The following is a 56,352-nucleotide window of genomic DNA, read 5'->3' on the forward strand; positions in this document are numbered from 1 at the left end:
TTCTTGGGAATCACGCGGTTGTAGTCGGGGAACTTGCCTTCCACCAGCTTGGTGACGAACTCCATGCCGCCGAAGCTGAACTTGGCCTGGTTGTTGGCGAACTGCATCTCGATGGCGCCGTCGGCGTCCGACAGCAGACGCTGCAGCTCCAGCACGGTCTTGCGTGGCAAGATGACCTCCTGCTTGGGCACCTCCACGTCCAGCTGCGCGCTGGCGAACGCCAGGCGGTGTCCGTCGGTGGCGACCAGCGAGAGCGTCGTGCCCTCGGCCACGAACAGGATGCCGTTCAGGTAGTAGCGGATGTCCTGCACCGCCATGGCGAACGACACCTGACCCAGCAGGCTCTTCAGGACCTTCTGCGGCACGCTGAAGGCGGGGCCGAAGCTGGCGGCCTCCTGCACCAGCGGGAAGTCCTCGGCCGGCAGCGTCTGCAGTGTGAAGCGGCTCTTGCCGCCCTTCAGGATCAGCTTGGACTGGTTGGACTCCAGGCTCACCGTCTGGTCGGAGGGCATGGTCTTCAGGATGTCGATGAGCTTGCGTGCACCCACCGTGGTGGTGAAGTCGCCCGTGTCGCCGCCCAGCTCGGCCGTGGTGCGGATCTGGATCTCCAGGTCGCTGGTGGTGAGCTGGATGGCATTGCCCGTCTTGCGCAGCAGCACGTTGGCCAGGATGGGCAGCGTGTGGCGGCGCTCGACGATGCCGGCAACCGATTGCAGAACGGCGAGAACCTTGTCTTGTGTGGCCTTCAGGACAATCATGTCGTCAACCTTTGGTGGTTTTTGGGGATAGGTGCGCAGACGGCGGCATGGGCAGTGCCCCCTCCCGGGCCGTCCAACGCGCCATTTTGCCCGCGAACGGGCGTGCTTTTGCGGGGGGCGGTCCTTTTCGCTCCATGGGGTGCGTCAACCCTTCAGCGTCTGCTCCAGCACGTGCAGCTGCTGGTTGAGTTCGGTGAGCTGCTGGCGTTCGGCGCCAATCTTTCGCACCGCGTGCAGCACCGTGGTGTGGTCGCGCCCGCCGAACAGCTCGCCGATCTCGGGCAGGCTCTTTTGCGTGAGCTCCTTGGCCAGGTACATGGCGATCTGCCGCGGGCGGGCGATGCTGGCCGGGCGCTTCTTGCTGTACATGTCCGCGACCTTGATCTTGTAATAGTCGGCCACGGTCTTCTGGATGTTTTCCACCGAGATCTGCCGGTTTTGGATCGACAGCAGGTCGCGCAGCGCTTCGCGCGCGAGTTGGATGGAAACTTCCTTCTGGTTGAAGCGGCTGTAGGCCAGGATCTTGCGCAGCGCGCCTTCGAGTTCACGCACGTTGGAGCGCACATTCTTGGCCACGAAGAAGGCTACTTCCTCGGGCATCTCCGACCCTTCGGCGCGCGCCTTGTTGATCAGGATGGCCACGCGCATTTCCAGCTCGGGCGGCTCGATCGCCACCGTCAGCCCAGAGTCGAAGCGCGAGACCAGCCGCTCGTGGATGTTGGCCAGACCCTTGGGATAGGTGTCCGAGGTCATCACGATGTGGCTCTTCTTGGCCAGCAGCGCCTCGAAGGCGTTGAAAAATTCTTCCTGCGTGCGGTCCTTGTTGGCAAAGAATTGCACGTCGTCGATCAACAGCAGGTCGAGCGAGTGGTAGCGCTCCTTGAAGTCGTCGAAGGTACGGCGCTGGTATGACTTGACCACATCCGAGACGAACTGCTCCGCATGGATGTAGAGAACCTTGGCGTCGGGACGGTCCTGCAGGAGCTTGTTGCCCACGGCATGCACCAGGTGGGTCTTGCCCAAGCCCACGCCGCCATAGATGAACAGCGGGTTGTACAGGTGGCCGGGCGAGCCGGCCACGTGCATCGCCGCCGAGCGCGCCATGCGGTTGGCCGTGCCCTCCACCAACGTCTCGAAGGTCAACGCCGGGTTCAGGCGCGTGCGGAAGGCGCCGGCAGGCGCCTCGTCGGCCGTGGGGTGGGCGGACGGTGCATCGCCGGTGGCGGGGGTGTCTGGCGCCGTGGGACGGACGTAAGTCCTGACAACGGATTCCCGCTGAGCAAGCGCTAACTCCAGTGTGACCGGTTGGCCGTACAGACCTTCCAGCAGGGCCGAGATGCGGCCGGCATACTGTGCGCGGATCCAGTCGAGCTTGAAGCGGTTGGCCACCAGCAGGGTGACCTTGGAAAAATCGGGGGCGACCTGGGCCACCAGCGGCTTGATCCAGGTGTTGAACTGCTGTTCCGGGAGATCCTGCGCCAGCTGTTCGGCGCAGGCCTGCCACAGACCCTGGCCGGCGCTGGCGCCGTCGCTGTCGTGGCTGGAGGAGTGAAGTCCCTCGTTCATTTCAGGTGATTCTTGTTGTGGATAGGAGGAACGGTACAAGGCCCGCGATTCTAGCTTGTCAAGGAGTTATCCACAATCTGAGCGAGGCGGTAAGGGGGCATGCGCGGCGATACATGCACCGGACCGCGAAGTAGGCCGAGACGCCCCAGGTATTGCCAGGATTCACCGAGCCTGCAATAATCCGCGGTTTCCCTGAATGGTGTTCAGGGTGATCAAGCCCGGGCGGCTGCTTTTCGCGCATTCCATGCAGGATGCAGCAGGCCCGGCGGGTGCTGCCGATCGAAGCCGCGCCCGTAACTGAACCTTCAAGGATCGAGAACATGAAACGTACTTACCAGCCCTCCAAGACGCGCCGTGCGCGCACCCATGGCTTCCTCGTGCGCATGAAGACGCGCGGCGGCCGTGCCGTCATCAACGCTCGCCGCGCCAAGGGCCGCAAGCGTCTGGCCGTCTGAGGCCGGGCCGCTCGGCTTTCGGCCGCTTACGGGTTTGCACCGCCAGTTCCCTGCCGGGGACGCTGCACCCATGCATCGGCTGAAAACGCGCCCCCAGTTCCAGGCAGCCATGGCGGGAGGCACCGTCTCCCGCACGGCGCACTTCGCATTGCACCGGCTGGGTTTGCCGCCGGTGGCAACCGATGGAGTTCCGCCAGCCACAGGGCCCGATTCCTCGCCGCAGGCGCAGGGATCGCAGGCCCTGTTTCTCGTTGGAGGGCAGGCGGGCGGCGTGTGGCTGGGCGCCATGGTGCCCAAGCGCTGGGCCCGCCGCGCAGTCACGCGCAACACCATCAAGCGCCAGATCTACGCCGTGGCCAGCGGGTTCGAGGCGCGCATGCCCAGCGGCGCGCACGTGGTGCGCCTGCGCATGGGCTTTGATCGCAAGCAGTTCGTGAGCGCCACCTCCGAGGCTTTGAAGCAGGCCGTGCGCGCCGAACTGGAACAGCTCTTTGCCGCGGCCGAACGCCGCAGTAGGGCGGCCGCGACAGGGGTGCGACCATGATGCGTGCGCTGCTCATGGGGCTGGTGCGCGGCTACCGGCTGCTGCTAAGTCCCTGGATCGGGTCGGCCTGTCGCTTCGAGCCCACCTGCTCGGTGTACTCTCTGCAGGCGCTGGAGCAACATGGTGCCGCGGCCGGCAGCTACCTGACCGTGCGCCGCCTGGCGCGCTGCCATCCCTGGTGCGAGGGCGGGCTGGACCCCGTGCCGCAGGAGCTGCCGCGCGGCATGCGCCTGTTTTCACGGCTCACGCCTTCCGACGATACTCCCTCTTCCTCACGTAAGAAGACTTCATGAACGACATCCGCCGCACCATCCTGTGGGTGATCTTTGGCTTTTCCATGGTTCTGCTGTGGGACAAGTGGCAGATCCACAACGGCAACAAGGCCACCTTCTTCCCCACGCCGCCGGCGCAGACGGCCAGCACGCCCGCGGTAGCGGCCTCCGGCGCTGGCGCTGCCGACGTGCCGGTGGCCGCCGCCAGCGCCACGCCGGGCGCGGCGGCGCAGCCGCCCGCAGGCGCCAGCGTGCCGCCTGCCGCCATCCCGCGCGAGCGGGTGACCGTGAGCACCGACGTGCTGCGCCTGAGCTTTGACTCCGAAGGCGGTTCGCTGGTCCACGGAGAGCTGCTGCAGTATCCCGAGATGGAGGACAAGACCAAGCCCTTCCTGCTGCTGGACGAGAGCGCTTCGCGTGTCTATGTCGCGCAGACGGGCCTCATCGGCAACGGTGCCGGCGGCGCCTTCCCCACGCACAAGACCCCCATGGCGGTCGTGCCCGGTCCGCGCGAACTGCAGGACGGCCAGAACGAGCTGACCGTGCGTTTCGAGTCGGCCGACATGGGCGGCGTGAAGCTGGTCAAGACCTGGACGCTCAAGCGCGGCGCCTACGACGTGGCCGTGAAGCACGAGGTGGTCAACACGGGCACGGCCCCGGTATCGCCCCAGCTGTACCTGCAGTTGGCGCGCGATGGCAACAAGCCGGCGGGCGAGTCGTCGTTCTACTCCACGTTCACCGGTCCGGCCGTGTACACCGAGGCGAAGAAGTACCACAAGGTGGAGTTCAAGGACATCGAGAACGGCAAGGCCGAGATCGACAAGTCTTCCAGCAACGGCTACGTGGCCATGGTGCAGCACTACTTCGCCACCGCGTGGCTGCTGGGCGACGGCGTGCAGCGCGACAACTTCGTGCGCAAGGTGGACACCAACCTGTACTCGGTGGGCATGATCACGCCGCTGGGCGAGATCGCCCCCGGCCAGTCGAAGGCCGTGGACGCGCGCCTGTTCGCCGGCCCGCAGATCGAGACGCTGCTGGAAAAGCTGGCCCCGGGCCTGGAGCTGGTCAAGGACTATGGCTGGCTGACCATCCTGGCCAAGCCGCTGTACTGGCTGCTGGACCAGTTGCACAAGGTGCTGGGCAACTGGGGCTGGTCCATCGTGGCACTGGTGTTCCTGTTGAAGATCGCCTTCTACTGGCTTAACGCCAAGGCCTACGCCAGCATGGCCAAGATGAAGGCCATCAACCCGCGCATCATGGAAATGCGCGAGCGCCTAAAGGACAAGCCCCAGCAGATGCAGCAGGAGATGATGCGCATCTACCGCGAGGAGAAGGTCAACCCCATGGGCGGCTGCCTGCCCATCATGATCCAGATACCGGTGTTCATTGCGCTGTACTGGGTGCTGCTGTCCAGCGTGGAGATGCGCAATGCGCCGTGGATCGGCTGGATCAAGGACCTGTCCTCGCCCGACCCGTTCTTCATCCTGCCGCTCCTGATGACGCTCTCGTCGCTGCTGCAGACCGCGCTGAACCCCGCGCCGCCGGACCCGATGCAGGCCAAGATGATGTGGCTGATGCCGCTGATGTTCAGCGTGATGTTCTTCTTCTTCCCGGCCGGCCTGGTGCTGTACTGGCTGACGAACAACATCCTGTCGATCGCGCAGCAGTGGATCATCAACACCCGCATGGGCGTGCCGCCGCAGTTCAACCTGCCCAAGTTCCGCTGACGGAGCGCGGCCTTCCCGGCCGCAATCCCCCGCTCCCTGCAACGGCCGCTCAGCGGCCGTTGTTGTTTTCGGTACGATGATTGCTACTACGTGATCCGGTAGTAACCATCAACACACAGGAGCCAGACGGATGATTCAACGTACCACCTTCAAACTGGGCTTGCTGGGGGCCGCCGTGCTCGTGGCCATGGGCACCGCCCACGCCGCCACCATGCGCTGGGCCGGCGCCAACGACATCCTCACCGTGGACCCCCACGCGCAGAACCACCAGACCACGCACGCCTTCCTGCAGCAGGTGTACGAGAGCCTGGTGCGCTATGACGACAAGTACCAGATCGAGCCCGCGTTGGCCACCAAGTGGACGCAGGTCTCCCCCACACAGGTGCGTTTTGAACTGCGCAAGGGCGTGAAATTCCACGATGGTGCGCCATTCACGGCCGATGACGTGGTGTTCTCGCTCACGCGTGCCGGCACGGCGCCGTCCAACATGATGTCCGCGGTGCAGAGCGTCAAGGAAGTCAAGAAGGTGGACGAGCACACGGTGGACGTGTTCCTCAAGGGCCCCAATCCCATCCTGCTGCGCGAGCTGACCGAGGCGCGCATCATGAACAAGGCCTGGGCCGAGAAGCACAACTCGGTGAAGTCGCAAGACTACGCGGGCAAGGAAGAGAACTACGCCTCGCGCAATGCCAATGGCACGGGCCCCTTTGTCATGGTGGGCTGGCAGCCGGATGTGAAGGTCACGCTCAAGAAGAACCCCAACTGGTGGGACAAGCCCAAGGGCAACATCGACGAGGTGGTGTTCACCCCCATCAAGTCGGCCGCCACGCGCTCGGCCGCGCTGATCTCGGGGCAGGTGGACTTCGTGGTCGACCCGCCGCCGCAGGATCTGGCGCGCATGAAGGCCAACCCCGACATCAAGCTCATCGAAGGGGCCGAGAACCGCACCATCTACCTGGGCCTGGACCAGTTCCGCGACGAGCTGCCCGGCGCGGGCACGGCCGGCAAGAACCCGCTCAAGGACAAGCGCGTGCGCCAGGCGCTGTACCAGGCCATCGACTCTGCGGGCCTGCACAGCCGCACCATGCGCAACCTGTCGGTGCCTGCGGGCACCATGATCGCTCCCATGGTGCATGGCTGGACCAAGCAACTGGACGAGCGTGCCGCCAAGTACGACGTGGAGGCCGCCAAGAAGCTGCTGGCCGACGCCGGCTACCCGAACGGCTTCTCGCTCAAGCTCGACTGCCCGAATGACCGCTACGTGAATGACGAGGCCATCTGCCAGGCCGTCACCGCCATGTGGACGCGCATCGGCGTCAAGACCAACCTGCAAACCGCGCCCATGGCGCAGTTCGTCACCCGCGTGATGAACAACGACGTGAGCGCCTACCTGTTCGGCTGGGGCGTGGCCACGTTCGACGCGCTGTATTCGCTGGACTCGCTGATGTCCACCAAGGACGGCAAGACCTCGGCTGGCGTCTACAACGGCGGGCGCTTTTCCGACGCCAAGCTCGACGGCATGATCCAGCAGATCAAGGTCGAGATGGATGCCCCCAAGCGCGACGCGCTGATCAACGACGCGCTCAAGCTGGTCAAGGACGAGTACTACTACCTGCCGCTGCACCACCAGATCCGCCCCTGGGCGATGCGCAAGAACGTGGACACGCCGCATCGCGCGGACGATCGCCCCATGCCCGCGTGGACGACCATCAAGTGATCGCGGCAGGCCGAAGGCCTTAAAAACGATAGCTGGCAGCGCTTGACTACAAAGGTTTTCAGAAACAAAAGCCCCTGAAACCGACGTTGGACAAGCGCAAGCAGCTATCAAAATATGCGTGATGCACGCCCCAGGCCCGCCCCGCGCGGGCCTTCTTCATGGCGCCGGGCGGGGCGCGGCTATCATGCGCTGCCCCTCTCCACCGCACCTGAAAGCCCATGCTGCCGCGCCATTCCGACCCCATCGTTGCCATTGCCACCGCGCCGGGGCGCGGCGCGGTGGGCATCGTGCGGGTCTCGGGCAAGCAGATCGGCGCACTGGTGCAGGCGCTGTGCGGCCGCGCGCTCAAGCCGCGCGAGGCCACCTACCTGCCGTTTCGGGATGCCGCGGGCCAGGCCATCGACCAGGGGCTGGCGCTGTACTTTCCCGCGCCGCACAGCTACACCGGCGAGGACGTGCTGGAGCTGCAGGCCCATGGCGGCCCCGTGGTGCTGCAGCTGCTGCTGGCGCGCTGCCTGGAGGCGGCCACGGGCGGCGTGCTGGACCGCCTGCGGCTGGCCGAGCCCGGCGAGTTCACCGAGCGCGCCTTCCTCAACAACAAGATCGACCTGGCCCAGGCCGAGGCGATCGCCGACCTGATCGACGCCAGCACGGAGGCGGCCGCGCGCGGCGCCAGCCGTTCACTGTCGGGCGACTTCTCGCGCGAGATCCACACGCTGCGCGACGCGCTGGTGCACCTGCGCATGCTGGTGGAGGCCACCCTGGACTTTCCTGAAGAGGAAATCGACTTCCTGCGCAAGGCAGACGCGCGCGGGCAGCTATCGAATTTGCAGCAATCGCTGGCCCGCGTGATGCAGCGTGCCAGCCAAGGCGCGTTGCTGCGCGAGGGCATTAAGGTGGTGATCGCCGGGCAGCCCAACGCGGGCAAGAGCTCGCTGCTGAACGCGCTGGCAGGGGCGGAACTCGCCATCGTCACGCCGATCGCCGGCACCACGCGCGACAAGGTGCAGCAGACCATCCAGATCGAGGGCGTGCCACTGCACGTGATCGACACGGCGGGCCTGCGCGAAAGTGACGACGAGGTCGAGCGCATCGGCATCGCCCGCGCCTGGGACGAGATCGCGGGCGCCGACGCGGTGCTGTTCCTGCACGACCTCACGCGCTGGGGCAGTGCGCAGTACCAGGGCGACGACGCCGCCATTGCGCACACGCTCTCCAACCGGCTGCCCGCGGGCGTGCCGGTGGTCGACGTCTGGAACAAGGCCGACGCCGCCCCGCAGGCGGCGGCGCCTGCGCGCGAGGGTGAGAGCCAGGCGGTGCTGCTGTCCGCGCGCACCGGCCAGGGGCTGGATACGCTGCGTCGGCAATTGCTGCAAATCGCGGGTTGGCAGTCGGCTGCGGAGGGCGTGTACATCGCCCGCGCGCGCCACATCGAAGCCTTGCGCTCCGTGGACGCCCACCTCATGGAGGCGGCCGCGCAACTGGAAAGCGACGGGCCGGCGCTGGACCTGCTGGCCGAGGAGCTGCGCCTGGCGCAAAACGCCCTCAACACCATCACGGGCGAGTTCACGTCCGACGATCTGCTCGGTGTCATCTTCTCCAGCTTCTGCATCGGCAAATAGCCGGCGCGGCGGGCGCGCAACGCCATGTGTAAGTAAGGGTAATGAGTGCTTGTGCAGATGACGGCGGCGCGTTACCGTTCGCGCCCGATGAATGCCATCACCGCTCCCTCCTCCAAAGTCGACCTTTCGGGTCTGATCCAGGCCATCACCCACGCGACGGCGGACGACAGCATGAACAACGTGCTCACCGCCGAGCAGTGGGATTGGCTGTCCGCCTACCTGTTGCCCATCAGCATCCCCTCGGGACAGGTGCTGTTTGCCAAGGGCACCAACGACCGCACCTTGTACCTGGTGGAAAGCGGCTCGCTCAGCGTGCACTTCGAGGACGAGAAGCAGCGGCTGCGCCTGGCCATCGTCGGCCCCGGCTCGATGGTGGGCGAGGGGGCGTTCTTTTCCCATCAGCCCCGCAGCGCCACGGTGCAGGCGGGCGCACCGAGCAAGCTGTGGAGCCTGCCGGCTCTGCGCTTTACGGAACTTTGCAATCGCCAACCGGCGGTAGCGCTGCACTTGGCGATGGCGGCCGGCGCCGTGCTGGCCAAGCGCCTGGGCAACCGCCGCCGCCGCATCGCGGCGACCTGAGCGCGGCGCGCGAGCGCCACGCTTTGTGACCACAGCGCCCATCGCGGCGCGGCCGACCCTGCAACTGTCACGCCTCGGCCGAGGCGCGCGCAGTACACTTGCCGACGTTTTTTAAGCGCTTCTTCGCGAAGGCAAGCATGTCATTGTTCAGCTGGTTCACCCGCAAATCCAAGCCTCCGGTCGCGCGTGCGCGCCCTGCACCCGCCGCTGCTGCCCAGACCAACGGCGCGGCCCCGGCGCGCGCAGGCAAACCCCTGCTGGAGCCCCAACCCGCCGCGGCCCCCGAGCCCGCCACAGGCCGCAAGAACGAACGCATGGAGCGCCGCGAGCTGCTGTACACCGTGGTGCGTGACGCCATGGTGCGTGCCGGCGTGCTGTCGGCGGGGTACAAGTTCAAGGTGCTGTCGCTGGACCAGCGTGGGGCGCAGTTCCTGGTGATGATGGACTTGGCGCCGGAGTATGGGCGGGACATGGCGCGGCTGGGCGAGATCGAAACCCTGGTGACGCAGACCGCTCGTTCTCGTTTCGACATCCTGGTGACTGCCGTGTATTGGCGCACCAACGACCAGATCAGCACGGGCGTGCAGGTGCGCACCCCGGCCGCCCAGGCGCCCGCGCCGCAGGCTTCTGCCACCCCCGCATCGCCCATCATTTCCGGGACGCCCCGGCCCGCCGCTGCCGCGTCGCAAGGAGCGGCACTACCCTCGCGTCCAGCGCCGCTGGTGCCACCCGCGCCCGCGCGCGCGGCGCCGCGGTTCGAGCCCATCGAGGCCGACGAGGTGGCGGCGTTCAAACAGGCGCTCACCAGCGCTGTGGCGCGTGCGCCCGCGGCCGCGCCGGCTCTGGGTGTTACCACGCGCAGCGGCCCGCTGCTGCCACCAAGCCCCGCGCCCACGGGGTTCGAGGACACTGTCATGCCGGGGCAGGACGGCCGGTCGTCCGACCTCAGCTCCACGCAATACGGCGACCTGCGCTGAAGAACCGGCTGCGGGGACTGCAGCAGCCCAGCGGTCTAGGGCCTGTTCACACTATTTTTGCCAGTGCGAATGGCGTGAAAACCGCGCCAATCTAGGCGCGTGACGACGCCAAGGCCGGGGCCTTGGCTAGGAGGGCAACGACGAATGGCGCGGTTTTCACTCCGTTCCCTCCGGGTTGCGATCAAAAAGGGCCATTCGCGGCGTTGCCAAGCCTCGCTGGGGTAGCACCCCAGCTTCGTTTGGCGCCTTGCGCCTGGCCCTTTTTGATCGCAACGCATCTGGCAAAAATAGTGTGAACAGGCCCTAGTGGCCGCTGAAGTCCACCAGCGTGTACAGCGGCAGTCCGCTGGCACGCAGGCGTTCCGAGCCGCCGAGTTCCGGCAAATCCACGATGGCGGCGCCTTCCATGACGGTCGCGCCCAGTTTTTCCAGCAGTTTCTTGCCGGCCATCATCGTGCCGCCGGTGGCGATCAGGTCGTCGATCAGCAGCACCCGGTCGCCGGGCTGGACCGCGTCCGCGTGCAGTTCCACGGTCGCGCTGCCGTACTCGAGTTCGTAGGTTTCCTCGACGGTGGTGAAAGGCAGCTTGCCCTTCTTGCGGATGGGAACGAAGCCCACATTCAACTCATAGGCCACCACCGCGCCCAGGATGAAGCCGCGGGCGTCCAGTCCGGCCACCACGTCGGGGCGCAGCGCGCGGTCCATGTAGCGGTGCACGAAGGCGTCGATCAGCACGCGGAACACTTTGGGGTTTTGCAGCAGGGGCGTGATGTCGCGGAACTGCACCCCCGGCGCGGGCCAGTCAGGGACGGTGCGGATGTGCTGGCGCAGGTAGTCGTTGACGCTAAGGGCTGTCATGGGTGGGGCAAAAGAGAGAACGATTCGGATGTGCAGACCCTGCCGGGCACCGCCAGGGCGCACAGTGTAATCAGCCGCGCAGCAGCTTCTCCTCTGCCAGGCCCAGGGCGGTGGGATGGCCGGACAGCACCAGCGTGTCGCCTTCGGCCAGGGGCGTGCGGTCGTCGGGCGGGGACATGGCGCCGCTGGCGCGACGCACGTTGACCAGACGCACGCCGATGCCATGCAGGGGCAGGTCGGCCAGCGGCTTCCCCACCACGGCGGCGCCCGCGGGCAGGGACAGGGAGTACAGCCGCTCCTGGTCGCGTTCGGACGGCGTGTCGTCGTCCGCCCCGTGGAAGTAGCCGCGCAGCAGGCCGTAACGTGCATCGCGCTGGTCTTGCACCAGGCGCAGCACGCGGCGCATGGGCACGCCCACCAACGCCAGTGCGTGGCTGGCCAGCATCAGCGAGCCCTCGATGGCCTCGGGCACCACCTCGGTGGCGCCGGCCTCCTGCAACTTCTCCAGTTGAGAGTCGTCCTGGGTGCGCACGACCACGGGGAGCTGTGGCGCGTGGGTGCGCGCATGGTGAATCACCTTGAGCGCGGCGGGAGTGTCCAGGTAGGTGACGACCAGGGCGGCCGCACGCGCCAGGCCCGCTGCCTTGAGCGCCTGCAGGCGCGTGGCGTCGCCGAACACGACCGAGTTGCCCGCGGCGGCGGCCTGCCGCACGCGGTCGGGGTCCAGGTCCAGCGCCATGTAGGCGATGCCTTCGCGCTCCAGCATGCGTGCCAGGTTCTGCCCCGAGCGGCCGTAGCCGCAGATCAGCACGTGCCCGCTGGTGTTGATGGCCTGGCGCGCGATGGTGGTCACCTGCAGCGACTGCTGCAGCCAGTCGCTGGCCACCAGCTTCATGACGATGCGGTTGCTGTACTGGATGAGGAATGGCGTAGCCAGCATGGACAGCACCATGGCCGCCAGCACCGGGTTCATCAGTGCGGGCTGCAGCAGGCCGTGGACCTGCATGAGCGACAGCAGCACGAAGCTGAACTCCCCTGCCTGCGCCACGTACAGCGCGGTGCGCAGCGATACGCCCGTTGTCGTCCCCAACCCGCGGGCCAGCGCGACGATGATGGCCGTCTTGATCAGCAGCGGCGCGGCCAGCAACACGAGCACCAGCGACCAACGCTCCACCAGCACGTGCCAGTCGAGCATCATGCCCACCGTGATGAAGAACAACCCCAGCAGCACGTCGTGGAAGGGGCGGATATCGGTGCCCACCTGGTGCCGGTATTCGGTCTCGGACACCAGCACGCCGGCGATGAAGGCGCCCAGGGCCAGCGAGAGGCCTGCCAGTTCGGTCAGCCAGGCCAGCCCCAGCGTGACCAGCAGCAGGTTGAGCATGAACAGTTCGTCGCTCTTGCGCCGCGCCACCTGCGTGAGCCACCAGCGCATCACGCGCTGGCCGCCAACCAGCAGTACCGCCACGAGTACTGTGGCCTTCAGCAGGGCGACCGCCAGCGCCGTCAGCAGTTGCTCGGGCTCGGACCCCAGCGCAGGCACCAGCACCAGCATGGGAACCACGGCCAAATCCTGGAACAGCAAAATACCCAACACCCTGCGCCCATGCTCGCTCTCCAGCTCGCCGCGCTCGGACATCAGCTTCACGACGATCGCTGTACTGCTCATTGCCAGCGTTCCGCCCAGCGCCAGTGCGGTCTGCCAGCCCATGTCCCACACGCCGCCGGTCAGCCGCGCCAGCAGCAGCAACCATGCGGAGAAGGCCGCCATGCACGCCAGCACCTGCAGCAGGCCCAGGCCGAACACGTGGCGGCGCATGGCACGCAGCTTGGGCAGGTTGAATTCCAGGCCGATGGTGAACATGAGGAACACCACTCCGAATTCGCCCAGGTGGCGCACGCCTTCGGAGTTCTGCGTCAAGGCCAGGGCATGCGGGCCGATGAGGATGCCCGCCGCCAGATAGCCCATCATCGGCGGCAACCGCAGGCTGCGGCATGCCACCACGCCCAGCACGGCGGCCAGCAGGTAAAGCAGGGTCAGGGCGAGAGAGGACATGTTTCATCGTAGCCGAGCCGCAGGTGGGCCGACCGATAGAATTCATCCATGCCTGTCGCTCCTGCCGCTTCCTCGTCTTTCAATGCCGAACAGGCCCTGCGCCTGGGACGCGAGACCGTCCGCACGGAGGCCGAGGCGCTGCATGCCATGGGCGAACGCCTGGGCGGCGGCTTCGTGCAGGTGGTGCAGCGCGTGTTGGCAACCACGGGCCGCGTTGTGGTCATGGGCATGGGCAAGAGCGGCCACGTGGGGCGCAAGATCGCCGCTACCTTGGCCTCCACCGGCACGCCCGCGTTCTTCGTGCACCCCGCCGAGGCCAGCCATGGCGACCTGGGCATGGTGACCAACGGCGACCTGGTGCTGGCGCTATCCAACAGCGGCGAAAGCAGCGAGATCACCGTGCTGCTACCGGTGCTCAAGCGCCTGGGCGTCCCGCTGATCGCGATGACGGGCGGGCTGCAGTCCACCCTGGCGCGCCACGCGGACCTGGTGCTGGACTGCAGCGTGCAGCGCGAGGCCTGCCCGCTGAACCTGGCGCCTACCACCAGCACCACGGCGCAGCTGGCCATGGGCGACGCGCTGGCGGTGGCGCTGCTCGACGCGCGCGGCTTTCGTCCCGAGGATTTCGCGCGGTCGCACCCCGGCGGTGCGCTGGGCCGCAAGCTGCTGACCCATGTGCGCGACGTCATGCGCGCGGGCGCAGACGTGCCGCATGTACCGCCCCATGCCAATTTCAGCACCCTGATGCGCGAGATGAGCGCCAAGGGCGTGGGCGCCACCGCGGTGGTAGACGATGCGGGCAGGCCCGTGGGTATCTTTACGGACGGCGACCTGCGCCGGCGCATCGAGGCCGGCGTGGACCTGCGCGAGACGCGCGCCCAGGATGTCATGCATGCCAGCCCTCGCACCATTGCAGCCGATGCCTTGGCAGCCGATGCGGCGCAGGCCATGGAGCACCACTCGATCACCAGCGTGCTGGTCACGGACGACGACGGCGTGCTGGTGGGCGTGGTGCACATCGGCGACCTGATGCGAGCCAAGGTGATCTGATGTCCCAGTCCAACGCCACGCCGCTGCCCCCCCTGCAACCGGCCCTGCAGTTCGATCCGCAACTCCTGCTGCTGGCGCAGCCGGTGCGCGTCGCCTTCTTCGACGTGGACGGTGTGTTGACCGACGGCGGCCTGTATTTCTCTGAAGTGGGCGAGACCCTCAAGCGTTTTCATACGCTTGACGGACACGGCATCAAGCTGCTGCAGCAGGCGGGCATCACGCCCGCGGTGGTCACGGGGCGTGATTCACCGGCGCTGCGGCTGCGCTTGAAAGCGCTGGGGGTGATGCATGCACGTTTCGGCACCGAGGACAAGCGCCCGGCGGCCGAGTCCATCCTGGCCGAGCTGGGCCTGTCGTGGCCGCAGGCCGCCGCCATCGGAGACGACTGGCCCGACCTGCCGGTGATGCGCCGTGTGGCCTTCGCCTGCGCGCCCGCGCAGGCCCACATCGAGGCCCGCGCCGTCGCCCACCATGTCACCGCCGCGCCGGGTGGCGCGGGTGCGGCGCGGGAGTTCTGCGACCTGCTGCTGGTCGCCAGTGGCCGTTACGCCGGTCTGTTGGCCGCGCATGCCGTATGACCTCACGCCTACACCTGGCGTGGGAACGCCTGTCGCTCTACCTGCCCGTGCTGCTCATGGGGCTGCTGGCGCTGGGCTCCTGGTGGCTGGTGCGCAACGCGCCGCGGCCGCAGCAGCCGGCGCAGGAGCGCCCCGTGAGCCACGAGCCCGACTACTACATGCGCGACTTCGCGGTCAAAAGCTTTGATGCCACGGGCCGACTGCAGAGCGAGATCCGCGGCACCCTGGCGCGCCACTACGCGGACAACGACACGCTGGAGATCGACCAGGCGCGCATGCGCTCGGTGAACGAGGAGGGGCGCGTCGTCACCGCCCGTGCGAATCGTGCCCTGTCCAACGGGGACGGCAGCGAGGTTCAGCTCTACGGCAATGCCATCGTCACGCGCGAGGCGTCTGCCCCCGAAGGCCGCGCGCCAGTGCCGCGGCTGGAGTTCCAGGGGGAGTTCCTGCATGCATGGGTGAATGAAGAGCGCGTGCGCTCCGACCAGCCCGTGACACTCAAGCGCGGCGCCGACACGTTCACCGCCGACAGCATGGACTACGACAACCTGGAGCAGGTCATGCAACTGCGCGGCCGCGTGCGCGGCACGCTGATGCCCGCACCCGTGCGCCGTTGACCGAGATGTCACGTTCGGCTCCGCAAGATCGCCCGCTGGTGTTGATCACTGGAGCCTCCAGCGGCATCGGCCAGGCGCTGGCCGAGCGCTACCACCGGGCAGGGTGGCGGTTGGCCCTTGTGGCGCGGCGCGTGGATGTGATCGAATCCTGGGTCATGGCAGTAGGGATAAGCGCGGGTAGCTATGAAATATATAGCGCAGATGTAGCGCAGCCTGACAGCGTCATCGCGGCGTGCCACGCTTGTCTGGAGCGCCAAGGGCTGCCCGATGTGGTGGTGGCCAACGCGGGAATCAGCGTCGGGGTGGACACGGCGCAGCGCGGCGACCTCGATGTCATGGCGCAGACCTTTGCCACCAACACCCTGGGCATGGCGGCCACCTTTCATCCGTTCATCGATGCGATGGTCCGCCGCGGCGGCGGGCGGCTGGTGGGAATCGGCAGCGTGGCGGGTATCCGGGGCCTGCCTGGCCATGGAGCTTATTGCGCGAGCAAGGCGGCGGTGATCAGCTACTGCGAAAGCCTGCGGGGGGAGTTGCGCGGCACCGGCGTGCAGGTGGTGACGATCTGCCCGGGCTATGTGGATACGCCGCTGACGCGGGAGAACCGGTATGCCATGCCCTTCCTGTTGCCGCCGCAGGCTTTTGCGGACCGCGCGTTCCGTGCCATTGAGGCGGGGGCGACATACCGGGTGATTCCCTGGCAGATGGGCGTAGTGGCCAAACTGCTGCGCATATTGCCGGATGCGTGGTTCGACCGGCTGCTGGCGGGACGGCCACGCAAGCATCGCGCGGGGCAGGGCCGATCTTCCAATCCCTGAGGCCTGGAAGGACAAAAGGCTCCCGAGGGAGCCTTGTGATGGTGGAGCGCGCTTTTACCCGCGCCTGCCAAAATCAATATCCGTTGTTGCCGCCACCGCCGTAGCCGCCACGGCCACCACCGCCGCCGCCACGTGGACCGGAGCCGTAGGGGCTGCGAAAGCCGCCTTCGCTGCGGCCACCACCGCCGCCGCCGTAGCCGCCACCACCGCCGCCGCCGCCGCCGTAGCCGCCACTGCGGCCGCCGCCGTAGCCGCCACCACCACCAAAGCCGCCGCCACCGCTGCGGGGGGGGCGCGCTTCCATGGGACGGGCTTCATTCACGACAATGCTGCGGCCGCCGAGGGACTGGCCGTTCATGCCATTGATGGCCTCCTGGGCTTCGGCATCGCTGCCCATTTCCACGAAGCCAAAGCCTTTGGAGCGGCCGGTGTCGCGCTCCATCATGACCTTGGCGCTGGTCACCGCACCGAACTGGCTGAAGGCTTGCTCCAGATCTTGGTCACGCACCGAGTACGGCAGATTGCCGACGTACAGTTTGTTGCCCATTAAGGGACTCCTCAAAAACAATGGAATGAGCGACGGAGTCCCGAACCCGCAGCCAGTTAATCACAATGACGCCCTATGCGCGAAAACTGACGGATCACCGCAACCTCTACGAGGCAATAGCCTCGTCAAAACATTATGCGCCAGAACCTTTGTAAAGATGCAAGGGGTTTTCAACGCACGTGTCGTCAATCTGACGCAAAAAAAGGAGCCCTAGGGCTCCTTTTTTTGACTCAGCGGAATATCAATAGCTGGAGCGGCCGCCACCGTAGCCGCCGCCATAACCACCGCCACCGCCGCTGCGGCCACCGCCGTAGCCACCACCGCCACCAAAGCCGCCGCCGCTGCGGGGCGGGCGGGGTTCCATCGGACGGGCTTCGTTGACCACGAGGTCGCGGCCGCCGTAGTTCTGGCCATGCGCGCCGTGGATGGCGGCCTGGGCTTCAGCGTCGCTGCCCATTTCGACAAAGCCGAAACCCTTGGAGCGGCCGGTGTCGCGCTCCATCATGACCTTGGCGCTTTGCACGGCGCCGAATTGGCTGAAGGTCTGCTCCAGATCCTGGTCGCGGAAGGTATAGGGCAGGTTGCCCACGTAGAGTTTGTTGCCCATGATCGGACTCCTAGAAAAAACATGAAATGCGATGGTGCCCGACGCAATCAACAAACCTGTGACGACTTCAAAGACGCGAAACTGACCAGACACCGCAGCGTGCACTTCCGCATGGCAGAACTGCAGGGCCATTATCAAGCATTGCCATAACCCCAAGGATGTCGTAATTGCGCGCCTGCAACACTTTCCAGGGTAACTACTGTGTCTAGCTGGGCAAAAAGGTGCCTTCTTCCGCCGGATACAATCCTCCGCTGTCTTTGGGGAGTAGCCTGCCCCGCGCTAGTCCGCTGCGACTGCGACGCGAGAGGATGCATGCATCAACAGACTTGGGGCCCTTGGGCGCCATGGTGCATGGGACCCGCTGCCACAGCGGGTCGGGCGAGACCATTGACCGCGTACCGATCCATCAGGCCGGAGTCGGGGCGTGGTCAATGCTGTCCGATGTACTTCCGGCCGGAAATCTATTACGACCGCCCCATGGAAGCCTTCCTCGTCTCCACCGCCATCGTCACCCTTGCCGAGATGGGTGACAAGACCCAGCTGCTGTCGCTGGTGCTCGCCGCACGCTTTCGCAAGCCCTGGCCCATCGTGCTGGGCATTTTCGTGGCCACGCTGGCCAACCACGCGCTGGCAGGCGCGGTGGGGTCGTGGGTGACTACCGTGCTGGGGCCGCAGGTGCTGCGCTGGGTGCTGGGTCTTTCCTTCATTGCCATGGCGGTGTGGATGCTGATTCCCGACAAGCTGGACGACGACGGTGACGGTGCGGCGCCGCGCTTCGGCGTGTTCGGCACGACGCTGGTGGCGTTCTTCCTGGCCGAGATGGGCGACAAGACGCAGGTCGCCACCGTCATGCTGGCTGCGCAGTACAGCGCCTACTTCTGGGTCGTGGCGGGTACTACGCTGGGCATGATGCTGGCCAATGCGCCCGTGGTCTGGCTGGGGGATCGGCTGGTGAAGAAGGTGCCGATCCGCGTGGTGCATCTGGTGTCTGCGTTGATCTTCCTGGTCTTGGGCCTGCTGGCGCTGTTTGCGGGAGATGCGACGCCTTTGGCATAATGGCCCGCAGACGCGCCGATTTGCACCGCTTGCGGGCGCTTTACAAATCCAGCTAAAGACGTGACCGATCGACACGCCTGCCACCCCAGCACGCACCCGGACCCGGCCTCGTTGTTTAGCGAAGCCGGGTTTTTTCATGTCGTTCATCGCCACACCGCAAACCATGCACTTCGCCGAGCCCCTGCCGCTGCAGTCGGGGGCCTCGATCCGCGACTACACCTTGGCCTACGAGACCTACGGCACGCTCAACGCCGACCGCTCCAACGCCGTACTGGTATGCCATGCGCTCAATGCCTCGCACCACGTCGCAGGCAGCTACGCAGGCCAGCCCAGGAGCGAGGGCTGGTGGGACAACATGATTGGGCCGGGCAAGTCTGTCGACACCAACCAGTTCTTCGTCATCGGCGTCAACAACCTGGGCTCGTGCTTCGGGTCCACGGGGCCCATGCACCGCCACCCGGACACGGGCGAGGTCTACGGTGCGGACTTCCCCGTCGTCACGGTGGAGGACTGGGTCGATGCGCAGGCGCGCCTGCTGGACCGCCTGGGCATCGCGCAACTGGCGGCGGTAATGGGCGGCAGCCTGGGCGGCATGCAAGCGCTTTCCTGGACGCTGCAGTACCCCGAACGCATGCGCCACGCCGTGGTCGTGGCCAGCGCCCCCAACCTCACGGCCGAGAACATCGCCTTCAACGAAGTGGCGCGCCGGGCCATCGTCACTGACCCGGACTTTCACGGCGGGCACTTCTACCGCCACGGCGTGATCCCCAAGCGCGGGCTGCGCATCGCGCGCATGATCGGCCACATCACCTACCTGAGCGACGACGTGATGAACGAGAAGTTCGGGCGTCAGTTGCGCGAGGGCATGGACCTGAAATACAGCACGCAGGACATCGAGTTCCAGATCGAGAGCTACCTGCGCTACCAGGGCGACAAGTTCAGCGACTATTTCGACGCCAACACCTACCTGCTCATCACGCGCGCGCTCGACTACTTCGACCCCGCGCGCCAGCATGGCGGCAATCTGGCGCAGGCGCTGGCCGTGGCGCGTGCCAAGTTCCTGCTGGTGAGTTTCACCACCGACTGGCGCTTCTCGCCCCAGCGCAGCCGCGAGATCGTGCACGCGCTGCTGGAAAACCGCCGCGACGTGAGCTACGCCGAGATCGACGCCCCGCACGGGCATGATGCATTTTTGCTCGATGACCCCCGCTACATGGGCGTGGTGCGCTCTTATTTTGATAGTGTTGCCAAGGGGCTGCAGGGAGGACAACCATGAGCGACCACGCCACCATGCAAGCCATTGCGCGCCTGGTGCCCGAAGGCGCGCGCGTGCTCGACCTGGGGTGCGGTGATGGCGCGATGCTGGACTACCTGCAGCGCGAACGCGGCTGCAGCGGCTACGGCATCGAGATCGCCGACGCCAACGTGCTCGCCTGCGTGCGCCGCGGCGTGAACGTGATCCAGCTCAACCTCGACGAGGGGCTGGCGATGTTCGGCGATAACAGCTTCGACGTGGTGCTGCAGATCGATACGCTGCAGCACCTGCGCAATGCCGAGGTGATGCTGCGCGAGACTGCGCGCGTGGGCAAGAGCGGCATCGTCGCCTTCCCCAATTTCGCACACTGGCCCAACCGCGTGTCGGTGCTGCGCGGGCGCATGCCCGTCACCCGGCGCCTGCCCTACCAGTGGTACGACACGCCCAACATCCGCGTGGGCACGTTCAAGGACTTCGAGGTGCTGGCGCACAAGAACAAGCTGCGCATCCTGGACGCCTTCGGCCTGCAGGACGGGCGCGAGGTGCGCTGGCTGCCCAATGCGCGTGCGGGCACGGCAGTGTTCCGTTTCGAGCACGACTGATCGCACCGTCCAGCCCGGCGCGCAGGGGACATTTCTCGCCGGCGGGGTTTTGCTATTATAATTGTAGCTGTTAGCGCTTGATGGATAAGCGCTAGAGGCCAAAATTCCTCTGTTCCCGATGCCGGGCCTCTGGGCGGGATGCGTGGTACGTGAGACCGCGTAAGGGATATTGTGAATAGATGTAACGGCAGGCCTGCCGTAGATTTCCAGACAGACCGGGACGACCCGGCGCACCCCTTTTTCTGGAGACATGCATGGCCGCCGATTCGCTTGCCCACCATTCCGTTGCCCGCCGGGTCACGCTGACCGCCCTGGGGCTTGTGGCCCTGGTGCTGGTGGGCGTGGGGCTGGCCCTGGCGGTTCTGACCGAAAGCAGCACGCGGGCGCAGTTGGTGCAGAGCATTGGCGGCACCACCCAGGCCGTCGCCCATTCGCTGGATGCGGCGGACAACACCAACCGTGAGCTGGTCCAGGCCACCATGCGCGGCTTTCGCCGCTACTTCGAGGCCACCATGCAACTCGACGAGGGCGCGGGGGAGCTGCGCAGCTTCGGCGCGCTGGTCAACGAGGACTACAGCGCGGTGGACAAGTTCGCCAACGAGACCGGCGGCGTGGCCACGGTGTTTGCGCGCAAGGGGGACGACTTCGTGCGCATCACCACCTCGGTGAAAGATGCGCAAGGTCAGCGCCAGCAGGGCACGCCGCTGGACCGTGCCGATCCTGCCTACGCGGCAGTCGCCAAGGGCGAGCCCTACACCGGCATCACCGTGGTCGCAGGCAAGCCCTACATGGGCCACTACCTGCCGGTCAAGGACACGGCGGGCAAGGTGGTGGCGCTGCTGTTCATCGGCAATGACGTCAGCATCTTCCACGCCATGCTGCAAAAGCAGGTGGAGCAGACACGCTTTTTCGAGCACGGCGGCGTGTACGTGATCAACCCCGGCGCCGGGCTGGAGCAGGCCGGCTTCGTGTACCACCCCACGGCGCGGGGCCAGCGGGTGCTGGAGGCCTTCCCCCAGTCACGGGCCTTCTTCGAGGCGTTGGTGGCTGCGCCAGAGGGCTTCGTGCGCGACGCGGCGGCGGTGTATTCGACCGGCGCGCAGGACCCTTGGGCGCTGCTGCGCAAGACACAGGGCGGATGGTGGGTGGTTGCCGAGGTGCCGGACGCCGAGGCCATGGCCGGCCAGCGCCACGTCACCTGGGCCGTGTGGGGATTGATGGCATTGGCCGTCGGCTTGCTGGGCGTGGGTCTGTTCGTGATGCTGCGCCGCGGCGTCAGCCAGCCGCTGACCGGGCTCACGCAGGCCATCACGCTCGTCGCGCAGGGCGACCTGACGCAGAGCTTCGAGACCAGGCGGCGCGACGAGATCGGCACGCTGGTGCGGGAAGTGGAAGGCATGCGCCTGCGCTACGTGCAGATGCTGCAAGAGGTGCGCACGGCTGTGGACAGCATCGACACCGCCAGCGCCGAGATCGCCAGCGGCAACCAGGACCTGTCGGCACGCACGGAGGCCACCGCCGGCAGCCTGGCGCAGACGGCGCAGAGCATGGACCAGCTCACGGCCACCGTGCGCCAGTCCGCCGATGCGGCCCACCAGGCCAACCAGCTCGCGGCCTCCGCCGCGCAGGTGGCGGCCCGCGGCGGTCAGGTGGTGGGCGAGGTGGTGACCACCATGGACGACATCAACCAGAGCTCGCGCAAGATCGCCGACATCATCGGCGTGATCGACGGCATTGCCTTCCAGACCAACATCCTGGCGCTGAACGCCGCCGTGGAGGCCGCACGCGCCGGCGAACAGGGCCGCGGCTTTGCCGTGGTGGCGGGCGAGGTGCGCAGTCTGGCGGGCCGCAGCGCCGAGGCGGCGCGCGAGATCAAGCAGCTCATCCAGGCCTCGGTGGAGAAGGTGGAGACGGGTGCGCGCCTCGTGCAGGACGCCGGCAGCACCATGGGCGAGATCGTGGGCAGCGTGCAGCGCGTGGGCGACATCATTGGCGAGATCACGGCCGCAGCGTCCGAGCAGGCCGGCGGCATTGGCCAGGTCAACCAGGCCGTGGGCCAGCTGGACCAGATGACGCAGCAGAACGCCGCGCTGGTGGAGGAGTCCGCCGCCGCCGCGCACAGCCTGCGCGAGCAGGCGGCGCGCCTGGCCGCGGCCGTGCAGGTGTTCAGGCTGGGGCCGGCCCTGGGCGACGCGTCCCTGATTGGGGCACCTGCGCATGCACCCGCGCCAATGGCTGAGGTGGCCGACCTGCGCGTGGGGGCCCTCGCGCTTACCTGAGTGCGGGCCTCGCCGGGGCGGGGCGGTTATCCTCGCGCGCTGCGCGCCTGGCCCGGGGCGCGCCCACCCTTGCCGTTTCCATGCCGTTCCTCGATGTGCCCACCATGCTGCTGATGACCGCGGCGGCTTCCCTCACCATGGCGGCATCCCTGGGCGCGGTGCGGCCGGGGCGCCGCGAGGGCATCAGCCTGTGGGCGCTGGGGCTGATGATGCACACCTCCACGTACGTGCTGTACGCCCTGCGCGGCCTGGTGTCCGACTGGGCCAGCATCGTCCTGGCCAACACGCTGCTGTCGGGCACGTTCGCCATGGTGCTGGCGGCCGTGCACCAGTTCCAGGGGCGGGCGTTGCCGTGGCGCCGCATGGCGGTGCCGGTCGCGGCGACGGCGCTGTTGTTTGCGTTCTTCATTGACGACTACCGCGCACGCATCATCACGGCGGGCGTGGTGCCGCCGCTGCAGCTGGGCATGGTGCTGTGGTCCCTGTGGCGCGAGCGGCCGGCCGCGTCCCTGCGCGGCGCGACGCTGCTCAGCGTGGGCCTGGTGATGGAGGTATTGCTGCTGGGGGTGCGCGGAATGCTCGCCGCCACGCGCGACATACCGGCCGAGGGGCTGATGCAGGGCAACGCCATGCAGTCCATCACCTTCATGGCGGCCTTCGTGGTGGTGATCCTGAGTTCGCTGGGCTTCATCCTCATGGGCAAGGACCGCTCCGATGCCGACAACCGCTATTTCGCCGCGCACGATGCGCTCACGGGGCTGGTCAACCGCCGTTCGCTCATCATGGCGCTGGAGCGCGATGTGGCCCGCGCCGTGCGCCTGCGCGAGCCTTACGCGGTGATGCTGGTGGACATCGATCACTTCAAGTTCGTCAACGACAGCCATGGCCACCTGGCGGGCGACAGCGTGCTGCGCCATGTGGCGGACCTGCTGCGCACGCGCCTGCGGGCGCAGGACCCGGTGGGTCGCTACGGGGGTGAAGAATTCATGGTCCTGTTGCCGCACACCCCGCTCGGCGGGGCCCTGGAGCTTGCCGAGACGCTGCGCCGCGCGGTGGAGCGTTTGCCATGTGTGGGTGGCGGCAAGGAGATACCGGCGACCGTGAGCATCGGCGTGTGCGGCGGGCCCCTGCAGCCCGCGGACGGCTGGGACAGGCTCGTTCAGGGGGCCGACGAGGCGCTGTATGCGGCCAAGCTCGCCGGGCGCAACCGGGTGGAGTCCACGGCGCTGGCGGCACCGCGCCCCGCGCCCGCACCGGCGGTGGACTAATAGGGCGCCGTGCAGATCGCCGTCGCCGGGCGGCGGGTGTTGGCGTATCCTGCGCCTTTTGCGCACCGACAGAGGTTCCGCCATGAACGACCGCCTGCCCGCCGCCGCCCTGGATGCCGCACTCGCGTTGGAACGCGTGGGGCGGGTGTGGGACGAAGACATCCTGCGGCAGCTCACCGACTACATCCGCATCCCCGCCAAGTCGCCGGGCTTTGCGCCCGACTGGCGCGAACAGGGCCACCTGGAGACCGTGCTGCGCAACGCCGCGCAGTGGGTCGAGGCCCAAAAGGTGGCGGGCCTGCAGTTGGAGATCGTGCGCCTGCCGGGGCGCACGCCGGTGCTGTTCTTCGAGGTGGCGGCCACCCAGCCGCGGTCCACGCAGACCGTGCTGATGTACGGCCACCTGGACAAGCAGCCCGAATTCGAGGGCTGGCGCAGCGACCTGGGCCCGTGGACACCCAAGTACGAGGACGGCAAGCTCTACGGCCGGGGCGGCGCCGACGACGGCTACGCGGTCTACGCCAGCGTGGCCGCGGTGCAGGAGCTCAAGCGCCAGAACGTGCCGCACCCGCGCATCGTGGGCCTGATCGAGACCTGCGAGGAGAGCGGCTCCGCCGACCTGCTGCCTTACATCGACGCGCTGAAGACCCGCCTGGGCGACGTGGCGCTGGTAATCTGCCTGGACTCGGGCGCGGGCAACTACGACCAGCTGTGGCTCACCACCAGCCTGCGCGGCATGGCCAGCGGCACGCTCAAGGTCCAGATCCTCACCGAGGGGGTGCACTCGGGCGACTCATCGGGTCTGGTGCCGTCGTCGTTTCGCATCATGCGCCAGGTGCTCGACCGGCTGGAGGACTCGGCCACGGGCCGCCTGTTGCCTGCGCACTTCCACTGCGAGGTGCCACCCGACCGCCTGGCGCAGGCGCGGGCCACCGCCGCCATCCTGGGCGAGGAGGTCTACAAGCGTTTCCCCTGGGCGCATGCCGATTGCGGTGGCAGCACGGTGTTTGCCCTGCCCACCACCACCGACCCGGTACAGGCGCTGCTCAAGCGCACCTGGGAGCCCACGCTCAGCGTGACGGGCGCCGAGGGCTTCCCCGCCCTCCAGGACGCGGGCAACGTGCTGCGCCCCTACACGGCCTTCAAGCTGTCGTTGCGCCTGCCGCCGCTGGTGGACGCCGCCGCCTGCCTGCAGGAGATGAAGGCCGTGCTGGAGGACAACGCACCCTACCAGGCCAAGGTCACCTTCGCCCCCGATGGCGCGGCCAGCGGCTGGAACGCCCCGGCCATCACGCCGTGGTTCGAGCAGGCGCTCAACGCCGCGAGCCAGGCGCACTTCGGTGCGCCTTGCGGCTACATCGGCCAGGGCGGCACGATTCCGCTCATGAACATGCTGAGCCGCGGTTTCCCGACGGCGCAGATGATGGTCTGCGGCGTGCTCGGCCCCAAGAGCAATGCCCACGGCCCCAACGAGTTCCTGCACGTGCCCTACGCCAAGAAGCTCACCGCGGCCGTGGCGCAGGTGATCGCCAGCATGCCGGCCTGAAAACGCGCACGGCCATGCAGGAACTGAGCGAACCCACGCTGCGCCCCTTCACCGCCAGCGACGGCGAGAACCTCGCCGTACAGGACTGGCCGCTGCCCGCGCAGGAGCGCCGCGGCGCCGTGCTGCTGGTGCACGGCCTGGGCGAGCACGCGGGGCGCTACGAGGCCCTGGCCCAGCGCCTGAACGGCTGGGGCTTCAGCGTGCGCGGCTACGACCACTACGGCCACGGCGACTCCGGCGGGCCGCGAGGCGGCCTCACCAGCGACCTGCGCCTGCTGGCCGACCTGGCGGACCTGGTGGACGCCACACGCACGCGGCTGCGGCCCGGCGAGCCGCTGGTGCTGCTGGGCCACAGCATGGGCGGGCTGGTGGCGGCGAGCTTCGTGGCGCGGGGCGTGCGCCCCGTGGATGCGCTGGTGCTCTCGTCGCCCGCGCTGGCCACTTTCATGAACCCGCTGCAAAAGCTGCTGCTGGCCACGCTGCCCCGGCTGGTGCCCAACCTGCGCGTGGGCAACGGCCTGAACCCTGAACACCTGTCGCACGACCCGGCCGTGGTGGCCGCCTACCGGGCCGACCGGCGTTGCCACGACCGCATCAGCGCGCGGTTGGCGCGCTTCATTGCCGATGCCGGCCCCGCCACGCTGGCGCGCGCCGCGCGCTGGACGGTTCCTACGCTGCTGCTGTGGGGCGAGGACGACCGCATCGTCAATCCCGCGGGCAGCCGTGCCTTCGCGGCAGCGGCGCCCCCGGCCGTGGTGCATGCCCAGGGCTTTGCGGGGCTGTACCACGAGATCTTCAACGAGCGCGACGCGGCGCCCGTGTTCGCGCAACTGGAGTCGTGGCTGGAGCAGCGCTGCCCGGTGCGCCGGGCGCAGCCCGTGGCGGCTTGAGCCAAATCGGCCTGCGGCGCTTGTGTAGCAAGCGCTAGCAGCTACTTTTTTAGGAGCAAACCCGCCCTCAGTGCGCGAGCAGCACGCGGTTGCGCCCCAGGCGCTTGGCGCCGTAGAGGGCCGCGTCCGCGCGCTGCAGCAGCGCGGCGGTGCTCTCGCCGTGGGCCAGTTCCGCCAGCCCGACCGACACCGTCAGAGACAGCTGCGTGCCGCCTGGCAGGGCCACGGGCGTGGCGGCCACGGTGGCGCGCACGCGCTCCAGCAGACGCGTGCCGTCCGCCGGGTGGGTATTGGCCATGAGCAGCAGGAACTCCTCGCCGCCCCAGCGCGCCAGGAGGTCGCTGGCCCGCACGCAGCCGTGCACCGTCTGCGCGAACGACTGCAGCGCCACGTCGCCGGCCGCATGGCCGTGCGTGTCGTTCACCGCCTTGAAATGGTCCAGGTCCAGCTGCGCCAGCAGCAGGGGCTGCCGGCTGCGCTGCGCGCGCGCATGCTCCAGCCGCATCATCTCCAGCATGCAGCGGCGGTTGGGCAGGCCTGTGAGCTCGTCGCGGATGGCCAGTTCGCGGATCTGCTCCACGGCGGCGGCCAGCTCGCGCTGTTGGCTGCGCAGGCGGGCCCGCGCGCTGTGCACGCGCGTGGTGAGAAAGGTGCTGCTGGCCAGCACCACCGCGATCATGACCAGGTAGGCCGCCGACAGCGCCGGGGGCTGGCTGTCGGGCGATAGCCAAGCCGGATGCCACCACTGCACCACGGCGCCCGCTGCACCAAAGGCCACCAGCCCGTAGAGCGCCACGCCCACCATCTGGCGGGGGGTGAGCCCGAAGACGCCGAACATCATGATGACCGCGAGAATGGGCGGCGCAATGCCGCGCGCGGGGCCGGCGATCACATAGGCCGCCGCGTTGCAGGCAATCGCATAGACGATCTGGAACAGCGTGAGCGACGGGTCGGCAAAGCGCCGGCTGGCGCCGCTGCGGATGAGCACGAACACCGTGGTGATGCCCGCGCCGCACGCCAGGGTCCACCAGTACACCGGCACGGGATAGGTCAGGCCGGCGGCGGCCACCAGGTGCATCGCCCCGATGCAGCCCAGCATCAGCAGCGCCGACACCCCCGCCATGGCCAGGCGGATGCGCTGATGGGGATCGGTCGTGATGAGTGCATCCAGCGTCCGCTGGGCAAGGCCGCGGCGGCCCGTGGCCTCCTGGTTCACGCAAGCTCCTTTTCTCAGAGGCGCGGGGCTGCGGACCGCGCACGCTGTGTGGACTGTAGGCGGGCCGCGCGCGGTCTGAGAATAGGTAGTTGCCGTGAGCTGGAGGTCTGACCTGCCAGGGGGCGATGAGTTGTCCCGATGCCCTGTCGTGGGACTGCGTTGACGGGCGGTACCGGCCGCTGTGCAGTGCGGCGCCGGTTGCGCTACAGCCAGAATTCCTGCTCAGCTTTGTGGCCTTGGGTTTGCAACGCGGTGCACAGGGTGCGCAGCGTGGCTGGCAGGTCGGGGTCGGCCTGCAGGCGCTGCAGCCAGGCATGGTCGTGTGCGCTCAGCGGGAGGCGCGGGGCCGCGCCCCAGTCCTGCGGCTGCATGCGGTGGGCCTGCCAAGGCAGGCCCACCGCATGCCACAGCGCACCTGCGGCCAGCGCGATGGCCACGCCCGCGGGGTCAGGGTCGCAGCTCACATCGGCTGGTGCGGGGGCTTGCTGTAGCAGCCACTGCATCGCCTCCCGCCAGCTCTGCGGCGGCTGGCCGGGCAGCCAGACCACGCAAGTGCCGGGCGCGGCCGCCAGTGCCTGGCGCTCGAAGCTTGCACGGTTCTCGATCAGCCAGTAGCGGCGGGGCGCCCGCACCCTAGCCGGCGCGCCAAACAGGCGCGTGGGCAGGCCGCACAGGCCGGCAGCCGCCACATCGATGCAGCCCCCGGGCGCATTCAGAGTGAGCGAGCCGCCCAGCCACAACAGCGGCGCGAAGCGGGCGATGCCCAGCGCTTCCAGCGGCACATGGGCTTGCAGCCATTTCCATTCAGTCGGGGTGATGGCCTTGGTGGTGCCGCGCGCGTGCTGGGCGAAATCCTGGCGCAACCCGAAGCGCTGGTCGGCCTGCCAACTGGCCAAGGCTTGCAGCAACTGCAGGCGCGCCTGGCGCAGCGTCTCGCCCTGGCGGCTGTCCAGACAGTGGCGCACAGCGCTTTCTAGCCAGGGCTCCTGCTCGCCCAGGGCCTGCAGTTGTGCTGCCAACTGCTGGCGAGCGCTCTCGCGGGTGGCTGCGCTGCGCAGGCCCACGGCCTCCTGCAGCACGGCCACATCGCTCCACACGATGCGTTCGACGCGCCACTGGGCGTGGATGAAGCGTTCCATGGTGTGCAGCGCACCGGCATGCAGCAGCAGATCCAGGAGACCCTCGGCCAGCTCCAGCCGCTGCGCGCCCGCAATGTCCAACAGGGACTGCCATTGGCGTTCTGCCGCGTCGGCGCGCAGCCAGTCGCACAAAAGGGCCTGTTGGGCGGGGCGCAACGTTGGCAGGCTCGTCCACGGTGCGCCGTGCCGCGTACGGCGCCTGTGCCCGTTGGGTTGCGTGCGCAGGGCGGTCATGCGCTGAGGGGTTGGAGCTCCGGCACGCCGCGCCGCTTGGCCACGGCGATGGGCGGCGCCCAGCGGCTGCCGGCGGGCTTCTTGCTGGTCACGAGGGTGATCTCGGCGGGCTCGAACACCTCCAGGTTGTGCGTGATGGGCGTGGTCAGCACGTACTGCGCGCGCGTGCTGCGCAGGAAGTGGCCCACGAGCTGGATGTTGCGCACGTCCAGGTGGGCGAAGGGCTCGTCGATGAAGACGAAGCCGCCCGAGCCGCTTTCCTCGTCTTTCAGCAGGCCCACCAGCAGGATCAGCGACTTGATGACCTGCTGCCCGCCCGAAGCCTCGCCGTCGTTCAGCCCGATGCTGCCCTTGCCGTCGAAGGCGAAATGCACCTTCAGGCCCGCCTGGGCGAGCACGGTGTCGTCGTTCTCCAGCAGGGGCAGGTCGGCCGCCACTTCCACACCGGCCAGCTGGCCCAGCTCCTGGATGTTCTTGCGGTAGCGGCGCACCGTGCTGCGCAGCACCTCGATGTAACTCTCGCGCGCGTTCAGCACGGCCGTGGCGGCCTGGGCGTTCTTGACCTGGTGGTCCGACAGGCTGGCCGCCTGCTCGCGCACCGTCACGTCCATGCGGCGGTGGCGTTCTTCCACGGTGGCGTCCTGCTCCCAGGTGCTTTGCTCCAGCTCCTGCTCCACGGCATGCAGGCGCAGCTTGGCCTGGGTGTCGTTCACGTATTCGTCGACCAGCGCGCCCATGGCGGCGGGCGTGATCCAGCGCGCCGGGAACTGCGCGCGCTGGGCCTGGCTGCGGGCCACGGCCCCCTGTTGCTGGCGGCGGCGCGCGCTCCACTCCTGCGCGGCGCGCTCGCTGTCGCCGCGCGCGCGCTGCAGCTGCGCCTCCAGGCGCTTGTGCTCGTCGTTGAAGGCGCGGTGGCGGTCATGCGCGCGGGTGGATTCCTGCTCCAGGCGCTGCCACAGCTGGGCGGCGGCCACGCGCGCCTGCTTGGCGGCGGGCAACTGCTCGCGCGCCTGGGCAAACTCGTCGCTGCGGCGCGCCAGCTCCTCGGCGGCGCTGTGGCCTTCCAGGGCGCGGCGGGTGTCGGTGATCTGGCGCTTGAGGGCCATGAGCTGGTCCAGCACGGGTGCCAGCTGCGCATCGATGCGGGCCAGGTCGCGCTCGGCCGCGCTGCGGCGTGCCTGCACGGCACTGGCGCCGAACTGGTGCTCATGCGCCTCCACCCACATGGAGCGCGCGCCGCGCCCGTCGTGCATGTAGGCCTGGGGTGTGATCCAGGTGCCGCCCAGCTTCTTGCCCTCGCGCGGGTCGGCCACGCAGCGCAGGTTCTGCAGTTGCTGCACCAGCCAGCGCGGCACGGGCCCGGTGAAGCGCACATGCTCCAGCAGCGTGCCGCTCTCGCCCTTCAGCGCCACGCTGCCCGGCTCGACGATGTAGTGGCGGTAGCGCTCGCGCTCGCCCAGCTCCCAGGCCTCGGCCAGGTCGTTGGCCTGGTCCAGCAGCACCACCCAGCGGTGGCCGCGCAGCACGCCCTCGATGGCGGCGCGCCAGCGCTCGTCCTGCACTTCCACGGTTTCGGCGACGAAGCGGTGGCCGATGCCGGCGTTGGCCAGTTGTTTGCGAAAGCGCAGCACCTCGGGCGGCAGCGGCGGCAGGCTCTGGCCTTCAAGCGCGGCGAGCTGCGCGGCGGCCAGCTTGCGCCGCTGGGTGAGTTGGCTGCGCTCGTCCTGCAGGGCCGACTCCTGGTCCTGCAACTGGGCCAGGTGGGCCTGCAATTCGTCGGCATTGCTGCCCTTGTCCACCAGCGCCAGCAGCTCCTGCTCGCGCTGGGCCAGCTTTTCCAGCGGGGCCTCGTGGCGTGTGGCCTCGTCCAGCTGCGTGCGCGCCTGGTCGCGCTCTGCGCGCAGCTGCTCGGCTTGCTGTTGCGCGCGCGTGCCTTCCTCCAGCAGGTGCAGCAGGCGCTTGTTCTGCACCGCCTGCTCCGCCAGGGCTGCGCGGTGCTGGGCCTTCTGGCGGCGCAACTCGCGCGATTGTTTGGTGAGCTGCTCGCGCTCGCCCCACCAGCCGAGCACGGGCAGCACCTCGGTGGCCAGGCGCTCGCGCTCGGCCAGGCGCATCTGCCAGGTCTTGTAGCTGGTCACGCGGTTGTGCAGTTCGGAGAGCTGCGCGCGGCTGTGGTCCAGTTCGCGCTCGGCCTGCGCCATCTCGCGCGCCAGCTGCTGCTGGTGCTCGCGCGCCTGGTCGTAGGCATCCAGCACCTGCTGGTCGCCGAACACGTCGAACACCAGGCGCAGCAGCTCGCGCGGGCTGAATTCGCACAGCCGGTCGGTCTGGCCCTGCTCCAGCGAGAGCACGCGCGCAATCGCCGGCGACAGGCCGGCGGCGGCCAGCACGCGGCCCCAGGCCTCCACGCCCATGAAGCCCAGGTCCTTCTCGGGCATGTCCAGCAGCTGCTCGATGGAGACATCGCCCTCCACCAGGCAGTAGCGGCGCTGCCAGTCGCCCCCGTTCTTGTCGATGCGGCAGGCCAGCGTGACCTGGTCGCTGTAGAGCAGGCGGCGCGCAAACGGGCGGCTGGAGCTTTGCCGGCCCTGCGGCCGGTTGTCCACCACGGCGCGCAGCCAGGCGGTCTGCGCGCCGGCGTGGCGCGCGTAGGTGCGGTAGTCGCGCGGGGCCGAGCAGCGCAGGCCCAGCAGGGTGCGCATGGCGTCCAGCAGCGTGGTCTTGCCCGAGCCGTTGGGGCCGGCAATCGTGATGATGGAGCCGTCCAGCGGCAGGGCCACGCGCTGGCAGTAGTCCCAGTGAACGAGTTCCAGGGTTTGCAGGTGGAACATGGCGGTCAGTTCTCCTGCACTGTGGATGCTTCGTTATTCATAGCTTCTGGCGCTTGCTGTTCGGGCGTTAGAGGCTGATTTGGCTCGTATTCCGGCGCAGCCGCGCGCTCGCGCAGCAGTACGTCGGCCAGCGCGCCGTCCAGGATGCGCGGGGCGAGCACGTCGTAGTCCAGCAGCACGTCCAGCAGCGGCCCCTCGGCGATCTCGTCCTGGCGGCGCAGGATGAAGCCGTGGCGCTCCAGCAGCTTGAGGTTGGCGTCCAGGCGCAGCTTCTTGCCCAGCTGCGGGCCATAGTCCTCCAGCAGCGCCTTGTACGACAGCACGGGGCTGGCCACGCTGGCCTGGGGCAAGGGCTTGGCACCGGGGAAAAAGTCGTTCTGCCCCGCGTCGGCCTCCTGCACGCGGCTGGTCTGGCGCTCGCGCTTCGGTAAAACGATGAGCGCCCACAGCACGATGAGCAGCGCCTGCGCGTCGCGCGGCAGCTCCAGGTTGTTGTTGGCGTTCAGGCCGGACTCGCCCATCACCCCGTTCTGCGCGGCGCTCAAGAGGGCCACGCTCACGTGGTCGGCGTAGATGCTGTCCATCCAGCGCAGGCCGGATTGGGCCAGGCGTTGCTCCACCTGGGCAAAGAGTTCGGCATCGACCAGCGCGCGCTTCACACGCGGGTGGCTGCGGGGCAGCCAGCGGCGCGTGAGCAGCTCGGCGATCAGCAGGGCGGCGTCATCCATTCTTCACTTCCTCGGTGCCCTGGGGGCGGTCGGGTTCGGCCGGCACCAGCCGGCCACGGCTGAGCAGCTCCACCTGGTGGTGGTCCAGCGGCTCGGCCTGCGGCTGCCATTCGATGCGCCACGGCTGGCGCGCCAGCTCGCCCGTCAGGCCCGGCAGCACGGCGGCCTGCGGATCGCCCAGCAGGGGCATGAGCTGGGCCTTGTAGGCCAGCTGCGCGTAGCGCGTGGCGCCGGGGCGCGGGCCCAGCAGGGCCTCGGCCGCGGTGCGGGCGGCATCGGCATGGCCGCCGTCGCGGGCCCATTCGGCGAGCAGCGCATTCAGGTCGCCCAGCTCGCGCGGCAGGGCCACGGCGGTCAGCGTGCCGGCCGGGGCGCTCTGCGCGCCGGGCAGGGCCTCGGCCTGCGCGGGCTGGGGGCGGTCGCGTTCGAACTCGGCCTCCACCACGTCCAGCAGCTCGTGCGGGGCCAGCGTGGCCAGTTGCGTGGGCTGGGCCACGGCGCCGTCCAGCAGGCGGTGCAGCTGCGGCGCGGCCTGCAGCCAGCGCTTCACGTCGGTGCTGGTGATGCCGGTGGTGCCCAGCGTCACGCGCTGGCGGTCCACCTGCTGCAGCGCACGGTTGAACTGGCTGGCCATGGCCAGCAGGCGCGACTGCGCCTGGCCCAGGCCGCGCGCCGCGCGCTCCAGCAGCAGGTGGCCGTGGCTGTTGCCGATGATGGCGGTGATGGCGTCGGAGGCGCGGTCGATGAGCTGGGCTGCGCGGTCGTAGCGCTTGCGCGCCTCGCGCAGGCGGAACTCGGAGCCGCTGGCGATGGCGTCGGCAAACTCGCCGTGCAGGCGCGCCAGCTGCGCCTGCAGCAGCTGCACCTGGCCCGCATCCACGCTGCCGAGCTGGTTGGCGCCCACCACCTGGCCCAGCAGGGCGGCCAGTTCGCCGCCGTCGGCGTTGTCGTCCTCGGGCGCGGGGCTGGTCAGCGGTGCCAGCAGGCCGGCCACGCGCTGGGCCAGCGCGGGCAGGTGGTAGCTGCGCTGGGTCTCGTCCCAGGCCAGCAGGCCCACGTCGCGCAGGCGCTTGAGCACCGTCTCCAGCGCTTCGGGGCGCAGCGCGTGAAAGAGTTCGTCGATGCGTTCGCGCGGCAGTTGCGCGTCGCCCTGCGCCGCCAGTTGCAGGAACACCCACACGCGCAGCTGCACCAGCGCCGCGGGGCCGTGGAACAGGCCGCTCAGCGCCTGCGTGAGCGGCTGCTGGCGCGACAGGTGCCACAGCAGCGGGGAGTCCTGCGCGGTATCGTCAAAACTGTAGGCGTCGCGAAAGAAATCCGCGATGGCGCCCATGCCTACGCCCATGCCTGCGCCCACGCCGTTGTCCAGCGCGTCATCGCCGACCTGTGGCGCCAGGTCGTCCGGGGCCAGTGCGCGCATCAGGCCAGCCCCAGCAGTGCCAGCGCCGCCACCGAGGCGGTTTCCGCCCGCAGCACGCGCGCGCCCAGGCTGGCCGGCGCAAAGCCCTGGGCCAGCGCGGCGTCTTCCTCCTGCGCGGTCAGGCCGCCCTCGGGGCCGTGCAGCACCCAGACGGCGCCGGCCTGGGCCGCGGCTTCCCGCAGCGGGCGGCTGCCGCTGCGCAGCGACAGCAGCAGGCGTGCGGCGTCTGGTGCGAGTGCGTCGGCAGGGGGCTGGCGCAGCCAGTCGGCCAGGGACAGCGGCGCGTGCACGGAGGGCACGCGGTTGCGCCCGCATTGCTCGCAGGCCGCCACGGCAATCGCCTGCCAGTGTTGCTGGCGCTTGGCGGCGCGCTCGCCGGACAGCTTGAGCACGCTGCGTGCCGCGGCAATCGGCCGGATGCTCGCGGCACCCAGCTCGGTGGCCTTTTCCACCAGCCAGTCCATGCGCTCGTTGGCGGGCATGCCCACCACCAGGTGCACGGCGCGCGCGGCCTCGCGCTCCACGGCGCTGTGGCTGCCGACCTGCACCTGCACATCGCTGCGGCCCATGTGGGTGACGGTGGCGCTCCACTCGCCGCCCTCGCCGTTGAACAGCGTGACCGCGTCGCCCGGCTGCAGGCGCAGCACCTGCACATGGCGCGCGGCCGTCGGCGGCAGCGTGAGCTGCGCATCAGCGGCCAGGGGCAGGGGGCAATGAAAACGGGGCATATCTTTCAAAAATGGTAGCTGCCAGCGCTTGGTGGACAAGCGCTGGAGGCTGATTTGGCTTGTAAACCTAGACGCGCCCGAAGGCGTAGCCCATGGCGGCCTGGGTGCCTTCCAGTTCGTCCACCAGCCGCAGCAGCGGCGACAGCTCGCGGTAGCGGCCGGCCGTCTGGCGGATGTAGGCGATGAAGCGCGGTGCGTCGGCCAGGTACTTGGGCTTGCCGTCGCGCAGCGTCAGGCGCGCGAAGATGCCGGCCACCTTCAGGTGGCGCTGCAGCGCCATGAAGTCCACCGCGCGGTAGAAGTCGCCGAAGTCCGCACCCCAGCCGCTGCCGCTCGCGGCGCCGAGAATGCCCGCACGCCGGGCCTTCTCCCAGTAACGCACGGTAATGTCGATGACGAAGTCTTCTTCCCAGCTGATGAAGGCGTCGCGCATCAGGCTGGCGATGTCATAGGTCACGGGGCCGTAGACCGCGTCCTGGAAGTCCAGCACGCCCAGGCGCTCGTCCGCACCCACCATCAGGTTGCGCATCATGAAGTCGCGGTGCACGTACACGCTGGGGGCCGCCAGGTTCTGCGCCACGATGGCGTCGAAGGCGCGGGCCAGCGTGGTTTGCTGAGCGTCGGTCAGCGTGGCCTGGCGGTGGCGGGCGATGTACCAGTCGGGAAAGAGCTGCAGCTCGCGGCGCAGCAGCGGCTCGTCGTAGGCCGGCAGCACGCCGGGGCGCGAGGCGCGCTGCCAGTCGATGAGCAGGTCCACGGCCTGCAGGTACCAGGCGTGCGCGGCGGCCGGGTTGGCGGGGTCCAGGCGCTCGATGGCGGTCTGCGCGCCCAGGTCGGACAGCAGCATGAAGCCGTGCGCCTCGTCCCAGGCCAGGATCTGGGGCGCGCGCAGGCCGGCCGCCTGCAGCAGCGCCTGCACCTGCACGAACGGGCGGCAATCTTCCTTGTCGGGCGGCGCGTCCATGACGATGCGGCTGGTGCCATCAACAGCGTCCAGGCGCAGGTAGCGGCGAAAGCTCGCGTCCGCGGACGCCGGGCGCAGGGACTCGGGCCGCAACTGGAGCGAGGCGGCCAGCGGGGCCAGCCAGGCGTTGAAGGCTGCCTGGCGGGTCGGGTCGGTCCAATGCACGGCGCTCGCATGCACGGCGCCCGTATGCACGGCGCCCGTATGCACGGCGCCCGTGGCCGGCTCGGATGTGCCCGCCGGAGTGGGGGAAGAGGGGTGGCTCATGGATAATCGGATTCTACAAACCCGGCCTTCCCCGGCGGGGTGGCCCGCGGTGCCCGTGCCTAGCGGCCCGCCGTCCGTCGCAATCCATGGATCGTCTCCCCTTGCCCCACGCCCTGCACGTCCCGACGCACCGCCCATTCGCCGCGCCCCTGCCTCCGCGCAGCATGCTGGCGCGGCTGGCGGCCCTGATGCTGTGCGGCGTGCCATTGGCCGTGCTGGCCCAGGCACAGCCCGCGGCGGACGCTGTCCCGACCGAGCCTGCGCCGGCGCTGCGCTCCAGCCCGCGCCTGCAGGAGGTGCTGCCCTACGGTATCCGCCAGCAACTGCCGGTGTTCGTGCGCGGAGACCGCGTGACGGGCCAACCGGACATCCAGGCCACGATCGAGGGCAACGCCGAGCTGCGCCGCGGCGACACGGTGGTGCATGCCGACCGCATGCAATACGACGTGGCCGATGACCGCGCGCGCGCCAGCGGCAACGTGCTCATCAACCGCGCGGGCAACCGGTATGAAGGCTCGCAGCTGGACCTGCGCGTGGAGGCCTTCACCGGCTTCTTCAGCGACGCGCGCTACCGCTTCCTGGAGACCGCGGCGCATGGCGAGGCCTCGCGCGTGGACTTCCTCGACCGCGACCGTTCCGTGGTGCACAACGCCACCTACACCACCTGCGAGCGCACCGACGAGGTCAGTTGGCAGCCCGACTGGATCCTGCGCGCCGAGCGCATCCACCTGGACCGCGTGGAGGACGTGGGCACGGCCGAGAATGGCGTGCTGGAGTTCAAGGGCGTGCCGGTGCTGCCGATTCCGCACATCACCTTCCCGCTGTCGGACCGGCGCAAGTCCGGCCTGCTGCCGCCCACGCTCGGGCTGGACAGCGTCAGCGGCTTCGAGTACGCGCAGCCGTACTACTGGAACATCGCGCCCAACCGCGACGCCACCATCACGCCTACGGTCATGACGCGGCGCGGCGTGGCCCTGGGCACGGAGTTCCGCTACCTGGAGCCGCGCTACAGCGGCGAGCTGACGGCCGACTACATGCCCAACGACCGGCTGCGCGACCGCGACCGCTGGGCCTACGGCATCAAGCACCGCGCTACCTTTGATACGCCCGCAGGCGGCGTGGGACTGGGCATCGACATCAAGCGCGTGAGCGACGACAACTACTGGCGCGATTTTTCCCAGCGCAACAGTGGCCGCAGCGGCGTGAACGACCAGCTCACCCAGCGCCTGCTGCCGGGCGACGCGACGCTGAACTGGGCGCGCGGCGAGCATTCGCTGCTGCTGCGCACCCTCAAGTGGCAAACGCTGCAGGACGTGAACGCGCCCATCATCCCGCCCTACGACCGCATGCCGCAGCTGCGCTGGGAGTACCGGCCGCTGCAGCTGGCCGGCGGGCTGGATGCGAGTGTCGAGGCCGACTACACCAGCTTTCACGCCGACCGCGCCTACACCGGCCAGCCCAACGCCAAGCGCAGCTACACCATGGCGCAGGTCAGCCGGCCGTTCCTGGCGCCGGCGGGTTTCATCACACCGCGCGTGCAGCTGCACAGCACGCACTACGAGTTCGATGCGCCGCTGGCCAACGGCCAGCGCACCGCCAGCCGCACGCTGCCCACGTTCAGCCTGGACAGCGGCCTGGTGTTCGAGCGCGACGCCCGCTATTTCGGCCGCGACTTCCTGCAGACCCTGGAGCCGCGCGCCTTCTATACCTACACCCCGTACCGCGACCAGCGCCTGCTGCCGATCTACGACACCGCGGTGAACGACTTCAACTTCGCGTCGATCTACACCGAGAACGCCTTTGGCGGACAGGACCGGCTGGCCGACAACAACCTGCTCACGCTGGGCGTGACCACGCGCCTGCTCGACCCCGACACCGGCGCCGAGGCCGCGCGCTTCGGCGTGGCACAGCGCGTGCGCTTTTCCGACCAGGAAGTCACCATGCCCGGCGGCTCGCCGGTGAACGAGCGGCTGTCGGACGTGCTGCTGGGCGCGGGCATCAACTGGACGCCGCAGTGGGGCTTCGACTCCACGGTGCAATACAACCCCAAGACCGGCCGGTCCCTGCGCACCACGGTGGGGGCGCGCTATTCGCCCGGCAACTACCGCACGGTGAGCGCGGCCTACCGCATGCAGAAGGTCACCGGCCTGATCACCGAGCCCAGCGAGCAGATCGACGTGGGCTGGCAGTGGCCGCTCAACGACCTGTGGGGCGACCGCGGCGACAAGCCTTCCTCTGCCGGGGGGCGCTGGTACAGCGTGGGGCGGCTGAACTACAGCCTGCAGGACCGCAAACTGGTGGACACCGTGGTGGGCCTGGAGTACGAGAGCTGCTGCTGGATCGGTCGAGTGGTGCTGGAGCGCCTGCAGCGCAGCGTTACGTCGTCCAACACCCGGCTCATGTTCCAGATCGAATTCATCGGCTTCTCGCGCCTGTCGCTGGGCTCCAACCCGCTGTCCAGCCTCAAGCAGAATGTGCCGCGCTACCAGTTCCTGCGCGAAAGCGTGTCCACCCCCAGCCGCTTCACCCAGTACGATTGATCGCCTTGCGCGCCGCCCCGCTTTGGGGACGCGCCGCCTTGCACCATGAATTTGCACCACGCCATGAAACACCGTGCCTTGACCCTGGGCCTGGTCTGCCTGACCGCCGTCGCACCGCTGGTGCCCATGAGCGCCCATGCGCAGGGGCTGCGCCCATCGGCCTCCGGCCAGCCGCGCCTGCCTTCCGCAGCGACGCTGCTGCCGCCGGCCGGGGCGACGGCCTCCAATGCGCCGCGGCAGGCGGACTACATCGTCGCCGTGGTCAATTCCGAGCCCATCACCAACAACGAGGTGCGCCAGCGCACCGAGCGCGTGGTGCAGCAGATCGCCAGCCAGGGCGGCAAGGTTCCGCCGCAGGAGCTGCTGGCCAAGGAGGTGCTGGAGCGCCTGATCCTGGAGAAGATCCAGGTGCAGCAGGCCAAGGAGACCGGCATCAAGGTGGACGACTATGCCGTCAACCAGGCCGAGCAGTCGGTGGCGCGGCAGAACAGCATCAGCGTGGACGAAATGCACCGGCGCCTGGCCGCCGATGGCATCAGCAAGGAGCGCTTTCGCGAAGAACTGCGCAACCAGCTGCTGGCGCTGCGCCTGCGCGAGCGCGACGTGGAGTCGCGCGTGCGTGTGAGCGACCTGGAGGTGGACCAGTACCTGCGCGAGCAGCGGCAGGCCGCCGGCCCGGGCAAGCTGGAACTCAACCTGGGCCACATCCTGGTGAAAGTGCCTGAGAACGCCGGCCCGGACGAGGTGGCCCAGCGCTCGGCGCGCGCGCAGGAGGCGCTGGCCAAGGTGCAGGCGGGCGGCGACTTTGGCGCCGTGGCGCGCGAGTATTCCGATGCGCCCGAAGGCGCCAACGGCGGACTGCTGGGCCTGCGCCCGGCCGACCGCTATCCCGAGTTGTTCGTGAACGCCACGCAGCAAGCCAGCGTGGGCAGCGTGGTCGGCCCGGTGCGTTCGCCCGCGGGCTTTCACATCCTGAAGGTGGTGGACAAGACCCAGAGCGGCGTGCCCACCACGGCCGTGCAGAGCCACGCGCGCCACATTCTGCTGCGCACCAATGCCAACCTGTCGGAACGCCAGGCGGCCGAGCGGCTGGAGGATCTGCGCGATCGCGTCGCGCGCGGCGGCGCCGACTTCGCGGCGCTGGCACGCGAGTATTCGCAGGACGGCAGCGCCAAGGACGGCGGCGACCTGGGTTGGGCATCGCCCGGGCGCTACGTGCCCGAATTCGAAGAGGCGCTCAATGCCCTGCGCCCTGGCGAGATCAGCCGTCCCGTGGTGTCGCGCTTTGGGGTGCACCTGATCCAGCTGCTGGAGCGCCGCGAGGCCAAGCTCACCCAGCGCGAGCAGCGTGAAATGGTGCGCGACACCGTGCGCGAAAAGAAGCTCGACGAGGCCTTCGCCACCTGGATCCAGGAAGCCCGGGGTCGGGCCTACGTGGAATACCGCGACGCTCCGCAATGAAGCACATCCCGCGCAAGCGCTTCGGTCAGCACTTCCTGAGCGACCAGGGCATCATCGATGCGATCGTGCGCGCCATCGCGCCCGAGCCCGGGCAGCCCATGGTGGAGATCGGCCCGGGGCTGGCGGCGCTGACCCAGCCGCTGGTTGAACGCCTGGGCCGGCTCACAGTGGTCGAACTGGACCGCGACCTGGCCGCTCGGCTGCGCCAGCACGGGCAGCTCGATGTCATCGAGTCCGATGTGCTGAAAGTAGACTTTGCGCAGGTAGCGCAAGCGCTGAATGCTCCCAAGATAAGAGTGGTCGGCAACCTGCCCTACAACATCTCCACGCCCATCCTGTTCCATCTGCTGGCGCACGTGCGGGTCATTGCGGACCAGCATTTCATGCTGCAAAAGGAAGTCATCGACCGCATGGTGGCCGCGCCGGCGACCAGCGCCTATGGCCGGCTCTCGGTGATGCTGCAATGGCGCTACGCCATGGAGAACGTGCTGTTCGTGCCGCCCGAGAGCTTCGACCCGCCGCCGCGCGTGGACAGTGCGGTGGTGCGCATGGTGCCGCACGAAGCGCCCGAGGCGCTGTCGATGTCCGTGCTGGAGGAGTTGGTGCAGGTGGCCTTCAGCCAGCGGCGCAAGCTGTTGCGCCACACGCTGGGCCGCTGGCTCGAAGCGCGGCAGTTTGCCGGCACGTTCGACACCCAGCGCCGGGCCGAGGAGGTGCCGGTGAGCGAGTACGTCGCATTGGCGCAGGAATGCTCCTGAAATAGGAGCTGCTCGCGCTTATTGGTAGGGCGCTAGCGCCCGATTTGATTCAAAGCGCAAAACCGTGACCGGCCGGAGCAGGGCTGCGGCCGGTCATGCTTCATCACGCGGCCGTGAGCCAGTAGCCAGCGTTGAAGGGGCTGCTCATGCGCAGCGCCATGGGGGAGACGTCCACCAGCTTGTCGGTGGGCATCTTCTCGCCCACGGGATCGATCGCGATCTCTATGGCCTGGGAGGCGGCACTGCCGTGCTCCTCCTGCGCCCGTTCCGCCTGGCCGGCGGTTGCAGAACGGGCTACAGAAAAGAATAGAAGCAGCGGAACGGGATCTTGCGGTCGCTCCAGTAGTCGGCGGCATCGCGGAAGATGTCCAGCAGCTGCTCCCGGGCTTCCTTGTCGAACTTGGCCGTGATCGGGATCTGCTCCAGCACCACGATGAAGCCCGGCTGCGGGCCCGACTTGTGCAGCGGATCGGTCATGCAGTCGTACAGCGCGTCGAAGTTCTTGCCGAAGTGCGCCGGGAAGGTGAACTGCGTGGCGATCAGGTCCAGGATGTCCTGCTTGGACTGCGCATGTGCCAGGTTGGCATACAGGAAGTGGTGGCCCATGGCGCGCGCCGTGTCCTGCAGGTCGTGCACCCGGAAGGCACGGATCGACTGCACGATATTGGGGCGCACACCGCGCAGAAGCGTTTCCTGGTCTTTACGAAGTGGCGTTTCCATCTCCGTTGCTCTTTCTTTTAGAGGTCCACGAATAAGAAGTATCCGACAGCCTGGCGAAGGCGGCTAGCGGAAGAAAAACCGTTGGTGCGATGCATCAGGGGCCTTGCCAGGGGATTTGCCGCAAGGGGCATTCCTGGCGTTCATTCCCTGATTTCTCGAAAGCTCGCGTAATGGTCGCTGGTGAAATAGCAGGCGTCCGGTGTGCGGGGAGCGCCCCCGCACACGATGCGCCGCGCTCCCCGGTGGCGCACGCCGGGCGTGCGCACCGTGTATTCGCGGTAATAGCCGCGTTTCTTCAGGGGGAGCAGACGCTCGCGGTTGCCGAATACCGAACCATCCTTGTCGTACGGGAACGGCCCACCCTCATGGATCAGCGCATAGGTGGCCCGCCCCTGCGGGGGGAGCTCAGCCAGCGAGATGGGAGGATTGGCGGCAGTGTCAGGGAGCTGCCGCGCGGACACCACCACGGGCGCAAGCGTGACCGCAGCACCCAGAACGCACGCCCCCATTGCCTTGTACGCCCGGATGGCGACAGCCTGCAACATCCACTACACCTTTCAGAAACTACGGGTTAACCCGAAATTTCGACCCGCTAGTGTGACAAAAAGGCGCACATAAGGCAAGCGCCTGCCCAAAAAATGGGCAGAAACGAAGGGCAATTGTCAGCGCCCACTCGTAGAGCGGCGCTTGTCATGGCCGTTATCGGGCCGCGTTGGCATCCGCCACGGTGAGGGCGGTCATGTTGACGATGCGGCGCACCGTGGCGCTGGCGGTGAGAATGTGCACCGGCTCAGCCGCGCCCAGCAGCACCGGGCCAATGGCGATATTGCCGCCAGCGGCGGTCTTGAGCAGGTTGTAGGAGATGTTGGCCGCGTCGATGTTGGGCATGACCAGCAGGTTCGCGTCGCCCGCCAGCGTGCCATGGGGCATGAGGGCCGAGCGGGCCTTGCCGTCCAGCGCCACGTCGCCGTGCATTTCGCCGTCCACCTCCAGCCAGGGCGCCTGCACGCGCAGCAGGTCCAGCGTCTGGCGCATCTTGACCGCGCTGGGTTGGTTGCTGGATCCGAAGTTGGAGTGCGACAGCAACGCTGCCTTGGGCTTGATGCCGAAGCGCATCATCTCCTCGGCCGCCATGATCGTGATCTCGGCGAGCTGCTCGGCCGTGGGGTCGTAGTTCACATGGGTGTCCACCACGAACACCTGGCGATCGGGCAGCAGCAGGCCGTTCATGCAGGCGTAGGTGTTCACGCCGGCGCGCTTGCCGATCACCTGGTCGATGTACTGCAGATGGTGCGATGTGTGGCCCCAGGTGCCGCAGATCAGGCCGTCCACCTCGCCCTTGTGCAACAGCATCGAGCCGATCAGCGTCAGGCGCCGGCGCATCTCGATCTTGGCGATGGGCACCGTCACGCCCTTGCGCTCGGTCATGCGGTGGTAGGTTTGCCAGAAGTCGCGGTAGCGGTGGTCCTGCTCCACGTTGACCACGTCGTAGTCCTGGCCCTCTTTCAGGCGCAAGCCGAATTTCTCGATGCGCTGGGCGATGATGGCCGGGCGGCCGATGAGCGTGGGGCGCGCGATCTTCTCGTCCACCACGATCTGCGCGGCGCGCAGCACGCGCTCTTCCTCGCCCTCGGAGAAGGCTACGCGCTTCTTGGGAGCCACCTTGGCCGCCGTGAAGATCGGCTTCATGGTCGTGCCGGAGGCGTAGACGAAGGTCTGCAGATGGTCGCGGTAGGCGTCCATGTCGGCCACGGGGCGCTGTGCCACGCCGCTGTCGGCCGCGGCCTGCGCCACCGCCGGTGCGATCTTCATCATCAGGCGCGGGTCGAACGGCTTGGGAATCAGGTAGTCCGGGCCGAAGGCCAGCGGCTCGCCGACATAGGCGGCAGCCACCACTTCGCTCTGCTCGGCCTGGGCCAGCTCGGCGATGGCATGAACGGCGGCGATCTCCATCTCGGTGGTGATCGTCGTCGCGCCGCAGTCCAGCGCGCCGCGGAAGATGTACGGGAAGCACAGGACGTTGTTGACCTGGTTCGGATAGTCGGTGCGGCCGGTGGCGATGATGGCGTCGTCGCGGACAGCCTTCACGTCTTCGGGCGAGATCTCGGGGTTGGGGTTGGCCAGCGCGAAGATCAGCGGGCGCGCGTTCATCTTGCGGACCATGTCTTGCTTGAGCACGCCGCCGGCCGACAGGCCGAGGAACACGTCGGCACCTTCGATCACCTCCGCCAGCGTGCGGGCGGACGTCTTCTGGGCGTATTGCACCTTGTCCTCGTCCATGAGCTCGGTGCGTCCTTCGTAGACCACGCCGGCCAGGTCGGTCACCCAGATGTTTTCCCGTGGAATGCCCAGCTTGACCAGCAGGCCCAGGCAGGCCAACGCGGCCGCGCCGGCGCCCGAGGTCACGAGCTTGATCTTCTTGGGGTCCTTGCCGGCCACCTTCAGGCCGTTGAGGATGGCGGCGCCCACGACGATGGCCGTGCCGTGCTGATCGTCATGGAACACCGGAATGTTCATGCGCTCGCGCAGCTTGCGCTCGATGTAGAAGCAGTCCGGGGCCTTGATGTCTTCCAGGTTGATGCCGCCGAACGTGGGTTCCAGCGAGGCAATGATCTCGATGAGCTTGTCCGGGTCCTTCTCGTTGATCTCGATGTCGAACACATCGATGCCCGAGAACTTCTTGAACAGAACGCCCTTGCCTTCCATCACCGGCTTGCCGGCCAGCGGGCCGATATCGCCCAGGCCCAGCACGGCCGTGCCGTTGGTCACCACGCCGACCAGGTTGCCGCGGGCGGTGTAGCGAAAGGCAGCGGCGGGGTCCTTGACGATCTCTTCGCAGGGCGCGGCCACGCCGGGGGAATAGGCCAGTGCCAAGTCATGCTGATTGACCATCTGCTTGGTCGCAGCAATCGTGATCTTGCCGGGCTGGGGAAACTCGTGATATTCGAGTGCGGCACGACGCAGCAGGGCGCGCTTGTCGGTAGGGTTGTGGGCCGTGTTGTCGGACATCAAGCGTCTCCAATCGTCAGCGAAGGCATGGCCGACGTGGCGGCATGCGAGCACTGCGCCCCGTCGGCGGTATGTAAGGGGAGCCGATTGTAGGACGCGAGGCTGTCAGTCTGCCGTCAAGTGAAACACCTGTGATCGCAGTGCAGGCAGTTCCGTGTGCCGGTATTCACGCCGGATCGAGCGGGTATACCGGCCGGCGCACCCGCCTAAAAGGGAACCGCGCATAGTCCGATGTGGTTACGCCCGGGCTGTCGCACTCGACAAGACCCTCGGAAAGGGGCGTGAACACGGGCCGGCAGTACATCCGTGACTTGAGCAGCAGGAACCGGAAGCGCGTGGGATCCAGCCCCACGCAGTGGAACACACCGAGGTCCCACGGCTCATGGGTCTGCTCGGACACCACGATCTGCGCGCTACCGGTATCGAACAACACCGTGCGCCCCATGTGGCAGCGCTGGCCTGTGTAGATCGGGCCCGTGACGGTGTAGCTGCCATCGCTCACGGCGCGCACCGTGCCGTGCAGGCGCAGTGGCTTCTTGTGCAGGCCGATGCGGTCGAGTGGCACCTTGTTGCCAAGGTCGACGTCCACCTCGCCACCCTCGCCGGCTGCGATGAGCCGGGCCACGGCCTCCGGGTCGCACAGAGGCCCCATGGCGATGCCGGTGAGGCCCCGCTCCAGCGCGGCCTGCAGCACGTCCATGGTGTCGCAGGTGCCGCCCGACATGCAGTTGTCGCCGTGGTCGAGCAGCAGCACGGGGCGGGTGGCGCCTTGTGCCATGTCCTGCGCGCGGCGCAGAGAGTCTTCCAATGGGTCGCTGCGGTAGACATATTCCGTCCGCCGCTGCCATATTTGCCGCGCCAGCCCGTCTACGGCATCCTGGGTGGCGGCCGCATCCTCCGCGCGGCAGGTGGCGACGACGCTCACGCAGGGTGCCTCGATGTCGGCCAGCGAGAAGCCGCCGAACACGGAGACAGCGGGCAGCCCGCTACGTTCGAGGCCGCGCGCGGCCTCCACGGCATCGCGCATCGGGCCCTCAAGCGTGGTGCTGCGCAGCGTGTGGCTCATGAGCGGCAGGCGGTGCCAGCACACACGAAAGTGCGCCTCGCCGCGCAGCATCTGCAGCAGCAGGCGACCTGCGTGCTCTCCGGTTTCGTACATGTCGATGTGCGGGTAGGTCTTGAAGCCCACCATCACGTCGGCGCTCTGCACCATCTGCTCGGTGATGTTGCCATGCAGGTCCAATGCCACGCCTATGGGCACGCCGGGCGCTGCAGCGCGCACGCGCGCGAGCAGATCGCCCTCCCCATCGTCGGTGTGCTCGGCCACCATCGCGCCGTGCAGGTCGAGCAGGATGGCATCGGAGCCGGGAGCTGCCTCGACGATACGGCGCGTGAGCTCGTCGTAGGCCTTCGCGTGCACGGGACCGCTGGGGTTGGCCGTGGCGGACACGGGCGTGACCAGCGTGGCCCCCATCCTCTCGGCCAGGTCGATGAAGGCCGCCATGGCCGTGCGCATGCCCTTGTTGGCGCGCAAGGCCGCCTCGCCAAAAGCCGGCGAGAACGCCTCCAGGGGCGTGGGTACGGGCGAGAAGGTGTTGGTCTCGTGGTTGAGCCGCGCAACCAGGATCTTCATGCCACCACCCCGGCACTGGCGAGCATGGCGCGCAGCAGCACGTTGCATCCGGCCTCCAGGTGGGCGGGATCTGCGTCTTCGATCTCGTTGTGGCTGATGCCGTCAGCGCAAGGCACGAAGATCATCGCCGCGGGCGCCACGCGCGCCACATAGACTGCGTCATGGCCCGCTCCGCTCACCACATCCATGCAGCTGTAGCCCAGGTCCGCGGCGTTGGCGCGCACGGCCTCCACCAAGTGCGGCGTGAACGGCTGCGGTGGGAAGTACACCACCTGCTCCACGTCGATGACCAGGCCGCGCTCGGCGGCGATGCGCGCGCAGGCGGCGCGCAGCGCGGCGTCCATGTCCAGCAGCTGGGCGTCGTCGGGCGCGCGCAGGTCCACGCTGAGCTTCACGCGGCCCGGGATCACGTTGCGCGAGTTGGGATGCACCTCCAGCGAGCCCACGGTGCCGCGCGCATGCGGCAGGCGGTCCAGTGCGATGCGGTTGACCTCGGCCACCAGCGCACTCGCGGCCAGCAGCGCATCCTGGCGCAATTCCATGGGCGTGGGGCCGGCATGCGCCTCCATGCCCTGCACGGTGACGTCATACCAGCGCTGGCCCAGCGCGGCCTGTACCACGCCGATCACGCGCTCATGGTTCTCCAGCACGGGGCCTTGTTCGATGTGCGCCTCGAAGTAGGCGCCCACGGCGGGTGCTGCGCCGGCCTGGCCCGCGTAGCCGATCGCGGCGAGGGCTTCGGCCACGCTCACGCCCTGGGCGTCACGCTGTGCAAGGGCATGCTCCAGCGTGAACGCTCCCGCGAACACGCCCGAACCCATCATTACGGGCACGAAGCGTGAGCCTTCTTCGTTGGTCCACACGGCGACCTCGATGGGGGCGCGGGTGCGCACGCCAGCGGCATTGAGCGTGCGCACTACTTCCAGGCCGGCCATCACGCCGTAGTTGCCGTCGAACTTGCCGCCGGTGGGCTGGGTGTCGATGTGGCTGCCCGTCATCACCGGCGCCAGGCTGTCGTCCGCGCCTGCACGGCGCGCGAAGATGTTGCCGATGGCATCGATGCGGATGCTGCAGCCGGCCTCGCGCGCCCACTGCACGAAGAGGTCGCGGCCCTGCCGGTCCAGGTCGGTGAGGGCGATGCGGCACACGCCACCTTTGGGGGTGCCGCCGATGCGCGCGAGGTCCATCAGCGATTTCCACAGGCGTGCGCCGTCGATGCGCAGCGCAGTGGCGGGGGATGTTTGCATGTCCATGAAAGAGTCCTTCACTGCTGTTCGCAGCGCGATGCGGCCTCCGCGCTTTTGGGGCGGACCACAAGGGCTGCCGTTGGATGTCAGGCCATGCCCACGCCGAGGTAGCGGTCCTTCACGGCGTCGTCTGCCAGGAAGTCCACGTTGCTGGCCTCATGCACGATGGCACCCTGCTCGATGACGTAGTGGCGGTCGGCGAGCTGGGTGCAGACCTCGAGGTTCTGCTCCACCAGCAGGATGGACACGCCCGCGGCCTTGATGGTCTGGAGCTGGGCCACGATCTCCTCGACGATCACGGGCGCCAGTCCCTCCACGGGCTCGTCCAGCATCAGCAGGCGCGGCGCGTTCATGAGCGCGCGGCCGATGGCCAGCATCTGCTGCTCGCCGCCCGAGAGCTGGCCACCGCCATTGGCGCGGCGCTCCTTGAGGCGCGGAAAGATGCGATAGACGTCGGGCAGCTGCCAGGGCGAATGCTTGCGCTGGCCCAGTAACAGGTTCTCTTCTACCGTGAGCAGCTTGAAGATGCCCCGGTGCTCCGGCACCAGGCAGATGCCGCGTTGTGCCACCAGATGGGTGGCCAGCTGGTGCACGGGCTCGCCGCCGAAGCGGACTTGCCCTTGCGTGGGCGCCATCACGCCGGCGATGGTCTTGAGCGTGGTGGTCTTGCCCGCCCCGTTGCGGCCCAGCAGCGTGACGAGCTCGCCGTCGCCGACATGCAGCGACACGCCCTGCAGCACATGGCTTTTGCCGTAATGCGCGTGAACGGATTCCACGGACAGCAATGTCTTCATGCCTTGCCTCCGGTGATCATGTTGCCCAGGTAGGCGCTGCGTACACGCTCGTCGTTGCGGATCTCGTGCGGCAGGCCCTCGGCGAGCACGCGGCCCTGCTGCATCACGGTGATGGTGTCGGAGATGTCCATGACGATGCCCATGTTGTGTTCGATGAGCACCACGGTGTGCTCGTCCTTGAGGCCCTGGATCAGTTGCTTCATCTCCTCGAGGTCGTCGATGCCCATGCCCGAGGTCGGCTCGTCGAGGAAGATCGCCTTCGGGCGCGCGGCCAGCGCCATGCCCACCTCCAGGCGCCGCTGCTGGCCGTGCGAGAGATTGCCGGCGGGGGTGTCGGCGTAGCGCGTGAGGCCCAGGCGTTCGAGCACGCTGGCCACCGTGTCGGCGCAGGAGCGCCGGCCCTCGGGGGCGTTCCAGCAGTCCAGCGCCTTCTTGGGGGCCACGCCCTGGGCGGCCAGGCGCAGGTTCTCGCGCACCGGCAGGGTGAGGAACAGGCTCGTGACCTGGAACGAGCGCGCCATGCCCCGGCGCACGCGCCGGTGGTCGGGCTCGCGCGTCACGTCGTGGCCGTCGAACAGGATGCGCCCGCCGCTCACCTGCTTGGTCCCCGTGAGCATGTGGAACAACGTGGTCTTGCCCGCCCCGTTGGGGCCGATCACCGAATGCACGGTGTTGGCACGCACCTTGAGGTTCACGCCGCCCAGGGCGACGAACTTGTCGTAGCGTTTCTCGACGCCCTGGGCTTCGAGCAGGATGGGGGATGCGGTGGCGCTCATGCCTGGCCTCCCTGGGTGTTGGCCTGGGACGCCGCCCCGTTGCGTCGTGCGTCGGCCCCGCCGCCCTTGCGGCGCAGCAGGCTCCACAAAGACTCGCCCAGGCCCCACAGGCCGCGCTGCAGCCCCAGGCTGACGACCATCAGCACCACGCCCAACAGCAGCAGCCAGCGCGGCCACAGGGTGGAGAGCCAGTCGCCCAGCAGCACATAGAAAGCCGCGCCCAGCACCGAGGCCAGCAGGTTGCCCGTGCCACCGATCACGGTCATCACGAGGATCATCTCGCTCGTGTGGTATTCGGCATTGGACAGCGGCGCGATGCCGGTCATCATGGCGTGCAGCGCGCCGGCCAGGCCGGTGACGGCGCCCGAGATCACGAAGGCCTGCAGCTTGAGCAGGCGCAGGTCGTAGCCCACGGCCGCGGCGCGCTCCTCGTTGTCGCGCACGGCCAGCAGCGTTCGGCCGAACACCGAGTCGCACACGCGGCGCAGCAGCCAGAACGCCGCAAGAAACAGCACCGCGACAAAGCCGTAGTACTGCCAGGGCGAGTCCAGGGGCCACAGCGTCTGGCCGGCCACGGCCAGCGAGGGACGCGGAATGTCGAGCAGGCCGTTGTCGCCGCCCGTGAGACCCGTGGCGGTGTAGGCCAGAAAATAGAACATCTGCGCGAACGCGAGCGTGAGCATCACGAAGTAGGTGCCGCGCTGGCGGATGGCCACCCAGCCCACGATGGCTGCACCCGCGGCGCCCATGGCCACGGCGGCCAGCAGCGCCAGCGGCATGGGCAAGGTCCAGCGCGTGAGCAGCAGCGCGATGGTGTAGCTGCCCAGCCCGAAGAAGATGCCCTGCCCGAACGACAGCAGGCCGGTGTAGCCCAGCAGCAGGTTGCAGCCCATGGCGGCGAGCCCGAAGATCAGCACTTCGCTCGCGAGCGAGCCCGACTGCATGCACAGCGGCATGGCGACCACGATCGCCAGCGCGAGAAGGAAATGGGAATGTCTGGACATGTTCATCGTGTTCATCCTTTGCGGCCCAGCAGGCCGTGGGGGCGCAGCAGCAGCACGGCAGCCATGGCCACGTAGATCATGAGACGAGCACCCTCGGGCCACAGCGTGCTCATCACGCTCTGCACGATGCCGATGAGCAGGCCGCCCACGAGCGCACCGCCGAAGCTGCCCAACCCGCCCACGACCACGATCACGAAGGCCACGCCCAGGGCCTCGATGCCCATGAACGGCTCGGCGCCGCGGATCGGCGCCGCGAGCACGCCCGCCAGGGCCGCCGTGGCCGCGCCCAGCGCGAACACCAGGCTGAAGATGCGCAGCACGTTCAGGCCGAGCAGCGAGACCATCTCGGTCGACTCGCTGCCGGCGCGCACCGCGCTGCCCAAGCGCGTGCCTTCGAGCACCCACCACAGCAGTACCGCGAGAACGGCGGTGAAGCCGATCACGAACAACCGGTACTTCGGATAGACGAAGCTGCCCCACATCACCACGCCCTGCAGCAGGTCGGGGACGGCCACGCTGTCGCCCAGCGGCCCCCATTGCAGGATCACGAGTTCCTGCACCACGAGCGCGAGGCCCACGGTGATGATGATGTGGAACTCATGGGCCTTGGCGTACACATGGCGCAGCATGAGCTTCTCGGTGAACCAGCCGATCGCGCCCACGGCCAGCGGCACCACGACCAGGGCGAGCCAGAAGCTCAGGCCCCAGCGTGTCATCTGGTAGCAGAAATACGCGCCCAGCAGGTAGAAGGCTCCGTGCGCGAAGTTCACGAAGCGCAGCAGGCCGAACACGATCGACAGGCCCACGGCCAACAGGAAATACAGCATGCCGATGCCGATCCCGTTGATGGTCTGTAGCAGGTAGATGCTCATACTCGACTATCAAAAAAATAGCTGCTAGCGCTTGCTGGTCAAGCGCTAGGCGGTCTTTTGGCTTGAGGCCCGGGGGCGGGCGGTCAGGCCAGCTTGCAGCCGGTGCGGTCGATGGGCAGGAAGGACTTGCCGGAACTGACCACGTCCACGTAGTCGTCCTTGTTCTTCATCTTGGCCTTGGCCTTGCCCTTGAGCAGGTAGTAGTTCTTGAGCACCTGGTGGTCGGCCTTGCGCACTTCCTCCTCGCCCGTGAGGCCCTGGTACTTCATGCCCTCCAGGGCTGCCACCACGGCCTTCTGGTCCACCGTGCCGGCCTTGAGGATGGCGTCGAGGAGCAGCTTGGTGCAGATGTACGAACCCGCCAGGCTGTAGTTGGGGTTGGACTTGAACGCGGCCTGGGTGCGCTTGACCAGGTCCTGGTTGAGCGGCGTGTCCACCGTGTGCCAGTACTGCGCGCCGAAGTACACGCCATCGCACAGATCGGCGCCCAGCGATTCGAACTGCTCCAGGCCCGAGGCCCAGGCGATCAGGATGGTCATGTTCTTGTGCATGCCGAAGCTCACTGCCTGGCGCAGCGCGTCGGACGACTGGGCGCCGAAGTTGAGCAGCAGTAGCACGTCGGGCTTGGCAGCCATGGCGTTGGTGAGGTAGCCGCTGAACTCCTTCTCGGTCAGCGAGTGGTAGCTGTTGCCCACGTGCTCGATGCCCTTTTCCTTGAAGATGTTCTTGGCAGCGGTCAGCAGGCCGTCGCCGAACACGTACTGCGGCGTGATGGTGTACCAGCGCTTGGCTTTCGGGTGCGCGTCGAGCAAGGGGCGCACGGTCTGCTCGATGGCGCCGAAGGTCGGTACCGACCAGCGGAACGTCGCGCCATTGCAGTCGGAGCCGGTGAGCTCGTCGGCCCCTGCGGTCGTGATGAAGATGCCGCCGGCCTTCTCGGCTTCCTTGCCCATGGCCAGCGCTTCGGACGACAGGATGCCGCCTGCGAAGAAGCGCGCGCCCTTTTGCTGAGCCGCCTCCTGCACCTTGCGCACCGCGGTGGCGGGCTTGCCTTCGGTATCGAGCAGCGTGTAGGCCAGCGGCCGGTCCAGGGCCTTGCCGTACTGCTCGATGGCGAGCTTCATTCCCAGGTCCGCGAACTTGCCGTTCGCGGCGAATGCGCCCGACATGGGCACGGGGCAGCCAAACTGGATCGCGTCCTTGGACTGTGCCCAGGCGCTGGCGCCCAAGCCCAGGGAGGCGGGCAGCGCGCCGAATGCGGAAAGTTGCAGGAGGTGACGTCGTTGCATAGGGGACTCCGTGGTGAGGCTGAAGAACAGTGGGTGGTACGGGTCTCAGAGCACGATGCATGCCAATTTGTCGGAATGCGTGCACGCTCCTTAATTCATATTTATAGTGACAAATAGAATGAATATGACGCGTACAAACCCTAGACGCTTCCGGCATGCCCCTGGGCGGTGCATACTGCACCACGACAGCGAACACCGGGGTGGCGGTGGTGGTACCGGACTATCCCGAGGAAAGACAACAAGCCATGGCAACACAGAAGCCCGCTCCCCTGGCGATCAAGCAGCTCAAGCGCTCCGATCTCGTGGCCCAGGAGATCAAGCGGCTGATTACCGAGAAGAACCTGAGTCCCGGTGACCGCCTGCCGCGCGAGATCGAGCTGCAGGCGCAGTTCCAGGTCAGCAAGGGCACCATCCGCGAGGCGCTCAAGTCGCTGGAGGTGCAGGGCCTCGTCACCATTTCCACGGGCCCCTCGGGCGGCGGCACCATCGTCGAAGTGCCTCTGGACCGCACCTTGCAGTTCATGCAGAACTACCTGTTCTTCCAGGAAGTGACCATCGACGACATCTATGCCGTGCGCCAGCAGCTCGAGCCCATGCTGGCGGCGGGCGCTGTGCCGCACCTGACGGAGGCCGACTTCGAGGCGCTGGAGCACAGCATCGCCTGCTGCGACCCCACCCAGAGCCAGGAGGACCTGGTGAGCCAGCGGCGCGAAGACGTGAACTTCCACGACATCCTCGCGGCGGCCAACCCCAATCCGTTCCTGCGCTTCACCTGTGAGCTGATCAACGAGATGATTCGCCAGCTCATCGTGTTTGGCAATCGCACGCCGCAAGCCGAGCACCGGCGTTTTGGCGAGGCCAACGCGCAGTTCCACCGCGCCATCGTGCAGGCCGCACGCGCGCGCGACGCGGAGAAGGTGCGCACGCTCATGCAGAGCCACATGCAGGATGCGGCGAGCAGCGTCAAGCGCATGAAGGGCCGCATTCAGGGGCGCCTGATCCTCGACGCAGACACGCTGCGGCGTCCGCGTGCGGCGCCTGCCGTGTCCACGGCAGCCACGGCCGCCGCAGGGACCAAGCGTCCGCGCAGGCGCACCGCTGGCGTGGGGGCGGAATAGGAAGGCCAGGCCGCCTCCCTCACAAAAGACAAAGCCCCTGCGGCCGCCAGGCCCAGGGGCTTTTCGCAAACGGCGCGGGGCAGGGCCGCCCCGGCCGCCCGGATCAGCGGCTGCTCGGGAAGCTGAACACCGCCCCCTCGCGCACGCCGGCCGAGGGCCAGCGCTGGGTGATCGTCTTGCGCTTGGTGTAGAAGCGCACGGCGTCCGGCCCGTAGGCGTGCAGGTCGCCGAACAGGCTGCGCTTCCAGCCGCCGAACGAGTGGTAGGCCACCGGCACGGGCAGCGGCACGTTCACGCCCACCATGCCGACCTGGATGTGGTCGGTGAAGTAGCGGGCGGCTTCGCCGTCGCGCGTGAAGATGCAGGTGCCGTTGCCGTATTCGTGGGCGTTGATGAGCTGCATGGCCTCCTGCAGCGTCTTGACGCGCACCACGCCGAGCACCGGGCCGAAGATTTCTTCCTGGTAGATCTTCATGCCGGGCTTGACGTGGTCGAACAGGCAGGCGCCCAGGAAGTAGCCTTCTTCGTGCCCGGCCACCTTCACGCCGCGGCCGTCCATCACCAGCGTGGCGCCTTCGGCCACGCCGCTGTCCACATAGGCCTTCACTTTCTCGAAGTGCGGCTTGGTCACCAGCGGGCCCATGTCGTTGCTGTTGTCGGTGCCGGGGCCCACCTTCATCTTGGCGATCTCGGTCTTCAGGCCGGCGATCACGGCGTCGCCCACTGCGTCGCCCACGGCCACCAGCAGGGGGATGGCCATGCAGCGTTCGCCGCACGATCCATAAGCCGCACCCATCAGCGCGCTCACGGCGTTGTCCACGTCCGCGTCGGGCATGAGCACCGCATGGTTCTTGGCACCGCCCAGGGCCTGCACGCGCTTGCCGTGCTTGCAGCCTTCGGCGTAGATGTATTCGGCGATCGGCGTGGAGCCCACGAAGCTCACGGCCTTGACGCGCGGGTCTTGCAGCAGCGTGTCCACGGCCAGCTTGTCGCCGTTGACCACGTTGAGCACACCGGGCGGCAGGCCGGCTTCCAGCGCGAGCTGGGCGATGAACAGGGTGGAGGAGGGGTCGCGCTCGGACGGCTTGAGCACAAAGGTGTTGCCGCAGGCCACGGCCATGGGCCACATCCACAGCGGCACCATGGCCGGGAAGTTGAAGGGCGTGATGCCTGCCGTGACGCCCAGCGCCTGGAACTCGCTCCACGAGTCGATGCCGGGGCCCACGTTGCGGCTGTGCTCGCCCTTGAGCAGCTCGGGCGCATAGCTGGCGTATTCCACGTTCTCGATACCGCGCTGCAGCTCGCCATGCGCATCGCTGAGCACCTTGCCGTGCTCGGCGGTGATGAGGGCGGCGATCTTGTCGGCGTTTTCTTCGAGCAGCACCTTGAGCTTGCTCATCACGCGGGCGCGCTTGAGCGGCGGCGTGTTGCGCCAGGCGGGGAAGGCGGCCTCGGCCGAAGCAATGGCGGCTTCCACCGTGGCCTTGCTCGCCAGCGCCACGCTGGTGGTCGATTGGCCGGTGGCGGGATTGAACACGGGCTGCGTGCGCTCGGTGTCGGCAGCGATTTGGCCGTCGATGAGGTGGCCGACGGTGTTGGTGACGTTCTTGTCGTGGTTCATGGTGATTTCAAGCGAAAAGTGCTGCCAGCGCTTGCTGGACAAGCGCTAACAGCTATCAAAACAGGAGTTCAAGCGGTCTCGTGCAGAGCGTCGCCCAGGGCGCTGACCAGGCGGTCGATCTCGGCCTGGGTGCTGATGAAGGGCGGTGCAAGCTGGATGGTGTCGCCACCGTAGCGCACGTAGAAGCCCTTCTCCCAGCACTTCATGGCGATTTCGTAGGGCCGGCGGGCGGGCTCGCCGGGTAGGGCGCTGATGGTGATGCCGGCGGCCAGGCCATAGTTGCGGATGTCGGCCACGTGCTTGGCGCCTTTCAGGCCGTGCACTGCGTTCTCGAAGTAGGGCGCCAGCGCCTTCACGCGGCCGGGCATGTCTTCCTTCTGCAGGATGTCGAGCACCGCGTTGCCCGCCGCGCAGGCCACGGGGTGGGCCGAGTAGGTGTAGCCGTGCGGGAACTCCAGCATGTACTCGGGGCCGCCCTGCGCCATGAAGGTGTCGTAAATCTCCTTGGTGGCGATCACGCCGCCCAGCGGCTGGGCGCCATTGGTCACCTGCTTGGCGAAGTTCAGGATGTCGGGCGTCACGCCAAAGGCCTCCGCCCCGGTCCAGGTGCCGCAGCGGCCAAAGCCGGTGATGACCTCGTCAAAAATCAGCAGGATGTTGTTCTGCGTGCAGATCTCGCGGATGCGCGCAAGGTAACCGACCGGGGGGATCACCACGCCGGCCGAGCCCGAGAAGGGCTCGACGATCACCGCAGCGATGTTGCTCGCGTCATGCAGCGCGATCACGTCGAGCAGCTTGTCAGCCAACGCGCGGCCGCCGTCCTCGGCCATGCCCTTCTGGAAGGTGCCGGCCGGCGGCTGGGTGTGGGGAATGTGGTCCGCCTCCACGCCCTGGCCGAACAGCTTGCGGTTGCCCACGATGCCGCCGACCGAGATGCCACCGTAGTTCACGCCGTGGTAGCCCTTCTCGCGGCCGATCAGGCGCGTCTTGGTGCCCTGGCCCTTGGCGCGCCAGTAGGCGCGCGCCATCTTCAGCGACGTGTCGGCCGACTCGGAGCCCGAGCCGGTGAAGAACACGTAGTCCAGCCCGGCGGGCGTCAGTTCCTTGATCTTATTGGCCAGCGCGAACGACGCGGGGTGGCCGAACTGGAAGGCCGGCGCGTAGTCCAGCGTGGCGGCGGCGCGGCCGATGGCCTGGGCCACCTCCGTGCGGCCGTGGCCCAGGCCCGAGCACCACAGGCCCGAGAGGCCGTCAAAAATCTTGCGCCCTTCGGCGTCGGTGTAGTAGGCGCCCTGGCCGCTCACGATCATGCGCGGCTGGGCCTTGAAGTTGCGGTTGCCGGTGAAGGGCATCCAGTGGGCTTCCAGCCAGGCGGCGTCGGTGCGTACGGCGGCTGCGGGGTTGGGGTCAATGACGGCGAAGCTCATGGCGATCTCCTGAAGGGAATGCGCGCATTGTTGGTCACGGTAATAATCCGTTGAAGCAACAAATATCCACATTCACTTAGTAATCCATGCAAGTAAAAAGCGCCCGCCGTCCGCGCGCCGTGCTGGGGCAGCTGTCCGACATGGACCTGCGCCTGCTGCAGGTGTTCAAGGCCGTGGTCGAGTGCGGCGGCATGGCCGCGGCCGAGCTGGAACTGAACATCGGCACCAGCACCGTGAGCCGTCACGTGAAGGACCTGGAGACGCGCCTGGGCCTGACGCTGTGCCGGCGCGGGCGCGCGGGCTTTGCGCTCA

The 56,352-nt window shown here is 68.0% G+C and carries 49 protein-coding genes (2 of these 49 only partly in view); 24 read left to right on the plus strand and 25 right to left on the minus strand.

The features are described from left to right. Both dnaN and dnaA read right to left on the minus strand, forming a co-directional pair. A protein-coding gene (gene dnaN, locus BV908_RS01315) for a DNA polymerase III subunit beta (RefSeq protein ID WP_011807220.1) crosses the window boundary here: on the minus strand, positions 1-758 show its 5' portion. 349 nt of this gene lie to the left of the window's left edge; 758 of the gene's 1,107 nt are visible here — the first part of the coding sequence; it begins with the start codon at positions 756-758; its stop codon lies beyond the left edge, outside the window. A 144-nt stretch (positions 759-902) separates the two neighbouring features. Beyond that, complete coding sequence (gene dnaA, locus BV908_RS01320) at positions 903-2,324, minus strand: chromosomal replication initiator protein DnaA (protein ID WP_011807219.1); 1,422 nt, start codon at positions 2,322-2,324, stop codon at positions 903-905. 320 nt (positions 2,325-2,644) lie between these two features. Between dnaA and rpmH the strand changes: the two genes are divergently transcribed. The 8 genes from rpmH (at position 2,645) to BV908_RS01360 (ending at position 10,217) form a co-directional block, all read left to right on the plus strand. Beyond that, positions 2,645-2,779: a 50S ribosomal protein L34 gene (rpmH, locus tag BV908_RS01325; RefSeq protein WP_005798102.1), complete on the plus strand. Its 135-nt coding sequence runs from the start codon at positions 2,645-2,647 to the stop codon at positions 2,777-2,779. A 70-nt stretch (positions 2,780-2,849) separates the two neighbouring features. After that, entirely contained in the window at positions 2,850-3,323 is a 474-nt protein-coding gene (locus BV908_RS01330; RefSeq protein ID WP_103736974.1) for a ribonuclease P protein component, read from the plus strand. Continuing rightward, entirely contained in the window at positions 3,320-3,616 is a 297-nt protein-coding gene (gene yidD / locus BV908_RS01335; protein ID WP_011807217.1) for a membrane protein insertion efficiency factor YidD, read from the plus strand. Before BV908_RS01330 ends, yidD begins: the two co-directional genes overlap by 4 nt. Next, entirely contained in the window at positions 3,613-5,322 is a 1,710-nt protein-coding gene (yidC, locus tag BV908_RS01340; RefSeq protein WP_103736975.1) for a membrane protein insertase YidC, read from the plus strand. The genes yidD and yidC overlap by 4 nt, the downstream gene beginning before the upstream one ends. Before the next feature lie 130 nt (positions 5,323-5,452). Then, positions 5,453-7,039, plus strand: a complete 1,587-nt coding sequence (locus BV908_RS01345) for an ABC transporter substrate-binding protein (RefSeq protein WP_011807215.1) — start codon at positions 5,453-5,455, stop codon at positions 7,037-7,039. A 218-nt stretch (positions 7,040-7,257) separates the two neighbouring features. Further along, positions 7,258-8,661: a tRNA uridine-5-carboxymethylaminomethyl(34) synthesis GTPase MnmE gene (gene mnmE, locus BV908_RS01350; protein ID WP_103736976.1), complete on the plus strand. Its 1,404-nt coding sequence runs from the start codon at positions 7,258-7,260 to the stop codon at positions 8,659-8,661. An 87-nt stretch (positions 8,662-8,748) separates the two neighbouring features. Further along, the gene (locus BV908_RS01355; RefSeq protein WP_041839105.1) at positions 8,749-9,240 is read left to right on the plus strand and encodes a cyclic nucleotide-binding domain-containing protein; all 492 of its coding nucleotides are present in this window, start codon (positions 8,749-8,751) and stop codon (positions 9,238-9,240) included. A 137-nt stretch (positions 9,241-9,377) separates the two neighbouring features. Beyond that, a complete protein-coding gene (locus tag BV908_RS01360) occupies positions 9,378-10,217 on the plus strand; it encodes a hypothetical protein (protein WP_047349218.1) in 840 nt (279 codons plus the stop codon). A 303-nt stretch (positions 10,218-10,520) separates the two neighbouring features. Here the strand turns inward: BV908_RS01360 and BV908_RS01365 are convergent, their stop codons facing one another. Continuing rightward, positions 10,521-11,075: an adenine phosphoribosyltransferase gene (locus BV908_RS01365; protein ID WP_011807211.1), complete on the minus strand. Its 555-nt coding sequence runs from the start codon at positions 11,073-11,075 to the stop codon at positions 10,521-10,523. A gap of 70 nt (positions 11,076-11,145) precedes the next feature. Then, on the minus strand, positions 11,146-13,131 hold the full coding sequence (locus tag BV908_RS01370) for a monovalent cation:proton antiporter family protein (RefSeq protein ID WP_011807210.1): 1,986 nt from the start codon (positions 13,129-13,131) through the stop codon (positions 11,146-11,148). A 48-nt stretch (positions 13,132-13,179) separates the two neighbouring features. On the opposite strand from BV908_RS01370, the gene BV908_RS01375 reads away from it, so the two are divergent. Genes BV908_RS01375 through BV908_RS01390 form a run of 4 tightly spaced genes read left to right on the plus strand, consistent with a single transcriptional unit; the run spans position 13,180 to position 16,194 of the window. Continuing rightward, complete coding sequence (locus BV908_RS01375) at positions 13,180-14,181, plus strand: KpsF/GutQ family sugar-phosphate isomerase (protein WP_088888012.1); 1,002 nt, start codon at positions 13,180-13,182, stop codon at positions 14,179-14,181. Beyond that, positions 14,181-14,759 carry a 3-deoxy-D-manno-octulosonate 8-phosphate phosphatase gene (locus BV908_RS01380; protein ID WP_103736977.1) on the plus strand — a complete coding sequence of 193 codons (579 nt, stop codon included), beginning with the start codon at positions 14,181-14,183 and terminating at the stop codon, positions 14,757-14,759. Before BV908_RS01375 ends, BV908_RS01380 begins: the two co-directional genes overlap by 1 nt. Further along, entirely contained in the window at positions 14,756-15,376 is a 621-nt protein-coding gene (gene lptC, locus BV908_RS01385; RefSeq protein WP_088888014.1) for an LPS export ABC transporter periplasmic protein LptC, read from the plus strand. The genes BV908_RS01380 and lptC overlap by 4 nt, the downstream gene beginning before the upstream one ends. A 5-nt stretch (positions 15,377-15,381) precedes the next feature. Beyond that, positions 15,382-16,194: an SDR family oxidoreductase gene (locus BV908_RS01390; protein ID WP_103737050.1), complete on the plus strand. Its 813-nt coding sequence runs from the start codon at positions 15,382-15,384 to the stop codon at positions 16,192-16,194. A gap of 73 nt (positions 16,195-16,267) precedes the next feature. On the opposite strand, the gene BV908_RS01395 is transcribed toward BV908_RS01390, so the two are convergent. Both BV908_RS01395 and BV908_RS01400 read right to left on the minus strand, forming a co-directional pair. Beyond that, positions 16,268-16,741, minus strand: a complete 474-nt coding sequence (locus tag BV908_RS01395; RefSeq protein WP_103736978.1) for an RNA-binding protein — start codon at positions 16,739-16,741, stop codon at positions 16,268-16,270. Between the two features lie 241 nt (positions 16,742-16,982). Next, positions 16,983-17,348 carry an RNA-binding protein gene (locus BV908_RS01400; protein ID WP_011807204.1) on the minus strand — a complete coding sequence of 122 codons (366 nt, stop codon included), beginning with the start codon at positions 17,346-17,348 and terminating at the stop codon, positions 16,983-16,985. Positions 17,349-17,825: 477 nt separating this feature from the next. Here BV908_RS01400 and BV908_RS01405 point away from each other — a divergent pair, with 477 nt between their 5' ends. From BV908_RS01405 to BV908_RS01435, 7 genes are all read left to right on the plus strand, one after another. Continuing rightward, the gene (locus BV908_RS01405) at positions 17,826-18,404 is read left to right on the plus strand and encodes a TMEM165/GDT1 family protein (RefSeq protein WP_015914689.1); all 579 of its coding nucleotides are present in this window, start codon (positions 17,826-17,828) and stop codon (positions 18,402-18,404) included. 136 nt (positions 18,405-18,540) lie between these two features. After that, positions 18,541-19,680, plus strand: coding sequence for a homoserine O-acetyltransferase (locus BV908_RS01410; RefSeq protein WP_103736979.1), 1,140 nt, complete (start codon positions 18,541-18,543; stop codon positions 19,678-19,680). After that, a complete protein-coding gene (gene metW / locus BV908_RS01415; RefSeq protein WP_011807201.1) occupies positions 19,677-20,261 on the plus strand; it encodes a methionine biosynthesis protein MetW in 585 nt (194 codons plus the stop codon). Before BV908_RS01410 ends, metW begins: the two co-directional genes overlap by 4 nt. A 254-nt stretch (positions 20,262-20,515) precedes the next feature. Then, positions 20,516-22,540, plus strand: a complete 2,025-nt coding sequence (locus BV908_RS01420; protein WP_103736980.1) for a methyl-accepting chemotaxis protein — start codon at positions 20,516-20,518, stop codon at positions 22,538-22,540. 80 nt (positions 22,541-22,620) lie between these two features. After that, positions 22,621-23,808: a GGDEF domain-containing protein gene (locus tag BV908_RS01425; protein WP_103736981.1), complete on the plus strand. Its 1,188-nt coding sequence runs from the start codon at positions 22,621-22,623 to the stop codon at positions 23,806-23,808. Positions 23,809-23,890: 82 nt separating this feature from the next. After that, positions 23,891-25,354, plus strand: coding sequence for a M20 family metallopeptidase (locus BV908_RS01430; protein WP_103736982.1), 1,464 nt, complete (start codon positions 23,891-23,893; stop codon positions 25,352-25,354). Positions 25,355-25,368: 14 nt separating this feature from the next. Next, complete coding sequence (locus BV908_RS01435) at positions 25,369-26,244, plus strand: alpha/beta hydrolase (protein WP_015914684.1); 876 nt, start codon at positions 25,369-25,371, stop codon at positions 26,242-26,244. 67 nt (positions 26,245-26,311) lie between these two features. On the opposite strand, the gene BV908_RS01440 is transcribed toward BV908_RS01435, so the two are convergent. The 7 genes from BV908_RS01440 to BV908_RS01470 form a co-directional block, all read right to left on the minus strand. After that, the gene (locus BV908_RS01440) at positions 26,312-27,460 is read right to left on the minus strand and encodes a sensor domain-containing diguanylate cyclase (protein WP_246867420.1); all 1,149 of its coding nucleotides are present in this window, start codon (positions 27,458-27,460) and stop codon (positions 26,312-26,314) included. Between the two features lie 203 nt (positions 27,461-27,663). Continuing rightward, entirely contained in the window at positions 27,664-28,833 is a 1,170-nt protein-coding gene (locus tag BV908_RS01445) for a hypothetical protein (protein ID WP_103736983.1), read from the minus strand. Beyond that, complete coding sequence (locus BV908_RS01450; protein ID WP_103736984.1) at positions 28,830-31,664, minus strand: ATP-binding protein; 2,835 nt, start codon at positions 31,662-31,664, stop codon at positions 28,830-28,832. Before BV908_RS01450 ends, BV908_RS01445 begins: the two co-directional genes overlap by 4 nt. Before the next feature lie 5 nt (positions 31,665-31,669). Beyond that, the gene (locus BV908_RS01455) at positions 31,670-32,392 is read right to left on the minus strand and encodes a hypothetical protein (RefSeq protein WP_103736985.1); all 723 of its coding nucleotides are present in this window, start codon (positions 32,390-32,392) and stop codon (positions 31,670-31,672) included. Further along, positions 32,385-33,812 carry a hypothetical protein gene (locus BV908_RS01460; protein ID WP_103736986.1) on the minus strand — a complete coding sequence of 476 codons (1,428 nt, stop codon included), beginning with the start codon at positions 33,810-33,812 and terminating at the stop codon, positions 32,385-32,387. The genes BV908_RS01455 and BV908_RS01460 overlap by 8 nt, the downstream gene beginning before the upstream one ends. Continuing rightward, positions 33,812-34,540 (minus strand): 16S rRNA (uracil(1498)-N(3))-methyltransferase, encoded by a 729-nt coding sequence (locus BV908_RS01465; protein ID WP_103736987.1) that lies wholly within the window; start codon positions 34,538-34,540, stop codon positions 33,812-33,814. The genes BV908_RS01460 and BV908_RS01465 overlap by 1 nt, the downstream gene beginning before the upstream one ends. 67 nt (positions 34,541-34,607) lie before the next feature. Next, positions 34,608-35,771: a phosphotransferase gene (locus tag BV908_RS01470; protein WP_103736988.1), complete on the minus strand. Its 1,164-nt coding sequence runs from the start codon at positions 35,769-35,771 to the stop codon at positions 34,608-34,610. 164 nt (positions 35,772-35,935) lie between these two features. Here BV908_RS01470 and BV908_RS01475 point away from each other — a divergent pair, with 164 nt between their 5' ends. The 3 genes from BV908_RS01475 to rsmA are packed head-to-tail and all read left to right on the plus strand — an operon-like array spanning position 35,936 to position 40,530. Beyond that, the gene (locus BV908_RS01475) at positions 35,936-38,311 is read left to right on the plus strand and encodes an LPS-assembly protein LptD (RefSeq protein WP_246867426.1); all 2,376 of its coding nucleotides are present in this window, start codon (positions 35,936-35,938) and stop codon (positions 38,309-38,311) included. Positions 38,312-38,356: 45 nt separating this feature from the next. Continuing rightward, a complete protein-coding gene (locus BV908_RS01480; RefSeq protein WP_103736990.1) occupies positions 38,357-39,772 on the plus strand; it encodes a peptidylprolyl isomerase in 1,416 nt (471 codons plus the stop codon). Then, on the plus strand, positions 39,769-40,530 hold the full coding sequence (gene rsmA / locus BV908_RS01485) for a 16S rRNA (adenine(1518)-N(6)/adenine(1519)-N(6))-dimethyltransferase RsmA (protein ID WP_103736991.1): 762 nt from the start codon (positions 39,769-39,771) through the stop codon (positions 40,528-40,530). Before BV908_RS01480 ends, rsmA begins: the two co-directional genes overlap by 4 nt. 294 nt (positions 40,531-40,824) lie before the next feature. Here the strand turns inward: rsmA and BV908_RS01490 are convergent, their stop codons facing one another. The 10 genes from BV908_RS01490 to BV908_RS01535 form a co-directional block, all read right to left on the minus strand. Beyond that, positions 40,825-41,250 (minus strand): barstar family protein, encoded by a 426-nt coding sequence (locus BV908_RS01490; RefSeq protein WP_103736992.1) that lies wholly within the window; start codon positions 41,248-41,250, stop codon positions 40,825-40,827. A gap of 140 nt (positions 41,251-41,390) precedes the next feature. Beyond that, the gene (locus BV908_RS01495) at positions 41,391-41,795 is read right to left on the minus strand and encodes a ribonuclease (RefSeq protein ID WP_011807185.1); all 405 of its coding nucleotides are present in this window, start codon (positions 41,793-41,795) and stop codon (positions 41,391-41,393) included. Positions 41,796-41,949: 154 nt separating this feature from the next. After that, positions 41,950-44,259, minus strand: a complete 2,310-nt coding sequence (locus BV908_RS01500) for an NADP-dependent malic enzyme (RefSeq protein WP_103736993.1) — start codon at positions 44,257-44,259, stop codon at positions 41,950-41,952. Between the two features lie 166 nt (positions 44,260-44,425). Next, positions 44,426-45,892: a M81 family metallopeptidase gene (locus tag BV908_RS01505; RefSeq protein WP_103736994.1), complete on the minus strand. Its 1,467-nt coding sequence runs from the start codon at positions 45,890-45,892 to the stop codon at positions 44,426-44,428. Next, positions 45,889-47,145 (minus strand): Zn-dependent hydrolase, encoded by a 1,257-nt coding sequence (locus BV908_RS01510; protein ID WP_103736995.1) that lies wholly within the window; start codon positions 47,143-47,145, stop codon positions 45,889-45,891. Before BV908_RS01510 ends, BV908_RS01505 begins: the two co-directional genes overlap by 4 nt. A gap of 80 nt (positions 47,146-47,225) precedes the next feature. Then, positions 47,226-47,933 carry an ABC transporter ATP-binding protein gene (locus tag BV908_RS01515; protein ID WP_015914671.1) on the minus strand — a complete coding sequence of 236 codons (708 nt, stop codon included), beginning with the start codon at positions 47,931-47,933 and terminating at the stop codon, positions 47,226-47,228. Next, positions 47,930-48,709, minus strand: a complete 780-nt coding sequence (locus BV908_RS01520) for an ABC transporter ATP-binding protein (protein WP_103736996.1) — start codon at positions 48,707-48,709, stop codon at positions 47,930-47,932. The genes BV908_RS01515 and BV908_RS01520 overlap by 4 nt, the downstream gene beginning before the upstream one ends. Further along, positions 48,706-49,713: a branched-chain amino acid ABC transporter permease gene (locus BV908_RS01525; RefSeq protein ID WP_088888641.1), complete on the minus strand. Its 1,008-nt coding sequence runs from the start codon at positions 49,711-49,713 to the stop codon at positions 48,706-48,708. Before BV908_RS01525 ends, BV908_RS01520 begins: the two co-directional genes overlap by 4 nt. 11 nt (positions 49,714-49,724) lie before the next feature. After that, positions 49,725-50,585, minus strand: coding sequence for a branched-chain amino acid ABC transporter permease (locus tag BV908_RS01530; RefSeq protein ID WP_088888032.1), 861 nt, complete (start codon positions 50,583-50,585; stop codon positions 49,725-49,727). Positions 50,586-50,668: 83 nt separating this feature from the next. Continuing rightward, on the minus strand, positions 50,669-51,874 hold the full coding sequence (locus tag BV908_RS01535) for an ABC transporter substrate-binding protein (RefSeq protein ID WP_103736997.1): 1,206 nt from the start codon (positions 51,872-51,874) through the stop codon (positions 50,669-50,671). A gap of 245 nt (positions 51,875-52,119) precedes the next feature. Here BV908_RS01535 and BV908_RS01540 point away from each other — a divergent pair, with 245 nt between their 5' ends. After that, positions 52,120-52,992: a FadR/GntR family transcriptional regulator gene (locus tag BV908_RS01540; RefSeq protein WP_246867421.1), complete on the plus strand. Its 873-nt coding sequence runs from the start codon at positions 52,120-52,122 to the stop codon at positions 52,990-52,992. Positions 52,993-53,095: 103 nt separating this feature from the next. On the opposite strand, the gene BV908_RS01545 is transcribed toward BV908_RS01540, so the two are convergent. Both BV908_RS01545 and BV908_RS01550 read right to left on the minus strand, forming a co-directional pair. Further along, positions 53,096-54,613 (minus strand): CoA-acylating methylmalonate-semialdehyde dehydrogenase, encoded by a 1,518-nt coding sequence (locus tag BV908_RS01545; RefSeq protein WP_103737052.1) that lies wholly within the window; start codon positions 54,611-54,613, stop codon positions 53,096-53,098. Positions 54,614-54,681: 68 nt separating this feature from the next. Further along, on the minus strand, positions 54,682-56,040 hold the full coding sequence (locus BV908_RS01550; protein WP_103736999.1) for an aspartate aminotransferase family protein: 1,359 nt from the start codon (positions 56,038-56,040) through the stop codon (positions 54,682-54,684). Between the two features lie 86 nt (positions 56,041-56,126). On the opposite strand from BV908_RS01550, the gene BV908_RS01555 reads away from it, so the two are divergent. Next, positions 56,127-56,352 carry the 5' end (the start) of a LysR family transcriptional regulator gene (locus BV908_RS01555; RefSeq protein WP_103737000.1) on the plus strand. It continues 713 nt past the right edge of the window, so 226 of the gene's 939 nt are visible here — the first part of the coding sequence; it begins with the start codon at positions 56,127-56,129; its stop codon lies beyond the right edge, outside the window.

The organism is Diaphorobacter sp. LR2014-1 (assembly GCF_002916785.1).
Taxonomy (GTDB): domain Bacteria; phylum Pseudomonadota; class Gammaproteobacteria; order Burkholderiales; family Burkholderiaceae_C; genus Diaphorobacter; species Diaphorobacter nitroreducens.

What these genes read in the sequence shown, in the direction of transcription:
- dnaA (WP_011807219.1), bottom strand. Translation starts at nt 2,324, where the DNA reads ATGAACGAGGGACTTCACTCCTCCAGCCACGACAGCGACGGCGCCAGC.
- rpmH (WP_005798102.1), top strand. Translation starts at nt 2,645, where the DNA reads ATGAAACGTACTTACCAGCCCTCCAAGACGCGCCGTGCGCGCACCCAT.
- BV908_RS01330 (WP_103736974.1), top strand. Translation starts at nt 2,850, where the DNA reads ATGCATCGGCTGAAAACGCGCCCCCAGTTCCAGGCAGCCATGGCGGGA.
- yidD (WP_011807217.1), top strand. Translation starts at nt 3,320, where the DNA reads ATGATGCGTGCGCTGCTCATGGGGCTGGTGCGCGGCTACCGGCTGCTG.
- yidC (WP_103736975.1), top strand. Translation starts at nt 3,613, where the DNA reads ATGAACGACATCCGCCGCACCATCCTGTGGGTGATCTTTGGCTTTTCC.
- BV908_RS01345 (WP_011807215.1), top strand. Translation starts at nt 5,453, where the DNA reads ATGATTCAACGTACCACCTTCAAACTGGGCTTGCTGGGGGCCGCCGTG.
- mnmE (WP_103736976.1), top strand. Translation starts at nt 7,258, where the DNA reads ATGCTGCCGCGCCATTCCGACCCCATCGTTGCCATTGCCACCGCGCCG.
- BV908_RS01355 (WP_041839105.1), top strand. Translation starts at nt 8,749, where the DNA reads ATGAATGCCATCACCGCTCCCTCCTCCAAAGTCGACCTTTCGGGTCTG.
- BV908_RS01360 (WP_047349218.1), top strand. Translation starts at nt 9,378, where the DNA reads ATGTCATTGTTCAGCTGGTTCACCCGCAAATCCAAGCCTCCGGTCGCG.
- BV908_RS01365 (WP_011807211.1), bottom strand. Translation starts at nt 11,075, where the DNA reads ATGACAGCCCTTAGCGTCAACGACTACCTGCGCCAGCACATCCGCACC.
- BV908_RS01370 (WP_011807210.1), bottom strand. Translation starts at nt 13,131, where the DNA reads ATGTCCTCTCTCGCCCTGACCCTGCTTTACCTGCTGGCCGCCGTGCTG.
- BV908_RS01375 (WP_088888012.1), top strand. Translation starts at nt 13,180, where the DNA reads ATGCCTGTCGCTCCTGCCGCTTCCTCGTCTTTCAATGCCGAACAGGCC.
- BV908_RS01380 (WP_103736977.1), top strand. Translation starts at nt 14,181, where the DNA reads ATGTCCCAGTCCAACGCCACGCCGCTGCCCCCCCTGCAACCGGCCCTG.
- lptC (WP_088888014.1), top strand. Translation starts at nt 14,756, where the DNA reads ATGACCTCACGCCTACACCTGGCGTGGGAACGCCTGTCGCTCTACCTG.
- BV908_RS01390 (WP_103737050.1), top strand. Translation starts at nt 15,382, where the DNA reads ATGTCACGTTCGGCTCCGCAAGATCGCCCGCTGGTGTTGATCACTGGA.
- BV908_RS01395 (WP_103736978.1), bottom strand. Translation starts at nt 16,741, where the DNA reads ATGGGCAACAAACTGTACGTCGGCAATCTGCCGTACTCGGTGCGTGAC.
- BV908_RS01400 (WP_011807204.1), bottom strand. Translation starts at nt 17,348, where the DNA reads ATGGGCAACAAACTCTACGTGGGCAACCTGCCCTATACCTTCCGCGAC.
- BV908_RS01405 (WP_015914689.1), top strand. Translation starts at nt 17,826, where the DNA reads ATGGAAGCCTTCCTCGTCTCCACCGCCATCGTCACCCTTGCCGAGATG.
- BV908_RS01410 (WP_103736979.1), top strand. Translation starts at nt 18,541, where the DNA reads ATGTCGTTCATCGCCACACCGCAAACCATGCACTTCGCCGAGCCCCTG.
- metW (WP_011807201.1), top strand. Translation starts at nt 19,677, where the DNA reads ATGAGCGACCACGCCACCATGCAAGCCATTGCGCGCCTGGTGCCCGAA.
- BV908_RS01420 (WP_103736980.1), top strand. Translation starts at nt 20,516, where the DNA reads ATGGCCGCCGATTCGCTTGCCCACCATTCCGTTGCCCGCCGGGTCACG.
- BV908_RS01425 (WP_103736981.1), top strand. Translation starts at nt 22,621, where the DNA reads ATGCCGTTCCTCGATGTGCCCACCATGCTGCTGATGACCGCGGCGGCT.
- BV908_RS01430 (WP_103736982.1), top strand. Translation starts at nt 23,891, where the DNA reads ATGAACGACCGCCTGCCCGCCGCCGCCCTGGATGCCGCACTCGCGTTG.
- BV908_RS01435 (WP_015914684.1), top strand. Translation starts at nt 25,369, where the DNA reads ATGCAGGAACTGAGCGAACCCACGCTGCGCCCCTTCACCGCCAGCGAC.
- BV908_RS01445 (WP_103736983.1), bottom strand. Translation starts at nt 28,833, where the DNA reads ATGACCGCCCTGCGCACGCAACCCAACGGGCACAGGCGCCGTACGCGG.
- BV908_RS01450 (WP_103736984.1), bottom strand. Translation starts at nt 31,664, where the DNA reads ATGTTCCACCTGCAAACCCTGGAACTCGTTCACTGGGACTACTGCCAG.
- BV908_RS01455 (WP_103736985.1), bottom strand. Translation starts at nt 32,392, where the DNA reads ATGGATGACGCCGCCCTGCTGATCGCCGAGCTGCTCACGCGCCGCTGG.
- BV908_RS01460 (WP_103736986.1), bottom strand. Translation starts at nt 33,812, where the DNA reads ATGCGCGCACTGGCCCCGGACGACCTGGCGCCACAGGTCGGCGATGAC.
- BV908_RS01465 (WP_103736987.1), bottom strand. Translation starts at nt 34,540, where the DNA reads ATGCCCCGTTTTCATTGCCCCCTGCCCCTGGCCGCTGATGCGCAGCTC.
- BV908_RS01470 (WP_103736988.1), bottom strand. Translation starts at nt 35,771, where the DNA reads ATGAGCCACCCCTCTTCCCCCACTCCGGCGGGCACATCCGAGCCGGCC.
- BV908_RS01475 (WP_246867426.1), top strand. Translation starts at nt 35,936, where the DNA reads ATGCTGGCGCGGCTGGCGGCCCTGATGCTGTGCGGCGTGCCATTGGCC.
- BV908_RS01480 (WP_103736990.1), top strand. Translation starts at nt 38,357, where the DNA reads ATGAATTTGCACCACGCCATGAAACACCGTGCCTTGACCCTGGGCCTG.
- rsmA (WP_103736991.1), top strand. Translation starts at nt 39,769, where the DNA reads ATGAAGCACATCCCGCGCAAGCGCTTCGGTCAGCACTTCCTGAGCGAC.
- BV908_RS01490 (WP_103736992.1), bottom strand. Translation starts at nt 41,250, where the DNA reads ATGGAAACGCCACTTCGTAAAGACCAGGAAACGCTTCTGCGCGGTGTG.
- BV908_RS01495 (WP_011807185.1), bottom strand. Translation starts at nt 41,795, where the DNA reads ATGTTGCAGGCTGTCGCCATCCGGGCGTACAAGGCAATGGGGGCGTGC.
- BV908_RS01500 (WP_103736993.1), bottom strand. Translation starts at nt 44,259, where the DNA reads ATGTCCGACAACACGGCCCACAACCCTACCGACAAGCGCGCCCTGCTG.
- BV908_RS01505 (WP_103736994.1), bottom strand. Translation starts at nt 45,892, where the DNA reads ATGAAGATCCTGGTTGCGCGGCTCAACCACGAGACCAACACCTTCTCG.
- BV908_RS01510 (WP_103736995.1), bottom strand. Translation starts at nt 47,145, where the DNA reads ATGGACATGCAAACATCCCCCGCCACTGCGCTGCGCATCGACGGCGCA.
- BV908_RS01515 (WP_015914671.1), bottom strand. Translation starts at nt 47,933, where the DNA reads ATGAAGACATTGCTGTCCGTGGAATCCGTTCACGCGCATTACGGCAAA.
- BV908_RS01520 (WP_103736996.1), bottom strand. Translation starts at nt 48,709, where the DNA reads ATGAGCGCCACCGCATCCCCCATCCTGCTCGAAGCCCAGGGCGTCGAG.
- BV908_RS01525 (WP_088888641.1), bottom strand. Translation starts at nt 49,713, where the DNA reads ATGTCCAGACATTCCCATTTCCTTCTCGCGCTGGCGATCGTGGTCGCC.
- BV908_RS01530 (WP_088888032.1), bottom strand. Translation starts at nt 50,585, where the DNA reads ATGAGCATCTACCTGCTACAGACCATCAACGGGATCGGCATCGGCATG.
- BV908_RS01535 (WP_103736997.1), bottom strand. Translation starts at nt 51,874, where the DNA reads ATGCAACGACGTCACCTCCTGCAACTTTCCGCATTCGGCGCGCTGCCC.
- BV908_RS01540 (WP_246867421.1), top strand. Translation starts at nt 52,120, where the DNA reads ATGGCAACACAGAAGCCCGCTCCCCTGGCGATCAAGCAGCTCAAGCGC.
- BV908_RS01545 (WP_103737052.1), bottom strand. Translation starts at nt 54,613, where the DNA reads ATGAACCACGACAAGAACGTCACCAACACCGTCGGCCACCTCATCGAC.
- BV908_RS01550 (WP_103736999.1), bottom strand. Translation starts at nt 56,040, where the DNA reads ATGAGCTTCGCCGTCATTGACCCCAACCCCGCAGCCGCCGTACGCACC.